This window comes from Marinobacter sp. F4206, from assembly GCF_019392195.1.
Lineage (GTDB): Bacteria > Pseudomonadota > Gammaproteobacteria > Pseudomonadales > Oleiphilaceae > Marinobacter.
Genome location: NZ_JAHXKI010000002.1, coordinates 1,318,021 through 1,375,286 on the forward strand (window position 1 = coordinate 1,318,021; position 57,266 = coordinate 1,375,286).

52 protein-coding genes (2 of these 52 only partly in view) are annotated in these 57,266 nt (G+C 60.5%); 26 read left to right on the forward strand and 26 right to left on the reverse strand.

The features are described from left to right. The 3 genes from KZO34_RS08485 to panP all read left to right on the forward strand — a co-directional run. Positions 1-1,690, forward strand: partial view of an isovaleryl-CoA dehydrogenase gene (locus KZO34_RS08485; protein WP_219475708.1) — the 3' portion only. The gene continues 11 nt to the left of window position 1, outside the view; only the last 1,690 of its 1,701 coding nucleotides appear in the window; the start codon falls outside the window, past its left edge; its stop codon occupies positions 1,688-1,690. Positions 1,691-1,718: 28 nt separating this feature from the next. After that, positions 1,719-2,057, forward strand: a complete 339-nt coding sequence (locus KZO34_RS08490; RefSeq protein ID WP_219475709.1) for a DUF503 domain-containing protein — start codon at positions 1,719-1,721, stop codon at positions 2,055-2,057. Positions 2,058-2,249: 192 nt separating this feature from the next. After that, entirely contained in the window at positions 2,250-3,926 is a 1,677-nt protein-coding gene (gene panP / locus KZO34_RS08495; RefSeq protein WP_219475710.1) for a pyridoxal-dependent aspartate 1-decarboxylase PanP, read from the forward strand. Positions 3,927-3,961: 35 nt separating this feature from the next. Here the strand turns inward: panP and KZO34_RS08500 are convergent, their stop codons facing one another. Both KZO34_RS08500 and KZO34_RS08505 read right to left on the reverse strand, forming a co-directional pair. Then, positions 3,962-4,228 carry a hypothetical protein gene (locus KZO34_RS08500; protein WP_219475713.1) on the reverse strand — a complete coding sequence of 89 codons (267 nt, stop codon included), beginning with the start codon at positions 4,226-4,228 and terminating at the stop codon, positions 3,962-3,964. Between the two features lie 97 nt (positions 4,229-4,325). Next, complete coding sequence (locus KZO34_RS08505; RefSeq protein WP_219475714.1) at positions 4,326-5,885, reverse strand: inorganic phosphate transporter; 1,560 nt, start codon at positions 5,883-5,885, stop codon at positions 4,326-4,328. A gap of 206 nt (positions 5,886-6,091) precedes the next feature. Between KZO34_RS08505 and KZO34_RS08510 the strand changes: the two genes are divergently transcribed. From KZO34_RS08510 to KZO34_RS08520, 3 genes are all read left to right on the forward strand, one after another. Continuing rightward, positions 6,092-7,189 carry a GGDEF domain-containing protein gene (locus KZO34_RS08510; RefSeq protein ID WP_219475716.1) on the forward strand — a complete coding sequence of 366 codons (1,098 nt, stop codon included), beginning with the start codon at positions 6,092-6,094 and terminating at the stop codon, positions 7,187-7,189. Positions 7,190-7,277: 88 nt separating this feature from the next. Further along, positions 7,278-7,724, forward strand: coding sequence for a flavodoxin (locus KZO34_RS08515; RefSeq protein WP_219475718.1), 447 nt, complete (start codon positions 7,278-7,280; stop codon positions 7,722-7,724). 89 nt (positions 7,725-7,813) lie between these two features. Continuing rightward, complete coding sequence (locus KZO34_RS08520) at positions 7,814-10,381, forward strand: EAL domain-containing protein (RefSeq protein ID WP_219475720.1); 2,568 nt, start codon at positions 7,814-7,816, stop codon at positions 10,379-10,381. A gap of 7 nt (positions 10,382-10,388) precedes the next feature. Here KZO34_RS08520 and KZO34_RS08525 read toward each other — a convergent pair whose 3' ends face one another. The 3 genes from KZO34_RS08525 to KZO34_RS08535 form a co-directional block, all read right to left on the reverse strand. After that, complete coding sequence (locus KZO34_RS08525; RefSeq protein WP_219475723.1) at positions 10,389-11,243, reverse strand: acyl-CoA thioesterase; 855 nt, start codon at positions 11,241-11,243, stop codon at positions 10,389-10,391. A 137-nt stretch (positions 11,244-11,380) separates the two neighbouring features. Next, complete coding sequence (locus KZO34_RS08530) at positions 11,381-12,535, reverse strand: NAD(P)/FAD-dependent oxidoreductase (RefSeq protein ID WP_219475724.1); 1,155 nt, start codon at positions 12,533-12,535, stop codon at positions 11,381-11,383. A gap of 18 nt (positions 12,536-12,553) precedes the next feature. Beyond that, positions 12,554-12,721 carry a rubredoxin gene (locus KZO34_RS08535; RefSeq protein ID WP_008173532.1) on the reverse strand — a complete coding sequence of 56 codons (168 nt, stop codon included), beginning with the start codon at positions 12,719-12,721 and terminating at the stop codon, positions 12,554-12,556. Between the two features lie 283 nt (positions 12,722-13,004). On the opposite strand from KZO34_RS08535, the gene KZO34_RS08540 reads away from it, so the two are divergent. From KZO34_RS08540 to phoR, 5 genes are all read left to right on the forward strand, one after another. Continuing rightward, complete coding sequence (locus KZO34_RS08540) at positions 13,005-13,562, forward strand: hypoxanthine-guanine phosphoribosyltransferase (protein WP_219475726.1); 558 nt, start codon at positions 13,005-13,007, stop codon at positions 13,560-13,562. Beyond that, the gene (locus KZO34_RS08545) at positions 13,543-14,124 is read left to right on the forward strand and encodes a chorismate--pyruvate lyase family protein (RefSeq protein ID WP_219475727.1); all 582 of its coding nucleotides are present in this window, start codon (positions 13,543-13,545) and stop codon (positions 14,122-14,124) included. The genes KZO34_RS08540 and KZO34_RS08545 overlap by 20 nt, the downstream gene beginning before the upstream one ends. Positions 14,125-14,204: 80 nt before the next feature. Next, on the forward strand, positions 14,205-15,092 hold the full coding sequence (gene ubiA, locus KZO34_RS08550) for a 4-hydroxybenzoate octaprenyltransferase (RefSeq protein ID WP_219475730.1): 888 nt from the start codon (positions 14,205-14,207) through the stop codon (positions 15,090-15,092). Between the two features lie 75 nt (positions 15,093-15,167). Then, positions 15,168-15,860 carry a phosphate regulon transcriptional regulator PhoB gene (gene phoB / locus KZO34_RS08555; RefSeq protein WP_219475731.1) on the forward strand — a complete coding sequence of 231 codons (693 nt, stop codon included), beginning with the start codon at positions 15,168-15,170 and terminating at the stop codon, positions 15,858-15,860. A gap of 52 nt (positions 15,861-15,912) precedes the next feature. After that, positions 15,913-17,229 carry a phosphate regulon sensor histidine kinase PhoR gene (phoR, locus tag KZO34_RS08560; RefSeq protein WP_219475732.1) on the forward strand — a complete coding sequence of 439 codons (1,317 nt, stop codon included), beginning with the start codon at positions 15,913-15,915 and terminating at the stop codon, positions 17,227-17,229. Between the two features lie 10 nt (positions 17,230-17,239). Here phoR and KZO34_RS08565 read toward each other — a convergent pair whose 3' ends face one another. Further along, the gene (locus KZO34_RS08565; protein ID WP_219475733.1) at positions 17,240-18,124 is read right to left on the reverse strand and encodes a response regulator; all 885 of its coding nucleotides are present in this window, start codon (positions 18,122-18,124) and stop codon (positions 17,240-17,242) included. 299 nt (positions 18,125-18,423) lie between these two features. Here KZO34_RS08565 and KZO34_RS08570 point away from each other — a divergent pair, with 299 nt between their 5' ends. The 3 genes from KZO34_RS08570 to rsuA are packed head-to-tail and all read left to right on the forward strand — an operon-like array spanning position 18,424 to position 21,353. After that, positions 18,424-19,620, forward strand: a complete 1,197-nt coding sequence (locus KZO34_RS08570) for a lytic murein transglycosylase (RefSeq protein ID WP_257900358.1) — start codon at positions 18,424-18,426, stop codon at positions 19,618-19,620. Positions 19,621-19,626: 6 nt separating this feature from the next. Next, positions 19,627-20,655, forward strand: a complete 1,029-nt coding sequence (locus KZO34_RS08575; protein WP_219475734.1) for a metal-dependent hydrolase — start codon at positions 19,627-19,629, stop codon at positions 20,653-20,655. A 2-nt stretch (positions 20,656-20,657) separates the two neighbouring features. Beyond that, a complete protein-coding gene (rsuA, locus tag KZO34_RS08580) occupies positions 20,658-21,353 on the forward strand; it encodes a 16S rRNA pseudouridine(516) synthase RsuA (protein WP_219475735.1) in 696 nt (231 codons plus the stop codon). Between the two features lie 3 nt (positions 21,354-21,356). Here rsuA and KZO34_RS08585 read toward each other — a convergent pair whose 3' ends face one another. Together KZO34_RS08585 and pbpG are read right to left on the reverse strand one after the other, a co-directional pair. Beyond that, positions 21,357-21,836 (reverse strand): asparaginase domain-containing protein, encoded by a 480-nt coding sequence (locus KZO34_RS08585; RefSeq protein ID WP_219475736.1) that lies wholly within the window; start codon positions 21,834-21,836, stop codon positions 21,357-21,359. Between the two features lie 23 nt (positions 21,837-21,859). Further along, positions 21,860-22,804, reverse strand: coding sequence for a D-alanyl-D-alanine endopeptidase (gene pbpG / locus KZO34_RS08590; RefSeq protein ID WP_219475737.1), 945 nt, complete (start codon positions 22,802-22,804; stop codon positions 21,860-21,862). Between the two features lie 270 nt (positions 22,805-23,074). Here pbpG and KZO34_RS08595 point away from each other — a divergent pair, with 270 nt between their 5' ends. Next, complete coding sequence (locus tag KZO34_RS08595) at positions 23,075-25,696, forward strand: EAL domain-containing protein (RefSeq protein ID WP_219475738.1); 2,622 nt, start codon at positions 23,075-23,077, stop codon at positions 25,694-25,696. Here KZO34_RS08595 and ilvD read toward each other — a convergent pair. Both ilvD and KZO34_RS08605 read right to left on the reverse strand, forming a co-directional pair. Then, on the reverse strand, positions 25,680-27,356 hold the full coding sequence (gene ilvD / locus KZO34_RS08600) for a dihydroxy-acid dehydratase (RefSeq protein ID WP_219475739.1): 1,677 nt from the start codon (positions 27,354-27,356) through the stop codon (positions 25,680-25,682). The two genes, KZO34_RS08595 and ilvD, sit on opposite strands and share 17 nt — an antisense overlap. Positions 27,357-27,439: 83 nt before the next feature. Further along, positions 27,440-27,730, reverse strand: a complete 291-nt coding sequence (locus KZO34_RS08605; RefSeq protein WP_219475741.1) for a type VI secretion system PAAR protein — start codon at positions 27,728-27,730, stop codon at positions 27,440-27,442. Between the two features lie 222 nt (positions 27,731-27,952). Here KZO34_RS08605 and KZO34_RS08610 point away from each other — a divergent pair, with 222 nt between their 5' ends. Continuing rightward, entirely contained in the window at positions 27,953-30,373 is a 2,421-nt protein-coding gene (locus tag KZO34_RS08610; protein ID WP_219475743.1) for a phosphoketolase family protein, read from the forward strand. Positions 30,374-30,453: 80 nt separating this feature from the next. Here KZO34_RS08610 and KZO34_RS08615 read toward each other — a convergent pair whose 3' ends face one another. The 3 genes from KZO34_RS08615 to ald form a co-directional block, all read right to left on the reverse strand. Continuing rightward, a complete protein-coding gene (locus KZO34_RS08615; protein ID WP_219475745.1) occupies positions 30,454-31,065 on the reverse strand; it encodes a Yip1 family protein in 612 nt (203 codons plus the stop codon). Between the two features lie 193 nt (positions 31,066-31,258). Further along, positions 31,259-31,831 carry a glutathione S-transferase family protein gene (locus tag KZO34_RS08620; protein ID WP_219475747.1) on the reverse strand — a complete coding sequence of 191 codons (573 nt, stop codon included), beginning with the start codon at positions 31,829-31,831 and terminating at the stop codon, positions 31,259-31,261. 23 nt (positions 31,832-31,854) lie between these two features. Beyond that, positions 31,855-32,973 carry an alanine dehydrogenase gene (ald, locus tag KZO34_RS08625; RefSeq protein ID WP_219475749.1) on the reverse strand — a complete coding sequence of 373 codons (1,119 nt, stop codon included), beginning with the start codon at positions 32,971-32,973 and terminating at the stop codon, positions 31,855-31,857. Positions 32,974-33,079: 106 nt separating this feature from the next. Between ald and KZO34_RS08630 the strand changes: the two genes are divergently transcribed. Next, the gene (locus KZO34_RS08630; RefSeq protein ID WP_219475750.1) at positions 33,080-33,883 is read left to right on the forward strand and encodes a dienelactone hydrolase family protein; all 804 of its coding nucleotides are present in this window, start codon (positions 33,080-33,082) and stop codon (positions 33,881-33,883) included. Between the two features lie 46 nt (positions 33,884-33,929). On the opposite strand, the gene KZO34_RS08635 is transcribed toward KZO34_RS08630, so the two are convergent. The 6 genes from KZO34_RS08635 to cysZ form a co-directional block, all read right to left on the reverse strand. Beyond that, a complete protein-coding gene (locus tag KZO34_RS08635) occupies positions 33,930-34,628 on the reverse strand; it encodes a lysophospholipid acyltransferase family protein (RefSeq protein ID WP_219475752.1) in 699 nt (232 codons plus the stop codon). 167 nt (positions 34,629-34,795) lie between these two features. After that, positions 34,796-35,002: a cold-shock protein gene (locus tag KZO34_RS08640; protein WP_008172950.1), complete on the reverse strand. Its 207-nt coding sequence runs from the start codon at positions 35,000-35,002 to the stop codon at positions 34,796-34,798. A gap of 259 nt (positions 35,003-35,261) precedes the next feature. Then, the gene (crcB, locus tag KZO34_RS08645) at positions 35,262-35,642 is read right to left on the reverse strand and encodes a fluoride efflux transporter CrcB (RefSeq protein WP_219475754.1); all 381 of its coding nucleotides are present in this window, start codon (positions 35,640-35,642) and stop codon (positions 35,262-35,264) included. A gap of 160 nt (positions 35,643-35,802) precedes the next feature. Beyond that, the gene (locus KZO34_RS08650) at positions 35,803-38,253 is read right to left on the reverse strand and encodes an acyl-CoA dehydrogenase (protein ID WP_219475756.1); all 2,451 of its coding nucleotides are present in this window, start codon (positions 38,251-38,253) and stop codon (positions 35,803-35,805) included. Positions 38,254-38,379: 126 nt separating this feature from the next. Further along, positions 38,380-41,241 carry an RNA polymerase-associated protein RapA gene (gene rapA, locus KZO34_RS08655; protein ID WP_219475758.1) on the reverse strand — a complete coding sequence of 954 codons (2,862 nt, stop codon included), beginning with the start codon at positions 41,239-41,241 and terminating at the stop codon, positions 38,380-38,382. A gap of 17 nt (positions 41,242-41,258) precedes the next feature. After that, positions 41,259-42,008: a sulfate transporter CysZ gene (gene cysZ / locus KZO34_RS08660; RefSeq protein WP_219475760.1), complete on the reverse strand. Its 750-nt coding sequence runs from the start codon at positions 42,006-42,008 to the stop codon at positions 41,259-41,261. Between the two features lie 97 nt (positions 42,009-42,105). On the opposite strand from cysZ, the gene KZO34_RS08665 reads away from it, so the two are divergent. Further along, the gene (locus KZO34_RS08665; protein WP_219475762.1) at positions 42,106-42,510 is read left to right on the forward strand and encodes a VanZ family protein; all 405 of its coding nucleotides are present in this window, start codon (positions 42,106-42,108) and stop codon (positions 42,508-42,510) included. Positions 42,511-42,937: 427 nt separating this feature from the next. Here KZO34_RS08665 and KZO34_RS08670 read toward each other — a convergent pair whose 3' ends face one another. Then, a complete protein-coding gene (locus tag KZO34_RS08670; RefSeq protein WP_219475764.1) occupies positions 42,938-43,594 on the reverse strand; it encodes a 50S ribosomal protein L11 methyltransferase in 657 nt (218 codons plus the stop codon). Between the two features lie 140 nt (positions 43,595-43,734). On the opposite strand from KZO34_RS08670, the gene mnmH reads away from it, so the two are divergent. The 5 genes from mnmH (at position 43,735) to KZO34_RS08695 (ending at position 48,328) form a co-directional block, all read left to right on the forward strand. Next, on the forward strand, positions 43,735-44,838 hold the full coding sequence (gene mnmH, locus KZO34_RS08675; protein WP_219475765.1) for a tRNA 2-selenouridine(34) synthase MnmH: 1,104 nt from the start codon (positions 43,735-43,737) through the stop codon (positions 44,836-44,838). A gap of 141 nt (positions 44,839-44,979) precedes the next feature. After that, complete coding sequence (locus KZO34_RS08680) at positions 44,980-45,813, forward strand: mechanosensitive ion channel family protein (RefSeq protein WP_219475766.1); 834 nt, start codon at positions 44,980-44,982, stop codon at positions 45,811-45,813. A 169-nt stretch (positions 45,814-45,982) separates the two neighbouring features. Next, positions 45,983-46,537, forward strand: a complete 555-nt coding sequence (locus tag KZO34_RS08685) for an aminoacyl-tRNA deacylase (RefSeq protein ID WP_219475767.1) — start codon at positions 45,983-45,985, stop codon at positions 46,535-46,537. 82 nt (positions 46,538-46,619) lie between these two features. Further along, complete coding sequence (locus KZO34_RS08690) at positions 46,620-47,915, forward strand: FAD-dependent monooxygenase (protein WP_219475768.1); 1,296 nt, start codon at positions 46,620-46,622, stop codon at positions 47,913-47,915. Positions 47,916-47,962: 47 nt separating this feature from the next. Beyond that, positions 47,963-48,328, forward strand: a complete 366-nt coding sequence (locus KZO34_RS08695; RefSeq protein ID WP_219475769.1) for a histidine triad nucleotide-binding protein — start codon at positions 47,963-47,965, stop codon at positions 48,326-48,328. A gap of 22 nt (positions 48,329-48,350) precedes the next feature. On the opposite strand, the gene phoU is transcribed toward KZO34_RS08695, so the two are convergent. The 5 genes from phoU to KZO34_RS08720 form a co-directional block, all read right to left on the reverse strand. Then, positions 48,351-49,073 (reverse strand): phosphate signaling complex protein PhoU, encoded by a 723-nt coding sequence (gene phoU / locus KZO34_RS08700; RefSeq protein WP_219475770.1) that lies wholly within the window; start codon positions 49,071-49,073, stop codon positions 48,351-48,353. A 33-nt stretch (positions 49,074-49,106) separates the two neighbouring features. Further along, complete coding sequence (gene pstB, locus KZO34_RS08705) at positions 49,107-49,994, reverse strand: phosphate ABC transporter ATP-binding protein PstB (RefSeq protein ID WP_219475772.1); 888 nt, start codon at positions 49,992-49,994, stop codon at positions 49,107-49,109. 11 nt (positions 49,995-50,005) lie between these two features. Next, entirely contained in the window at positions 50,006-51,280 is a 1,275-nt protein-coding gene (gene pstA / locus KZO34_RS08710; RefSeq protein ID WP_219475774.1) for a phosphate ABC transporter permease PstA, read from the reverse strand. Beyond that, the gene (pstC, locus tag KZO34_RS08715; RefSeq protein ID WP_219475775.1) at positions 51,273-52,661 is read right to left on the reverse strand and encodes a phosphate ABC transporter permease subunit PstC; all 1,389 of its coding nucleotides are present in this window, start codon (positions 52,659-52,661) and stop codon (positions 51,273-51,275) included. The genes pstA and pstC overlap by 8 nt, the downstream gene beginning before the upstream one ends. A 143-nt stretch (positions 52,662-52,804) precedes the next feature. After that, entirely contained in the window at positions 52,805-53,848 is a 1,044-nt protein-coding gene (locus KZO34_RS08720) for a substrate-binding domain-containing protein (RefSeq protein WP_219475776.1), read from the reverse strand. Positions 53,849-54,044: 196 nt separating this feature from the next. Here KZO34_RS08720 and KZO34_RS08725 point away from each other — a divergent pair, with 196 nt between their 5' ends. Further along, complete coding sequence (locus tag KZO34_RS08725; RefSeq protein ID WP_219475777.1) at positions 54,045-54,449, forward strand: acyl-CoA thioesterase; 405 nt, start codon at positions 54,045-54,047, stop codon at positions 54,447-54,449. Between the two features lie 34 nt (positions 54,450-54,483). Here the strand turns inward: KZO34_RS08725 and KZO34_RS08730 are convergent, their stop codons facing one another. Further along, complete coding sequence (locus tag KZO34_RS08730) at positions 54,484-55,668, reverse strand: MFS transporter (protein WP_219475778.1); 1,185 nt, start codon at positions 55,666-55,668, stop codon at positions 54,484-54,486. A 170-nt stretch (positions 55,669-55,838) separates the two neighbouring features. On the opposite strand from KZO34_RS08730, the gene KZO34_RS08735 reads away from it, so the two are divergent. Next, positions 55,839-56,465 (forward strand): porin family protein, encoded by a 627-nt coding sequence (locus KZO34_RS08735; RefSeq protein ID WP_219475779.1) that lies wholly within the window; start codon positions 55,839-55,841, stop codon positions 56,463-56,465. 112 nt (positions 56,466-56,577) lie between these two features. Continuing rightward, on the forward strand, positions 56,578-57,266 hold the 5' portion of the coding sequence (locus KZO34_RS08740) for an undecaprenyl-diphosphate phosphatase (protein ID WP_219475780.1). The gene runs 109 nt beyond the window's last position; 689 of the gene's 798 nt are visible here — the first part of the coding sequence; it begins with the start codon at positions 56,578-56,580; its stop codon lies off the right edge, out of view.

Genomic DNA, 57,266 nt, shown 5'->3' on the forward strand with positions numbered 1-57,266 from the left:
GCAGCCCCACCCCGAGCCCGCCTCCAGCAACACTGAAGACTGCTATCTGGCCACCACTCACGAGGTGGTCAACCAACCCCCGGCACTCGAAGACTACAACCTTTTCGACCAGGACACTGCCCTGCAAGAGGCGGCCAAGCGCGAAGGCGCAGACTGGGCAGGGGCTGAACTGAAGCGTTTTGGCGCACTGGCGGGCGCGGCCGACACCATCGATCTGGGCTTCCGGGCCAATACCAACAAGCCGGTATTCAACAGCCATGACCGGTTCGGACATCGCATCGACGACGTGGATTTCCATCCCGCCTATCACCAACTGATGGGGATCGCCATGGAGAACGGGCTGCACAGCAGTCCCTGGACCCATCCGGGCACGGGTGCCCACGTCGCCCGGGCTGCCAAGTACTACATGCACTCCCAGGTCGAGGCGGCCCATTGCTGCCCGATCACCATGACCTTTGCCGCCATCCCTTCGATCCGGAAACAGCCGGACCTGGCCCGGGACTGGGAACAGCGGATCCTGGCCAACGCCTACGACCGTCGCAACCTGCCCGATGGCCAGAAAACCTCGGTGACGATTGGCATGGCCATGACCGAGAAACAGGGCGGCAGCGACGTTCGCGCCAACAGCACCAGAGCCTACCCGGTCGGCGTCGAGGGTCCCGGGCAGGCCTACGAACTGGTCGGTCACAAGTGGTTTGTCTCGGCCCCCATGTGCGATGCCTTCCTGGTGCTGGCCCAGTCCCAAGGCGGCCTGTCCTGTTTCCTGATGCCACGCTGGCGACCAGACGGCAGCAAGAATCCGTGGCAGGTACAGCGCCTCAAGAACAAGATGGGCAACGTGGCCAACGCCTCCAGCGAAGCCGAACTGCGCGGCGCGCTGGCCTGGATGGTCGGCGAGGAGGGCCGGGGCGTCCCCACCATCATCGAAATGGTGGCCATGACCCGATTTGACTGCATGATCGGCAGTTCGGCGGGCATGCGCCAGGCCGTTGCCCAGGCCACCCATCACTGCCGGCATCGCAGTGCATTTGGCAATCGCCTGATCGAACAACCTCTGATGCAGAATGTGCTGGCCGATCTTGCCCTGGAAAGCGAGGGGGCACTGGCCTACACCATGCGCATTGGCCGCGCACTGGACAGTCAGGATCAGGAGCATGAGCGCCTGCTGGCCCGCCTGGCAACCCCGGTGGGCAAATACTGGATCTGTAAGCGGACACCGAATCACGCCTACGAAGCCATGGAGTGCATTGGCGGCAGCGGCGTCATGGAAGACTGCATCATGCCCAGGCTGTTCCGGGAATCACCGGTTAACGCAATCTGGGAAGGCAGCGGCAATGTCCAGTGCCTGGACACCCTGCGTGCCCTGCAGAAAGAACCCGAAACCCTGGACGCCTTCTTCCGGGAAACAGCGCTGGCCCGGGGTGCCGACGCTCGTTTTGACCGTTTCCTGGCGCAGTTGCAGAACGACTTTGCCGACATCAGTGACTTCCAGTACCGGGCGCGAAATCTGGTGGATCGCATGGCCCTGGCCTTACAGGCCGCCCTGCTGTTGCAGCATTCAGACCCGGCCGTCGCGGACGCGTTTTGCGCCACCCGACTGGAATCCGGCGGCGGCCTGAACTATGGCAACCTGCCCTCGGGCACCGATGCCACCGCCATTATCAAACGGGCAACACCTGTAGTAGGCTAGTGCGATCCTTTCCTGAACACGGATCGCTATGTCTGAAGCCCTGCGAAAACTGCTGAGCCAACCGGGCTCGCAACCGGTGATCACGCCCCACGTGGGCGTTCTCACCCTGCACTTCCAGCTTTACGGCTGCGAGGACCTCAAGGCCAAACGCAAGGCCTTTACCGCCCTGCGCGCGGTCTGGGGCCGAGAGCCCGACCTGGCCGTTGCCGAAACCGCGGATCAGGACGCCCTTGATTGTGCGACCTGGACCATCGCCGCGCTCGGAACCTCCTCCCAGCAGATCACCCAGCGCCTCGACCAGGTTGAAAAAGCCATCGAGGAACGGGTGGATGCTGCCATACTGGATATACACCGGGAGATTCTCTGACCCGTGACATGCACTGGAATGGGACCTTATGGCGTAACGTCTTTTCACGCCGTATACTACGCCCCCTCAGGGATGCCAGTGCGCCTGCCAGCTGCAGGCGACCAGTTATAAACGCCGGATTGACACTCTGGCCATATCCGTCGGGCATCCGGAACCGGCCCTGCGGATGACCACTGATCACGTGTGGTACCTATGACCGGAAAGAAAAAATCCGCCCAGGCCTCGGTTGAGGCCATGTATCGCGTGTTTACGGTGCCTGAGGCCCCGGAATCCACGCTGAGCCGGATCGACCAGAACATCTCTTCCAATCTTGCAGGTTTCCTGCAGGAGCATATCGTCGCGGTTGAACGGGACCTATCGGACGTCGAGAAAGATTTCTCCGACTACGCCATCCCGGAAAAGCCCGTGTTCGTATCCGAGCAGGCCCAGTTTCTCCTTGATAAGCTGGTGGCGAATTCCGTTCATACCGCTTCCCCGGCCTTCATCGGACACATGACCTCGGCACTGCCGTATTTCATGCTGCCCCTGTCCAAGATCATGATCGCGCTGAACCAGAATCTGGTGAAGACCGAGACGTCCAAGGCGTTCACCCCCATGGAACGGCAGGTCCTGGGCATGATTCACCGGCTGGTGTACGAGGAGGATGGCGCCTTCTACCGCAAATGGATGCACAACCCCCGCTATGCCCTGGGGGCCATGTGCTCTGGCGGCACCATTGCCAACCTGACGGCGCTCTGGGTCGCCCGCAATCGCGCCTTCCCGGCCGAGGGCAGCTTCCGCGGCCTGCACCAGGAAGGCCTGTTCCGGGCCCTGAAGTACTACGGCTATGAAGGGGCGGCGATCGTGGTCTCCCGTCGGGGTCACTATTCCCTGCGCAAGGCCGCGGATGTGCTGGGCCTTGGCCGGGAATCTCTGGTGCCCGTGGATACCGACGATGAAAACCGTATCCAGACCGACGCCCTGCGCGACAAATGCCTCGAGCTGCAGCGCCAGAAGGTCAAGGTCATGGCGATCTGCGGGGTCGCCGGCACCACTGAAACCGGTAACGTCGACCCGCTCGACGGCATGGCGGACATCGCCCGGGAATTCGGCGCCCACTTCCACGTGGACGCGGCCTGGGGCGGCCCCACCCTGTTCTCACGAACCCACAAGCATCTGCTCCGTGGCATCGAAAAAGCCGATTCGGTCACCTTCGATGCTCACAAGCAGCTCTATGTGCCCATGGGTGTCGGCCTGGTGGTCTTCAAGGACCCCAGCCTGGCCAGTGCCGTCGAGCATCATGCCCAGTACATCATCCGGAAAGGTTCCCGGGACCTGGGCAGCACCACGCTGGAAGGCTCCCGCCCGGGCATGTCCATGCTGATCCATTCCGGACTGAAGATCTTGGCCCGGGAAGGCTACGAGATCCTGATTGATCAGGGCATCGAAAAGGCCAAGACGTTTGCAGGGATGATTGACGCCGAACCGGACTTTGAACTGGTCACGCGGCCGGAGCTGAACATCCTCACCTATCGCTATTGCCCGGAGAACGTCCAGCAGGCCCTGGCGCTGGCGGATCCTCTGCAGGCGGAAAAGCTCAACACCTGCCTGAACCGCATCACCAAGTTTATCCAGAAAACCCAGCGGGAACGGGGCAAGGCCTTTGTCTCACGGACCCGACTGGAACCGTCTCGCTACTATCACTTCCCGTGCATCGTTTTCCGGGTGGTATTGGCCAATCCGCTGACCACGCAGGAGATTCTGACGGACATTCTGGCTGAACAGCGGGAACTGTCAGCGGATGAAGGGATTCAGGACGAGATGCGCATTCTGCACCAGATGGCCGATGCCGTACTGAAGCAGCACCAGCCAGATGCCAGGCAGGCCTGAGGCTGGCCTGCCTGTTAAACCGCAAGGAAGCGACCTCAGTAAAGCGCCTCTTCGTCATCCAGCACTTCGTGGATGATTTCCAGGAACATGTGATCCGCCTCGCTCCAGCTTTCCGGAATCCGGATAGTGGTATTGGCGCTGATCTCACGGGCAATGATCTCGTTGGCATTCGGCTCATTGCGATGCTTGCGGGCAATTTCCATGGACTTGACGGCAATGGTCGGCTCGCTCAGGACCTTCTTGATGAACACTCGCAGCTCATCAATCGTCTTGGCCTGACGGCTCTCATTAGATGAACTCATACTTCACTCCACGGACGAATGGGTGCCAAAGGGGCGATGACGCCCCTTACCTCTGAATAGTATGACCAAACTGGCGGGCTGCAACCAGCCCGTTCGATCAGAGCAATAACCCGCGCAGGGTAAAGAACAGCATTGCGGCCATGATGGCCGAGGCCGGTACGGTGATGATCCAGGCCGCCGCGATCTTCATCAGGTGCGAGCGCTTGACCATTTCTTCCCGATAGATCTTTTTCAGGCGCTTGCGTTCGGACTTCGCCAGCGGCACCTGCTTATTCTTCTTCGCCTCTTTCAGCAGCTTTTCCATTTCCTCAACCGAGGCATTGCGGAAATCGTCCAGGAAGGGTTTCAAGCGCTCCTGCTCTTCCGGCGCATGATGTTCCATAATCTTGTGCAGCTGGGTCGCGTAGTTGGACTTCAGGTACTCCCGCAGGAAACCAACCCCGAATACCCCGCCAAGGGCGATGTGGGTGGAACTGACCGGCAGACCCAGTTGAGAGGCCAGAATAACCGTCAACGCCGCCGACAGCGCGACACAGAACGCACGGGTCTTGTCCAGTTCGGTGATTTCACTGCCCACGGTCTTGATCAGGCGCGGGCCGAACAGCATCAGGCCAACAGCGATCCCCAATGCCCCGACCATCATCACCCAAAGCGGGATACTGGCTGCCGTTACCACCCCACCGGAGGACAGGGCATCGTTAATCGCCGCCAGCGGGCCAATGGCGTTGGCAACGTCATTGGCGCCGTGGGCGAAGCTCAGCAGGGCGGCGGCAAAGATCAGCGGCCAGGTAAACAGAGTGCTTACGCCCCCGGCGCTGTTTTCCATGGTGGCCGCGCGGCGATTCACCATGGTGCGGACCAGTGCATAAACGACCGCCGCCGCGACCAGACCAATCAATGACGCCTCCAGGAAGTCGACCTTTACGACCTTTTTGACCCCCTTGATCATCAGGTAGGTTCCAAAGGCCCAGGCCATGATGGCCACCAGAAGAGGCACAAAGGTGCGCGCCGCAGGGACGACGTCCTTGCGATACAGGACCGTTTTCTTGATTGCGAACAGGAATAGCGCGGCCAGCGCACCACCAAGAACCGGTGAGATAACCCAGCTGGCGGCGATCTTGCCCATCACCGCCCAATCTGCGATGCCCCAGCCACCGGCAGCAATGCCCGCACCCAGAACACCGCCAACAATGGAGTGCGTGGTGGAGACCGGCGCACCCATCCAGGTCGCCAGGTTCAGCCACAGCGCCCCAGCCAGGAGCGCAGCGGTCATCAGCCAGACAAAGGCCTGACTGCTCTCAAGGGAGCTGGGATCAATGATGCCGCCCTTGATGGTCGACACCACGTCGCCGCCGGCAATCAGTGCGCCGCCGGCCTCGAAGATGGCGGCGATGATGATCGCGCCCCCAAGGGAGAGCGCGCCGGAGCCCACCGCTGGGCCCACGTTGTTGGCAACGTCATTGGCGCCGATGTTGATCGCCATGTAGCCGCCGATGACGGCCGCCGCCATCAGCAGCATGCTGTTGGGCATTCCCTGGCTGAAAGAACCAACGGTCAGCCATACGCCGAGAAGAAACAGCAGGCTGAATCCGACCCTGTATCGTTCCGTGGAAGGGCTGGTGAGAAGAGTATCCAGAAATCCGGTTGAACGGGCCATAACAGATTGGGTCTCGTTTGGTCTGAATGGGAAAACTGTGACAGTAACGCGCCGCAACTATAAATTTTTTGACATCAAATTGAAATAAACCGGGCATAGCTCACCCAGATCACACAATGAGTAGCCAATGGATGCATTCTTCCCGCGAGTTGCCCCATAATCCTTGGAAAAAGCGTCAAAATTATAAAAATTCCAATAAGGCTCACATGACCGACCCAACTTCATCCGGCCAACGAGCCGTCGGCGAGCGCGAGGATGCCCAGGTATCGCGGCTGATCACCTGGCTGTCGGTGATGGCCATCGCGTTCCTGATCGGCATCGGCACCAAGGCCTGGTTCGCGGGCCACGACACCCATGCCTGGGTGCTCTGGTCATTCGTTCTGGTGGTCGCCGCCAACATGGCCTGGTTTGCCCGCACCGGTGACCGGAGAGCCCAGAAGGGCGGGCTGCTCCTGGTGGTCGGCCTGCTGTTTGCCTACCTGATTGCCTCGGGCGGCGAGAGCAACACCGGACCGCTCTGGTTCTATGTCTTTCCCCCCCTCTTGTTCTATCTGACCAACCTCAAGACGGGAACCGCCGTCCTGCTGTTCTGTTACCTGATTGCTGTCATCGTCTTCCAGTTCCCCGGCATGCCGCTGGTCAGCGCGGAATACAGCACCGACTTCAAGATCCGGTTCTTTGCCACCCTGACCTTCGAATCGATTCTCTGCTTCGTGCTCGAGGCGGGCCGCCTGAAAGCCCGCAATGAACTGGTGGAAATGGCCGAGACCCATGAGCGCGCGGCCAAGACCGACGAACTCACCGGCCTCTCCAATCGTCGGGACATGCAGAACAGGTTGATTGCGGAATATTCCCGTTACCGGCGCTCGGGGCATCATTTCTCGGTTGCGCTGATCGACCTGGACCTGTTCAAGACCATCAATGACCGCTTCGGCCACGACGCCGGCGACGAGGTGCTGAGGGAGTTTTCCTCCATGGTCAAAGCCATCATTCGCCAGACGGATGTCGCGGCCCGCTGGGGTGGCGAGGAATTCCTGCTGTTGCTGCCCGACACATCGTTGCTCCAGGCACTGACCCTCGCGGAGCGATTGCGTTCGGAAGTCGCCCGGACCCCGTTCCAGTTCCGGGGAACCGATCTGCCCGTAACCATCAGCGCTGGTGTCTGCTCAATCGCCAAGGCCGGATCGATCGACGACCTGCTCAAACAAGTCGATGTCCACCTGTATAACGCCAAGGAAGCCGGTCGGAACCGTATCGCGCCCCGGGTTCGAAGCCGGGACGCGAGCACCGCCGGGACCACCTGATCTTGAGGGCTGAAATAACTGCCATTATGATCGGACGCCAACCAACTCCCGTAACCCTTAACGTGTTACCAAGCTGACAGGAAGCATAATGACAGCCATAAGCATTCTGGTGGGCAGCGTCTACGGCGGTGCCTTGCTCACTGCCCGGGAAATCAAGAAAAGTCTGGAGACCGAGGGTCATCAGGTGACCGTCCTGGAGAATCCGGTCCTTGAGGACATCACCGGAAACGAGGACGCCCTGCTGGTGTGCACATCGACCACCGGTCAGGGCGAGGTTCCCGCCAACCTGTTGACCTTCTATGTCGATCTGCGCGACCGGCTGCCCCAGCAGCCAGGCCGTCCCTTCGGCGTGATTGTCCTGGGCGACAGCTCCTACGGCGAGACTTTCTGCGGCGCGGGCGACCTGATGGAGGAAGCGCTCCTTGAAACCGCTGCCCGGAAAGTCGGCGACACCCTCCGCATCGACGCCCTGGAAACCATGGAGCCTGAAGCGGAAGCGCTGCCGTGGGTGAGGCAGTGGCTTACCCAGATATGAGCCCGGTCTGGCGAAACATCACATTCGCAACCTCTGACGCTTGAGCCGTCGCCGGTGACCGGCCATACTCGCGATTATAACGAGACTAAATGCGACATTTCGTGACATCCATTGACCGGCCCACACTGCTTGCGACGCTGCTCCTGCTGCTTGCAATCGCCCAACCATCCCATGGGGCGGAAGGCTTTTTCGTACCCCAGGCCAGCTACCTGACGGTTACCGCCGGCACCGACGCTCGGCCAGCTCAACTGATGGATTCCGCAGACTGGCAGCCTCTTGAAGGCCGAAGCCCGAACTTTGGCTACATTGAGGACACCCTTTGGCTGCGGTTTCCGGTACCGGAGCGACGCTCCCTGAACCTTCTGGAAATCAGCTACGCACACCTGGACCAGGTCCGCTTCTTTCTGGTTCAAGACGGCACCGTCGTTAGCAGCGTAACCACCGGCGATGCCTTCCCGTTCCAGCAACGCCCCATTCTTCACCGCCACTTCCTGTTTCCGTTCGAGCGGACCGGAAAGGGGGGTGGCTACGAAATCCTGCTCGAAATTCAGACCAGCGGAGCCATGCAGGTTCCTCTGACGCTGTGGAATGACAAGTCGTTCTTCGAAAGTTCGTTTATCGAGGATCAGGTGCACGCGGTCTATTACGGCATCCTGATCACTGCAATATTCTTCAATCTCTTCGTCTTCGTGGCGCTTCGGGAGCGAGTCTATCTGCTATATGTGCTATCCACTCTCGGTTACCTGTTGCTGATCGGCACCCTGAACGGCATAACCTTCCAGGCGCTCTGGCCCGCCAGCCCGGAGGTCCAGAACCGGGCGATGTTGCTCAGCATTCCGACGGCCCTGGTCTTCACACTCTGGTTCTCGCGCTCGTTTCTTAATCTGGAGAAAACCAGCCCGGCGCTGGAGCGAACGGTTACCCTCGCCATTGTCATCAACTCGGCGGCCGCTCTCGCCACCTTCATGACCGACTACAGCACGGCGATTCGTCTGGTGGTGGCAATCTCCATTCCAAGCAGCCTGCTGCTGACCGTACTCGGGCCTCAGCAGTGGCTTCGGGGCAACCGCCAGGCGGTTTACTACACCGCGGCATGGGGCGCACTGACCCTGGGCAGCGCCATCACCGCCGCCAACAAGTACGGGTTCCTGCCAAACAACTTCCTGACGGTCTACGGCATGCAGATCGGCTCCGCCCTGCAGGCCGTGTTACTGGCCATGGCCATGGCGGTCAGAATGTTTCAGGAGCGACAGGACAAGGTCGAGGCCCGGGAAGCCGAATTGCGCGCGATGGCAGCCCGCCGGTCCGCCGAACTCAAGCTGATGGATCACGCGCTTCACAACCCGCTGACCGGCCTGCCCAATCGCAGCAGCTTCGAAATGACCCTGAACGATCTGATGATGCGCAGCCCGGAAAAACGATTCGGCGTCACCGTCATTCACCTGAACAATCTGGATTCGGTGACCAAGACCCTCGGCCATCGCAACAGCGATCAGATCCTGGAACTGGCCTCCAAACACTACAACGCCGTTGTTCGCGATCTGCCCGGGGCCATTTCCGCCGAACAGACCGACGAGCGCAGCTATTACCTGACCTCTCTTGACCCGCAGACCTTCGCGTTCGTGGTGAACGCGGACATCGCCGAAGCCGCGGCAAGATCCGTCGTCAAAGCCCTGGAAGACATCCGCTACCCCGTGGATTACCTGGGTATGCAGGTGCCGCTGGATGCGCGCCTGGGCGTGGCCATCTTCCCGGACCATGGTCTGGATGCCAACACCCTGATTCGCCGGGCGGTTATTGCCGAGGGAACCGAGCGGGCCCTGGAACGGGGCATGGCCTATTACAAGCCCTCCCGGGACTCCTTCAGCGCCGATCGGCTGACCATCGTCTCCGAACTGCGCCAGGCCCTGATCGACAACCGGCTGGCGCTGTATCTGCAACCCAAGGTGTCACTGGCCACCGGTGCGGTCGTTGGGCTGGAAGCCCTGATTCGCTGGCCAGAGAAACAGAGTCAGATTCGTCCAGATGAGCTTGTGGTGCTGGCGGAGCAGACCGGGCTGATCAAGCCCCTGACCCGTTGGGTCCTGGAACAGGCCCTCACCATGCGCAGCCGACTGTTGGAGCACGGCTGGTCCCTCGGCCTGTCCGTGAACATCTCCCCCAACAATCTGCGGGAGCCGGATTTCCCCCTGCACGTGCAGCGACTGATGAGCAGTTTTCACCAGCACCGGGACAGCATCACGTTCGAGGTCACCGAAACCTCCATGATGCAGGATCCAGCCAACTCCCTGACTGCCCTGAAACAGCTCAATGATTCCGGCATCCCGGTGTCCATCGACGACTTCGGCTCCGGCTACTCCTCGCTGTCGTACATCAAGCAGCTGCCCGCCAGCGAGATCAAGATTGACCGTTCCCTGGTCTCGGACCTGGTCACCCGGGCTGAGGACCGGGTCATCGTCCAGACCACCATCGATATGTGCCATAGCCTGGGGTACAAGGTTGTCGCCGAGGGTGTGGAGGATGAGACCACCGCAGGACTCCTGCGGGGAATGGGCTGCGACATGATCCAGGGCTTCCTGCTCACACCGCCCCTGCCGTTCGAGGCCATGCTGGACTGGCTGAGCCACTCGGACAGCCAGCAGCAGAGACTGGGCTAGCGCCGGATCAGCGCTGGCGAATCAGCGCTTCCTGGGTGGTGGATGCCACCAGCACCCCGTCCTGGTTGAAGAAGTTACCCCGATTGAAGCCGCGGCCGGCGGAGGCACTCGGGCTGTCCTTGTCGTAAAGCAGCCACTCATCCATGCGGAAATCCCGGTGAAACCAGATGGCATGATCCAGACTCGCCACCTGCAGGTTCTTACTCATAAAGGTCACCCCATGGGGATTGAGCGATGTCCCGAGAAACTGGAAGTCCGAGGCGTAAGTCAGCAGGCATCGGTGCAGCACGGGGTCATCCGGCAGGTGTCCCTGCGCCCGGAACCAGCTCTGTTTGTGGGGCGGGCGTTTTTCCGGCTTGAACGGGTTGACCGGGTCCACCGGTCGAATCTCGATCGGCCGGTCCCGGGTGAGCGAATCGCGCATTTTCTCCGGAACGTGAGGTGCTATCAGCTTACCCCACTCATGCTCCGACTTCAGGGTGTCCGGGTCCGGTGCAGCGGGCATATCAAGCTGGTGCTCAAAGCCCTGCTCGGTGACCTGGAACGACATGGAGCCGGTCAGAATCTCCTTGCCACCCTGACGGGCAATCACCCGCCGAACAGAGAAACTGCCGCCGTCCCGGACCCGCTGGACTTCGTAATCGATCGGCATGCTCTGGTTGCCGGGGCGCAGGAAATAGGCATGCAGGGAGTGGCACAGACGATCCTCAACGGTGCGACTGGCCGCCATCAGGGCCTGCCCAAGTACCTGCCCGCCAAAGACATTGGGGAAGCCGAGATCCTCACTGTCGCCCTGGAAATGGTCATCGCCGATGGGGGAGAGATCCAGCAGATCCACCAGCTTTTTCGTTACTTCAAGCATGCCTGCTCCTGTTAATTCGTTAGCACACGAAGAAGTTTTCTACCCCAAGCCGAGGCATTTCGCAATGACAAGCACGGGGGAGGACGACAAATTCGCCGACCCCGGGAACGGTGGGGGCCGGCTGAAAACGCTGGGCCCTACCGGTGGATAGGCGGGGTTTCCTTGGCCAGCACCTGTTTCTCCACCGCAAACCGGCCGGTCACGGCAAAGCCGAGTATCTCGCCTTCCGGGCTTCGGAACAGGGCCTTCACGTCGGTACCGTCCTGCTCCACGCGCCAGTCGCCCGCGGCATCCATCGGCGGCGGGCACACCGCAGTCGGGCAACACGGTGTCTTGATCATGACCGGCATGGTGCCGTACCGCACCTCCGTGCGCTCCCCAACCAGCGTCTTTGCCAGCGCCCGGGCACAGGCCATCAGCGGCAGGACATAGAGCAGGACGTGGCCATCCACCTCGGCACAGTCACCGAGCGCGTAGACATCGGGGGCCGAGGTTTCGAGTGCCCGGTTGACGATGATGCCGCGACCGGTATCGATTCCGGCCGCGTCGGCCAGCTCGGTGCGGGGCCGCAGACCGACGGCGGAGATCACCAGGTCGGCCGTCATTGTCTCACCATTGGCCAGGGTCAGTTTTACCCCCTGCCCTTCGCGGTCGATGCGCTCAACCACCGTTTCCAGGTGAAACCGGACCCCCAGATTCTCCAGCTCCTGCTGGACCGCATCGGCCGCCGGTTCGGGCAACAACCCCGGCATCACCACATCGGACGGTGCAATCACGTCCACGTCGTAATCACCATTGCGCAAATCGTTGGCAAACTCACAGCCAATCAGCCCGGCGCCCATGATCGCCACGCGCTTACCGCCCGCCAGAGCCGTTCGAAACGCCCGGTAATCCATCAGGTCGTTGATGGAGTACACGCGCTCCAGGCCATCACCATCAATCGACAGGCGAATGACATCCGCTCCCCAGGCCAGCACCAGTTTGCGGTACGCCAACCGTTCGTCGCCCAGAACCAGCTCCCGGGCCTGGGTATCAATCCCGGTCACGGTCGTGAATGTGCGCAGCTGCAGGTTCAGTTGCTCGGCCATGGTTTCAGACGTTGCCTGGGCCAGACCGTCGGCACCCTTGTCCTTGGTAAACCCGGTGGACAGCATGGGCTTGGAGTAGCTCACCCCATCATCCGCCGTCACCATAACGATGGGCGTTTCTTTATCCAGCTTGCGCATTTCCCGCGCCAGCGAGTAACCCGACAGCCCGGTGCCGACAATCACGATGGGGGCCTGTTCAGTCATAACCTTACTCCGAGGGGATCAGCCGATCTCGATCATTTCAAAGTCTTCCTTACCGACGCCACAATCCGGACAGACCCAGTCTTCCGGCACGTCTTCCCATTTGGTGCCCGGCTCGATACCGTCCTCCGGCCAGCCCTCGGCCTCGTCGTAGATCAGACCGCACACCACACACTGCCATTTTTTCATGCTTACTCTCCCGATTCCGCTGGGCGCAATGATAATTGTCCTACAATCATGCACGCAACTGTTTTGTTTGGGTGTCAGGGCCGAAGCAGGCCGATCGAGCCACTGAACACGTCAGGCAGCCATCATACCCATCCCCCCGTCGTTGACCAATGCCAGCGCCGACGGACATCCCCGGAGTTTTCTGCCAATAGCCATAAATACAGACCCTGGAGCCCGGCACTGCCCCTCCCTTCCGCCTGCCCTCTTCGGTATACTTGCTCGTTTTACGACAGGACCGACCGTTATGACCGATACCGTCGCCGAAATGAATCAGGTAATGGAAGAAGCCGACTGCCTGGTCACCGAACAACAGGTGCAGACCGCCATCCGCAATCTGGCTGACGACATCACCGGCCGCCTCAAGGACAGCAACCCGCTGCTGTTCTGCGTCATGAACGGCGGCCTTATCCTGACCGGCCAACTGCTGACCCAGCTGAAATTCCCGGTACAGGCCGAATACCTGCACGCCACCCGCTATCGGCAGGAAACCACCGGCGGCATCCTCGAATGGAAGCTGCGGCCGGAAGCCGATATGAACGAGCGCACCATCCTGATCGTCGACGATATCCTTGATGAAGGTACGACCCTGTGCGCCATAGCGGACTACTGTCGGGCCCATGGTGCGAAGGAAGTCCTGACCGCGGTTCTGGTCGACAAACAACACGACCGCAAGGCCCAGCCTGACCTGAAGGCCGATTTCACCGGCCTGGAAGTGGAAGATCGCTTCCTGTTCGGATTCGGGATGGACTACAAGGGCTACTGGCGCAACGCGCCCGGAATTTATGCCGTCAAGGGACTCTGACATCGGCGCAAACCGGGCTTCCGTGCGCCCTGACGAACGCTGTCTGACCATTCCGCCAACCGACTGGTACCGCTCGCTCGCCGCCGCCGGACTGCGCAATCCGGACGTGCACGGTCCCGCCCGGTACTGGCTGCAGGTGGAAGGCTCCTTTACCCGGGCGCTGCAACACCAGTGCCTGCATTCCTTCCACGTTGAGGTCCAGCGCGAAGGCTTTGCCGTGCCAACGCAGGAAGAGGCCCGTCACCTGCAGATTCCAGCCCGACAACGGGCCTGGATCCGCGAGGTCCGTCTGTGCGGCGACGGGGTTCCCTGGGTCCTGGCCCGCACCATTATCCCGCTCGCCTGCCTGGAAGGTCGCGGTCGGCGCCTGCGCCATCTGGGTAACCGCCCCCTGGGCGCCTACCTGTTCAGCAGCCCGGACTGGCAACGGGGCCCGCTGGAAACCGGCCTCTGCAACCGGTCCCTGAACGGGCAGCCGGAAGTCGCCCGGCGCTCACTGTTCCACCACAACGACAGAGCCCTGCTGGTGGGCGAATACTTTCTCCCTGGCCTGTATCGCTGACGCCAGCCTTTAACCCCCCGCCCACGGCTGGCTATAATCCCTCCATCCCGTTCACCCGCACCACCAAACGGATCTGCCCTATGCTGCTCAACGCCATGCCCGACCACGTCCAGACCCGGCTTGCCGATTACGCCAGACTGCTGCGTATCGATCGCCCCATCGGCAGCCTGCTGTTGCTCTGGCCGACCTACTGGGCGCTCTGGCTGGCGGGTGAGGGTAGCCCGGATATCGGCAACATCATTGTGTTCACCCTCGGCGTGTTTTTCATGCGTGCGGCCGGCTGCGCCATCAATGACTTTGCCGACCGCGACTGGGACCGCCACGTCAAACGCACTCAAGACCGCCCGCTCACGGCCGGCCGGATCAAATCCTGGGAAGCCGTCGCACTCTTCACCGGCCTGTGCCTGGTTTCCTTTCTGATGGTGGTGCTGTTCACCAATACGCTGACCCTCTACCTGTCGTTTGGCGGGCTGCTGCTGGCCTTCATCTACCCCTTCATGAAGCGCTACACGCATCTGCCCCAGTTGTTCCTGGGTGCGGCGTTTTCCTGGGCGATCCCCATGGCCTGGGCGGCACAAGCCAACGAACTCAGCCAGATCACCTGGCTGCTGTTCACCGCCAACGTGCTCTGGACCGTCGCGTACGACACCTTCTACGCCATGGTGGACCGTGACGACGATCTCAAAGTGGGGATCAAGTCCACCGCCATCCTGTTCGGCGATGCCGACCGCGGCATCATTGCCGCCCTTCAGACCATGGTGGTTGTCATCCTGCTGATGGTGGGCCACCGCGCCGGATTGGGCGCTTTCTACTATCTGGGCCTGGCCGGTATGGCCTGCCTGTTTGTCTACCAGCAGTTCCTGGCTCGGGAACGGTCCCGGGAGGGCTGTTTCAAAGCGTTCCTGAATAACAACTGGGCCGGTTTCTCGGTATTTGCAGGCCTGGTCGTTGATCTGATGATTGCCTGAACCTGTCATATACTTGTAATACTGGGGCGTTGTAATGAGTCAGCAACAAATCAAGGTCTGACACAGGTTTAGCTTATGTCTGGAAAAACCGTCCTGATCGTCGATGACGAGGCGCCCATCCGGGAAATGATTGCCGTGGCCCTCGAAATGGCGGATTACGACTACTTGGAGGCAGCGGACGCCCGGGAAGCCCATGCCCTGATTGTCGACAAACAACCGGATCTGGTCCTGCTGGACTGGATGCTCCCCGGAACCAGCGGTGTCGAACTGGCGCGACGCCTCAAAAAAGAGGAAGCGACCGCCGACATCCCCATCATCATGCTCACCGCCAAGGTGGAAGAAGACAACAAGATCCAGGGACTTGAGGTCGGCGCGGATGACTACATCACCAAGCCTTTCAGCCCGCGGGAACTGGTGGCACGACTGAAAGCCGTCCTGCGCCGGGCCACCCCTCCGGGCGTCGATACCCCAATCGAAGTCGATGGGCTCACACTGGATCCCATCGGCCACCGCGTCACCACACACGACGGTGCGCTGAACATGGGGCCGACCGAATACCGGCTGCTCCAGTTTTTCATGACACACCAGGAACGGGTCTATACTCGTTCCCAACTCCTGGATCAGGTCTGGGGTGGTAACGTTTACGTAGAAGAGCGTACCGTTGATGTCCACATTCGCCGGCTGCGTAAGGCCCTGGGTGACAGGTATGACCACCTGATACAGACGGTTCGGGGAACGGGCTACCGGTTCTCGACCAGGGCCGCCTGATCGGTCCCGGCGGCTGGGCATCAGCTCCGCACACGACACAAGGCAGCGTTTGATGCAGCACAACTGGTCGCGGTACCTCCGCTTAATCATTGGCGGTCTCATTGGCTCGACGATCGTCGGCCTGTATTTCGGTGAGCCGGTTTACGGACTCACCATTGGTCTGATCGTTTACCTGTGGTGGACCCTGGTTCAGGCCCGGCGCCTGTACCAGTGGCTCGCCAACCCGAGCGCATCGGATGAAGCGCCCCAGAGCGTTGGCCTGTGGGGCGACATCTTCGACAACCTGCACAGGCTGCACCAGACCCACCTGCGTACCCAGGATCGACTCAGAGCCCAGATCAACCGGGTTCAGGAATCCACCAATGCCATGCGCGACGGCGTCATCATGACCGATCACCAGGGTTCGATGGAGTGGTGGAACGGTTCTGCCGAATACCTGCTGGGATTCCGTCGCAATACCGACCAGGGCCAGTACATCCACAACCTGATTCGAACCCCGGCCTTCAAAAGCTACTTTGACTCCCGGGACTATCGGGAACCGCTGGAAATCCATTCGCCGGCCAAACCCCACATTCATCTGCAAATCCAGATCAGCCTGTTCGGTGACGACGACCGACTGATCGTTGCCAAGGACGTAACCAGGCTCTTTCAGCTGGAGCAGATGCGCCGGGATTTTGTTGGAAACGTGTCCCACGAAATGCGGACACCGCTGACGGTGATCAGCGGGTACCTGGAGACCCTGGTGGACAACGCCGACGACCTGCCCCCGAAATGGCGACGGGCGATCAACACCATGTCGGCCCAGTCATCCCGGATGGAAGCCCTGATCACCGACCTGATCCTGCTGTCAAAGATAGAAACCGGGGAACAGACGGTAAACGACAGTCTCACCGACGTGGAGGGATTGCTGGGTCAGATCTGCCACGATGCCCGCGCTCTGAGTGGCGAGAAACAGCACGAGATCAGCATCCGGGTGGCCGATCATCGGCTGCTGCGCGGCGATGAAAGCCAATTGCGCAGCGCCTTTTCCAATCTGATTTTCAATGCGGTGAAATACACCCCGGCTCAGGGTCAGATTACCGTTACCTGGAGCACCAACCGGGAGGGCGCCCACCTGTCCGTCAGGGATACCGGCATCGGCATCGATCCGGTTCATATTCCCCGATTAACAGAACGTTTCTACCGGGCCGACCCCAGTCGCCACAAGGATACCGGCGGCACCGGTCTGGGCCTGGCCATCGTCAAACACGTGCTGCTCAATCATGACGGCAACCTGGAAATTCGCAGTCATATCGGCGAAGGAAGCGAATTCATCTGCCACTTCCCCCGGGAAAGACTGGTAGAGAGGGTGCCGGAAAGCACCGAATAGGAGTCGCCGGTTAGCGGTTGCCGGCCCGAAACCGGGCGACGAAGCGCGACAGGTCCTCAAGCTTCTTCGGATCCTCATCCACAAAACGGATGGTGACGCTGACGAAGTCCGTGTCCTGACGCTTGTCCACCGCCTGCAACTGGTGGACATAGCCGTTCAGGCGAGCCATCTGCCCCTCACCGATCTCGATATCAATCACCGCCTGATCGAGAATGCCGGGAAACGCCTGATCCCGCTTGGCCAGAACCCGAACCTCGGTCAGATTGATGTCCTTGATGACCGACTTCAGGGTGCTCTCTGCAAACCGCACCGAGGCCACACTCGGCGTGGGCCGGGCGGGAGCGGCACCGGTCTGCTCGGCGGTACCGCCGAGCAGCGGAGACGACGTCACCTCTGCCGGCCTGGCAAGCGGCTCCGGAGACGGTTCGCGCTTCTGGGTCAGCAAGGCGGCGGACTCCTTGAAGGCGTCGGCGGGGCCACCCATGGACTTGCCGCTCCGGTCCATGGCCTGCTTCAGCCTCGCCCCCATCACCTTGATGATTTTCTTGCTCAAGCCCTCGGGACTGAACGGCTTGCCCAGGTATTCCGATACGCCTTCCTTGACCGCTTCAATCACGTGATCCTTGTCGCCGCGGCTGGTAATCATAATGAACGGCACGTTCTTGTACTGGGGCTGCTGCCGCATCCACTGGAGCAGCTCCATACCTGACATTTCCGGCATCTCCCAATCACACAACACCAGATCGAATGCCGTTCGGGACATCAGCGACTGGGCGCGACGACCGTTCTGGGCATCGGTGGTCTCAATCACCGGGAACCGCTGACGCACTGTTCGCTTGACCAGATCTCTTACGAAGCTGGCATCGTCCACCACCAGCGCTTTCAGCATTGCCATGTCACAGCCCTTCAGTTCGCCACTGACCTCAATAATATCGCCCCACTATAGAACATGGGCTCGCGCCGGAAACCCCGCCGCTACAAAAAGACGACAAACGGGACAACTAACGCGACAGATTGGAACCTCGAGGTTAAACAATTGTCACTCGGTAGGGCGCCATCCGGTATTTCTGTTGCTTCAAAACGCGCTACCATGGGATGCCCGATTTCCACACCATCAATACCGTGCCGAGGTTTTGTGTGCTGAACGCATTTGCAAGGATTCTGCCCCGTCGGAGTACCGTTTACCGCTTTTCCATGACAGGCCTCCTGGCCAGCCTGGCTCTGCCGGCAATGGCTCAGGACTCCACCTCACCTGCCCCCGTGGACGCCTTCGGCGACTGCAAGGCCCGCCTGCAGGAACAGGCCATGGCAGCCGGAGTCAGTCGTGAGACCGCCAGCACTGTCATGGCTGGCGTCGAACACCTGGACCGGGTCATTGAACTGGACCGGCGCCAGCCCGAATTTACCACCACCTTTGCGGACTACCTGAATCGTCGCGTTAACGAAGACCGCATCAGCACCGGCCGGGAATTGCTGGAAGAGCATAGCGGCTTGCTGGACCGGGTAACCGCAGAGACCGGCGTACCCGCGCCATACCTGGTGGCCTTCTGGGGCCTGGAAACCAACTTCGGCAGCTACTTCGGCAAGATGTCGGTACCCAGCGCGCTCACCACGCTGGCCTGCGATGCCAGGCGCAGCAGTTTCTTCACCCAGCAACTGATCGCTGCCCTGCGCATCATCGATGAAGGCGCGATTGCCGCCGATCAGATGGAAGGCTCCTGGGCCGGTGCCATGGGACACGTCCAGTTCATGCCCACCGTGTTCCTGAAACACGCTGTGGATGCCGATGGCGATGGCCGCCGCGATCTCTGGAACAGCCTGCCTGACGCCATGATGTCCGCCGGCAAGTTCCTGGAATCCATGGGCTGGGACCCGGATTATCGCTGGGGCCGGGAAGTTATTCTGCCCGGCGACTTTGATTATGGCCTGGCGGATGGCCGTAAGTTGCCACTGACCAAATGGCGCGAACTCGGCATCACCGATGCCTTTGGCAACGCCCTGGCCGACGAGCCGATCAAAGCCTCGCTGGTGGTGCCGGCAGGCCACGAGGGACCCGCCTTCCTCGCCTACCATAACTTCAAGGTGATCATGGGCTGGAACCGCTCCGAATTCTACGCCATTGCCGTCGGCCACCTGGCCGACCGGGTCGCCGGCGCCGGCGGGCTTCAGAACCCGCCGCCGGAAGATGTTCCAGCGCTGTCCCGGGACTCCATTCTCGAGCTACAGGAAACCCTGAACCAGCGTGGCTACGACAGCGGCAAGCCCGATGGCATCATGGGCCCCGGAACCCGTTCCGCCATTCGGCAGTTCCAGGCATCCGCCGGGCTGGTTGCCGATGGCTATCCCGGTGAATCGGTACTGGAGAAACTGGGGGTCAGCGTAGAGCGGTAACCCAACATGGATTCCATCACCCAAGTGGCACTGGGCGCATCCATCGCCGGTGCTGTTGCAGGAAAAACCCTGGGCCGGAGCGCCCTGGTCGTGGGTGCCGTGCTCGGCACCCTGCCGGACCTGGACGTGGTGATTGACTACGGCTCCGCCATCAGCAACTTCACCCAGCACCGCGGGTTCAGTCATTCGTTGTTCGTGCTGGCGCCCCTTGCAGTGCTACTGGCGTGGCTACTCTGGCGCTGGCGCCCCCAACTTGGCTTTTACCGTTGGCTGGCACTCACCGGGCTGGTGCTGATCACCCACCCGCTACTGGACAGCTTCACCACCTACGGCACCCAGCTGTTCTGGCCCTTTGGCCCGCCTGTGGCCATCAGCAGTATCTTCATCATCGATCCGCTCTACACCCTGCCCCTGCTGGTGGGCTGCATCGTGTTCCTGGCTCGGCCACCGGCCCGGTCAACGGTGGTCGCGGGCCTGGTGCTTTCCAGCCTATACCTGGGCTGGACACTGGCGGCACAGCAAGTCATCACCGAACGGGTACGACCTGCGCTGGCCGGTGCCGGGCTGCAAAACCCGACCCTGCTGATCCAGCCCATGCCCTTCAACACCGTGCTATGGCGCGCCACGGCTCTCACGGAGCGCCAACACGTGGAAATCGTGACCGGCTTTTTCGACGGCGATGCACCGCTTAACCTGGAGTACTTTCCGCGGGATCCGGAGCTTGCCCGGGCGGTCTCGGGTTTCCCGGAGGCACAGCGTCTTGAGTGGTTCACCCGGGGGCTGCTCGACTACAATCTGGACGGAGACCGGATCACCGCGACCGATATCCGGCTCGGCATACCCGGTGCCCACCCGTTCACCTTCGTGTTGGCCCGCCAGGCCGCCGATCTCGTCCAGCCCGTCCGCAGTGTTCGCACCCCGAGGCCGCAAGTGGATCCGGAGGCACTGGGGGTTCTCTGGGCACGACTCACCGGCGAAACGCCCGTGCTCTGCCTGGCCGACCTGGCCACGCCGACGCCCGGACAAAGCTGTTAACCATGGTCCGACTGGATCAGTTTATAGCCACCAGTACAGCGCTTTCGCGCAAGGACGCCAAGCGCGCCATCAGCTCCGGCCGGGTGCAGGTTGACGGCAACGTCTGCAAGACACCCAACACCAAGCTGCCGCCAGAGGCAGAAGTCACACTGGACGGCCAGGCGTGTACCCTCCCCGGGGAGCGTTACCTGATGCTGAACAAGCCAGCTGGTGTCGTGAGCGCCACCCGGGACAGCGATCACCCGACCGCGCTGGACCTGCTGCCGCGGGAGCTTTCCGGCAACCTTCACATCGCCGGCCGGCTGGATGCCGACACCACCGGACTGTTGCTTCTGACCACCGATGGCCAGTGGTCCCACCGCATCACATCACCCCGGGTGGACTGCCCGAAGACCTACCTGGTAACCCTGAGCGATGACCTCTCAGAACCCGCCGTGAGGGAACTTCAGCAGGGTGTATCCCTGCGCAATGACCCTCAACCCACGCGTCCGGCCGGGGTGCGGGTACTGGAACCACGGTTGATTGAGCTGACCCTTTCCGAAGGCCGGTACCATCAGGTCAAACGCATGCTGGCGGCGGTCGGCAACCACGTGGAAGCACTGCATCGCCTTCGTATCGGCGCCATTACCCTGGATTCCGAGCTGGAACCCGGGCAGTTTCGGGCGCTGACCCCGGAGGAAATCGGCAGCGTGGATTAGGATTCAGGTCCGCTCAAAGCGCTGGGCCTTCAGGTTCTTTCGAACCGCGCCCGCCTCAAACACCTCACCATTCATGGCGAGATAAACGCCGGGGGGCAACAGGCGCACCGCGGCCCAGGCAAACCCGATGTTGAACAGCGCATCCGTGCGGCGCATCCGGGCAGGTTGCATGGCGCCGGTCAGGACAATGGTTTTGTCCTTCAGGGCCGCCAATACCGCGGCGGTATCCGCCATGGTATCGGTACCGTGGGTCAGCAGGATCCGATCACAGTCGCACTCGGTCGCTGCCTGGAGAACGGCCTGTCGATCGGAGTCGGTCATCTCCAGGCTGTCTTTGCGCATCAACTCGCGCAACCGGTACCCCTCATGAATGTTCGATTCCGACAGCAGGTCCGGGAGCAATGACGGCCCGACTTCAAATTCGCTGTTAGCGTCGAAATACACCTTGTCGATGGTGCCACCGGTGGTAAAAATCTGGATCATGACAGATCGGCTTCCCTTCGGCGTCAGTTCGTACTGACCGTATTGGTTTTGGCGTCAGCGTACGCCGCGTTTTTTTGCTGTTCGTACCGCCGGGCCGCCCTGGCGACCTGTCCCGGCGCCCCGGTGTCCAGCCAGCGCTTGATACGACCGGCATCGCCCATGGGAGAACGGGTACCCAGAGAATCCAGCAGCACGGTTACCACCTGCCGACCGTTCATCTCGGAAATCATCACCAGACAGCGCCCGGCTTCGCTCAGGTAACCGGTTTTGCTCAGTTCCACGCCCCAGCTGTCCCGATGCACCAAGGCGTTGGTATTGCCGAAGGACAGACTGTAGCGCGGATTTCGGAAATGCGCGCGGTAGTAACCCGTGGTGGAGTACTCTCGGATTTCCGGGTGTTGTGCCGCTGCCTTCACCAGCTTGACCAGATCAGCCGCGGTCGACACGTTCTCGGCCGAGAGCCCGGTCGGGTCCACATACCGGGTACCGGTCATACCCAGTTCACGCGCCTTGGCGTTCATGGCCGCAATAAAGGCGTCGAACCCGCCGGGGTGACTCCGGGCCAGGGTATAAGCGGCAAAGTTTTCAGAAGACATCAGGGCAATCCGCAAGACATCGGACCGGCGCATTTCGGAGTCGATGCGGATCCGGCTGTAGGCATTGGCCGCCGCCGGGGTATGCCGCTCGCTGAAGGTGAGCCACTCATCGAGCGATTCACCGGAATCCAGCACCACCAAAGCCGTCATCACCTTGGTGAGCGAGGCTATCGGCACCGGACGATGGGCATGCTTGCCATAGAGCAACGTATCTTCGTCCACCAGGGCCACGGCAGCGTTGACCGACGCCAGATTAGGACTCGAGGCTTCCGGTTCCGCACTGGTCGTTTCGGAAGCCTGATGGGCTGCGATTGATACGGGCAGACACATCAGGACAAAAACCACCATCGGGACAAAGCCACGCACTCTCATTCGAACCAATCCTGTCTTTGATAAAAGTTTGTTCCTGCGGCCCGGGGCTTCACAGCACGGCCCTGGCTGTCAGTGGCAACACTATAGCAGTCAACGAGGAACTCGATCAGGTCACAATTTTAAGTCACCTGTTTTAAACAGAAAATGCAAAAAACCTTAAAATGCTTTAAAATTGCCCAAATTTCATAATGTTACGGTTTTTTTCGGATTGTAATTGCACTGTAACAGCGCGGGCGGGGTGGCCGCCATGGCGAAAGGGACTTCGATTTCATGCACTCAAGCGCAGGACCCACAGAGAACACGGACGTAACGGTGCGCCACCCCGGCTTCGCCCGCTTCTCGCTTCGGCGCTGGTCGCCTTTCCTGCTGTTGGTCGTGGCACTCGGGTACGGACTTTTGACCACCATTGTCCTGGACACGCCCCCCCTGCCCCTTGAAACCGGGCTTTCCAGGCTTCCAACGACAGTCGCCGAGCCGCTTCATACCCACTATCTGACCAAACCCCTGACCGACATCCTGGACCAGGAACGCTGGCTGGATAACAACTGGCAACCGGTGCCGGAATCGCACTCCGGTCTAGGCTACTTCTCTGTGCCGGTGACCTTCCGGGTGACCTTCGAGAATCCCGGCAATCAGCCGGTGCGCAAATGGGCTGTGGTCTCGGCACCGTCCCTGGATTACATTCAGCCAGCGGTTATCGGTGAAGACGGCTCGGCATCGCTGCTGCCGGTAATGGGCGATCTCTATCCGTTCAACCACCGACTGATCGCGCTCCCGCAGTGGGTCTGGCCGATAACCCTGCCCCCGGGTACGTCCATCCTGCTGTTTGAAGTCCGAAATGCCGGCCCCACCATGCTGCCGCTGTCGATACTGGAACCGGATGCGGTCATCAGCGAGAGCGCGGGCACCCTGGCCTGGAAAGCGGCTATCACCGGCCTGCTTGTGTTCGCCCTGCTGTTCAACCTCAGTATCGTGGCGAAAATGAAACGGCCCGGATTGGCCTGGCTCAGTGTCCTGATGTTCAGCCTGATTTACAGCCAGCTGGTGATGGAAGGCTTCGGGCTCTGGTACCTCTGGCCCGATCTGCCGGAAATGAACCGACTCCTGAACATCACCCTGCCCTTGTGCCTCATCGCGTTGTGCCAGTTTACCCCGCACTTCATGCCGGTGCCCCGAAACGCTGCCCGGATTCTGCTTGGTATCAGTGTCCTGGCCTTCGTCCACCTGTTGGTCATACCATTGGCCCTGCCCCTGTTTGGCCAGGGCTCCTTCCTGGTACTCGCCATGGGCGGCGGCGCCATGATTCTGGGACTGGTGCTGAGCCAGTTTCGCAGCCACCTCTACGCCCGCTACTACGCCCTGTCCATTCTCGCCATCCTGACCGGTTCTCTGATTTCTTCGCTTCGCACCATTGGTTGGGTGCCCATTAACGGCCTCACGGATTCGGCCTTCTTCCTCGGTGCGGCCATCGGCTCACTGATCCTGACCAGTGCTGTTGGCCGGCAGATGCTCGAAGAACGGAAAAGACGGCTAAGCTCAGACATCCGCGCCCAACAGGAACAGCGGCTGCGGACCCTGGCAGAACAGGATTATGACCGCCTGCTGAAAACCCACCGGGTTACCGGCAAGCCCAACCGGGCCATGCTGGAGGAATCCCTCGATGGGCTGGATAGCCAGGAGCGGCCTTATACCCTCGGCCTGATCCGACTGGAACGCTTCAATGAGATTGAACAGGCGCTCGGTTACCGCACCACCGAGGAACTCTTGAAAGGCTACCTGAGACAGCTCAACAGTTTCCTGAAACGCCTCTTCGGTGACCGTCTGGTCATGTTCAATGGCTACGCCATTGCCAGCATAGATACCGCAACCCACGCCTTTGCCCTTCACCGCGACGATGAATCCGGGGCCACCGGGCAGCTGCTCTCCGAGCTTACGGGCTGGCTTGAGGAGAATTTCCGCGAGGGACGGTTTGCGTTTTCCTGGAACGCCTCGGTGGGCATTGCCCACGCCCCCGACCATGGCGACGATGTCGCGAGCGCCCTGTCGTCTGCCGGCTTTGCCGCCCTCGACCGGCGCCAGACCCTGACCGTTTATGACCCGGCCATCGCCGAATGGCAGTACCGGCAACAGATGCTGATGCTGGATATGGAAGGGGCGCTGCGCGACGGCGAGATGTGGCTGGAATACCAGCCCAAGGTGTGCATCCGAGACCGGCGCACCGAGTCTCTGGAAGCGCTGATCCGATGGCAGCATCCGGAATTCGGTCGGGTACCTCCCGACCACTGGGTACCGCTGGCGGAACAGGTTGGCATGATCCACCCGGTAACGCTCTGGGTGATAGACCAGGCCTGCCGCGACCATGACCGTTTAAAAACCCGCCACGGGGAACACATTGCCCTGGCCATCAACGTGTCAGCAAAGGACTTGGCGCACCCGGAATTTCACAACGAAGTGAGCGCCATTGCCCGGCGCCATGGCATCAAACCGGAAGAGCTGATTCTGGAAATCACCGAGACCGCCATGATGGCCGACGCCACGGCGGCCCGAACAATGATTGGGGCCCTGAGCAAAGCGGGTTTCCGGATTGCTCTGGACGACTTCGGCACCGGCCATTCCTCGCTCGGAACCCTGGCCACTTTTGATCTGGACGAACTGAAAATCGACCGGAGTTTCCTGAAGGACATCCTCCAGCACCCCACCCGCCAGCGCATTTTCCGGGCCGCCCTGGAGCTTGGCGATGCGTTGGATCTGGATGTGGTGGTGGAAGGCGTGGAAGACGAGGCGGTTGCCGGCTGGCTCCAGCAGTTCCCCGGCCTATACGGCCAGGGCTACTACTGGGCGAGGCCCGAACGGCTGGACAACGAGTCGCAGGCGCTCAGGGCAGATCGGTGACGGCCCCCTTAGATGCCGAACTGACGGTACGGGCATATTTTGCCAGCACGCCACGCTCGAAGCGGGGCTCCGGCTCCTGCCAGTCCTTGCGCCGGCGTTCCAGTTCCTGATCGGTCACATCCAGCTCAATCCGGTTGCTGACTGCGTCGATGGTGATAGTGTCGCCGTCTTCAACCAGCGCAATCGGACCGCCCTCGGCCGCTTCGGGGGTGATATGCCCCACCACAAAACCGTGACTACCCCCGGAAAACCGGCCATCAGTAATCAGTGCAACATCGCTGCCCAGCCCCTTGCCCATGATCGCAGAGGTCGGGCTGAGCATTTCCCGCATACCCGGACCACCCCGCGGCCCCTCGTAACGGATGACGAGTACGTCCCCAGCCACCACAGTGCCGTCGAGAATCCGGGCCTGGGCTTCCTCTTCCGAATGAAACACCCGGGCACGGCCAGTAAAGTGCGTGCCTTCCTTGCCGGTAATCTTGGCCACCGAGCCGGTCGGGGCAAGGTTGCCATAGAGAATGCGCAGGTGACTGTCGGCCTTGATGGGATTGTCGAAGGCGTGAATGATGTCCTGGCCTTCGGGATAGGGCGCCACATCGGCAAGGTTTTCCGCCAGCGTCTGCCCGGTCACGGTCATGCACTCACCATGCAGCAAACCCCGCTCGAGCAGCATCTTCATTAACGGCTGGATACCGCCAATCGTCACCAACTCAGACATCATGTAATGGCCGCTGGGGCGCAAATCCGCCAGCACCGGTACCCGCTTTCCGATCTCGACAAAGTCTTCCAGATCCAGCGTCACACCGACGGTACTGGCCATCGCCAGCAGGTGAAGGACCGCATTGGTGGACCCGCCCAGGGCGATGACCACGGTAATCGCGTTCTCGAACGCCTCCCGGCTCATGATGTCGGAAGGTTTGATATCCCGTTCCAACAGATTCAGAACGGCTGCGCCGGCGGCACGGCAGTCCTGCGCCTTGGTCTCGGACACGGCATTCTGAGCCGAGCTTCCCGGCAGGCTCATCCCCATGGCTTCGATCGCTGAGGCCATGGTATTGGCCGTGTACATGCCGCCGCAGGAGCCCGGACCCGGGATCGCGGTTTCCTCAATCTGCTTGACCTCAATCAGGTCCAGATCGCCGCGGGCGTGAGCGCCCACCGCTTCGAACACAGAGATGATATCGGTGTGGTTCTTGCCGGGCATGATGGTGCCGCCATAGACAAACACGGAGGGGCGATTGAGCCGGGCCAGGCCCATCAGGCAGCCGGGCATGTTCTTGTCGCAGCCGCCAATGGCCACCAGCCCATCGAAGCCTTCGCAGCCGGCCACCGTTTCGATGGAATCGGCAATCACCTCCCGGGACACCAGCGAATACTTCATACCCTCGGTGCCATTGGCAATGCCGTCGGACACTGTAATGGTATTGAAAATCAGTGACTTGCCGCCTGCCTCATCGGCCCCGGCGGCGGACTCTTCGGCGAGCCCGTTGATATGCATGTTGCAGGGGGTGAGATTGCTCCAGGTGGATGCGATTCCCACCTGGGGTTTCCTGAAGTCGTCATCACCGAACCCGACCGCCCGTAACATCGCCCGGCTGGCGGACTTGCCAATACCGTCGACCACCGGCGATGAATAGCGGCGCCGTTTGTCCTGAGCCATCGCTGCCTCTCCTGTTGCACTGTGTGATGCCTTCAGGCTGGCAGAATCGGCGCCGGTGGGCAACGGTATTCGACATCAGCACCCTACTGGCCGATCACCACCGTGCTGTTCCCCAGGGTGACACCGCCACAGCAAATCGTGCCGCCGGTCACCGCAGCCGGTTTACCGTTGATCAACACCGTCGAGGACCCGGCAGCAATGGTCCGGGGATGCGGGGGGTGCTTGGGTTTGGAATGGGGCGCCAGGGGATCACCGACGCGCGCCACGGGTTTACCGTCGATCAGCACATCCGGAGAGCCGGCAATGACCGGAGTGGGAGGGAAACCCTGGTGATCGGAGCCCGGATCACCCAGCAAAACAAGAGCCTTGCCCATTGTCTGAATCCTTTTGCAGTTGGTTCGTCCATGACAGCCTGCGAATCCTTACCAGGCCGAAGCCGCCCATGCTAGCCCGAAACAGCCCCAAACCCAAGCGGTCCGAGGCCCGGGTGCCCCTCCACGCACAAACCAGATGCCATTCCGACTGACCTGTATCAAGGGATGAGGGGCCACTGCCTTTTACAATCACCGTAATCATAGTAGACATGGAGGCGTGCCATGCCCTCGCCAACCACAACCGAACCGGCCGGAACCACAGCCCCCGCCTGCCAGACCTATGAGGCCTGGCGCCGGGGGTACGGTGTCATCCAGCATTCAGACGTCACCTGCTCCCACGTCTGCAGCCTGGCCAATCGCCTGGTCGAAGCCGGGCTACAACCAGACACCGAAACGGTCTTCCAAAAGCTCGCGGCGCTGGACAGGCTGGCGAGCGCCGGGCTATGGCTGGTGGTTCACATGACCTACGCCAACCGGGTCGATGCCAGTGGCCAGCCCCTCACACCGCAGGATTTCAAGGTCAGCCCGGAAGGCCATACCGGGGGTGCGCTGAACATGGTACCGGCCTACGCGGCTTATCTGGCGCTCAACAACCTGACCGGTCGTACCCGCAGCTGGCTGATGGGCCAGGGGCACTGTGCGGCTGCCGTGGACGCCCTCAACGTGCTGACTGGCAACCTGCACCCGGAACAGGCAGAGCGCTACCTGAAGCCGGATGGACTCTCACGGCTGGCAGCCGACTTCTACAGCTACCGGCAAAAGCCCGACGGCAGCATGAGCGCCCCGCTGGGAAGCCACATCAATCCCCACACCGCCGGGGGCATTCTTGAGGGCGGGTATCTGGGCTTTGCCGAACTCCAGTATGGCCACATGCCCCTGCCCGGGGAAACCCTGGTGACTTTCCTGTCGGACGGGGCAGCCGAGGAGCAACGGGGCAGCGACTGGATACCCCGCTGGTGGCGAGCCGATGACTGCGGACTGGTACTGCCGGTGATGATCGCCAACGGCCGGCGCATTGAACAGCGAACCGAACTGGGGACCCGGGCAGGCCTGGAACGGTTCGAGTCGCACCTGGCGGAACGGGGCTTTGACCCCTACCGGTTTGATGGCCGCGATCCGGCCGCCTTTGTCTGTGCCCTGTTCGAGATGGAGCAATCCCTCAGGTATCAGGCTGACAGCGCTTTCCGGGGCGAAAGCGGCTACCCGGTGCGGATCCCCTACGGCATTGCCGAAACGACCAAGGGCTTTGGTTTTTACGGCGCCGGCAGCATCGCCGCCCACAACCTGCCGCTGCCTGGCAACCCGCGGATGGACGCCCGCGCCCGTGAGCTGTTTCAGGAACATACCGCAAAGTTGTGGGTGGAGCCGGCTGAACTGAACCAGAGTGCTGGGCTGTTGAACGAGCATGCTCTTCAGGGCCGCGCCCTTGAGCGCGACCACCCACTGGCCAGGCGCAATCCGCCAGAGCCGCTTATTCCAAAGCTGCCCTGGAGCAACGGCCAGACCTCCCCGATGGCCGCCGTGGACACTTTCTTTCGGGCGCTGGTGACCGAAAACCGCCACCTCCGCGCTCGGGTCGGCAACCCTGACGAACTGGCGAGCAACCGACTGGGTGGCGTACTGACGGAGCTCAAACACCGGGTAACCCAGCCGGAAAACGATCAGGAGTCGGTACACGGCCAGATCATTACCGCCCTCAATGAAGAGGCGGTGGTGTCCGCCTGTCTCGCCAATAAGGCAGGCCTGAACCTGGTTGCCAGCTACGAGGCATTTTGCGTCAAGATGCTCGGCGCCATCCGCCAGGATCTGATCTTTGCCCGGCATCAGCAGGAAGTTGGGCGTCCGGCCCGCTGGCTGGGCTTTCCGGTTGTTGCCACCTCCCACACCTGGGAAAACGGTAAGAATGAACAATCACACCAGGACACGACCTTTTGCGAAAGCCTGCTCGGTGAAATGAATGACGTTTCCCGGGTGCTCTTCCCCGCGGACTACAACAGTACTCTGGCCGCCTTGCCGGAGGTTTACACGGACCGCGGACGAATCACCTGCATGGTGATTCCCAAGCGGGAACGGCCCTGCGTGTTCGATGCGGGGGAAGCACAGACACTGGCAAAACACGGCGCACTGGTGGTCGACGAAGACACCTCCGAGGGCGAACCGATACTCCTGATTGCCAATGGCGCCTACCAGTTATCCGAGGCGATCCGGGCCAGTGAACGACTGCGGGAGACGGGCACCCCGTTCCGTCTGGTTTATCTCCAGGAACCGGGTCGTTTCCGGCAGCCACGGGATACCCTGGAAGCCGAAACCTGCCTGTCCGAATTTGAATGCGAACGGCTGTTCCCCCGTCGCATTCACCGCCGAGTTGCGCTCACCCATATGCGCCCGGAAGTGTTTCGCGGACACCTGCACAGCCTGTTTCCTGATCCCGCGCGATCCCGCGTTCTCGGCTATATCAATCGCGGCGGCACCCTGAACGAAGCCGGCATGCAGTTCGCGAACCGCTGCTCCTGGGCGCACGCGCTGGCCGCCTGCGCAGTGGTGATGGACCAGCCACCCGGGGAGTGGCTCTCCGCCGCGGAACTGGCGGCCGTGGAAGGGCGAGGCGATCCCTCAGTCATTACCAGAGGACTGTCTTCCTGATTACCGTCCGGGCCCGGATCAGCGGACAACAAAAAAGGGAGGCTGTCGCCTCCCTTGTTGGTCCGTCATGTCGCCGATGATCAGCCGCTGACAAACACCGGACCGACACCGAAGTTCCAGAGTATGACGGAACCGACCCGAGTAGCCACCAGAATGACCAGGGCGACTGTGAGCAGGGCGCCGCCGTAAAATACGGCTCGGTCTTTCTCAATGCCCATGACAATGGGCAAACCGTCATACATCAACCAGGCTCCGTAGCAGGCAGCAATCAGGAAGACGATGGCGTTGAACCAGGGCACGGGATACAGCAGGGCAAACCCGGCGAGAAACAGGGGCGTACAGGAATAGGCCGCCAGGGCAATGCCGTTGGACGGCACATGCTCCTCCCGGGCGCCATAGGTTTTGGCCATCCAGTTAACGGCATAACCGAGCGCAAAAACGCCCACCAGCATCGCCAGATAGGTCAGCACGCTCAGTTGCAGGGCGCTGATTTCTGTCAGCTTGATCAGTCGATCATTACCGACCGTCCAGCCAAAATACGCCGTGGATATATACGCGCAGATCGGTGCAATCGCTGCCAGGATCACGACGTAGGCGACGTAGACCCGACGGGGTGTTTCATGTTCTTTTCGAATGGAAGCCCACTCATCATCCGGGTGGGTGAAGAGACCAAAGGCATGGGACAGGAGCATGGATGACCCCCTTTTTTGACTGTTGTAGGTATAGTTAAGTACGGGCATCTGATCGGGTCAGATCAGCGACCGTTCCTCTTCCTAACTATAGTCAAGAACGGCAAATGGGGAAGGTAATCTGGTGAAAATTTGTTCCGGTTCGCACCCTGACAGTTGCGGCCGCCACCCAGGTCTCCGGGGCGGCCGCAAACGTTCAGGCCTGACGCGGGTCGGTCTCGGGAACCCAGGGCTTGCTCTGATGGTTGTCCCGGAATGACAACAGGCTTTCAACGCCGGACCAGTCCACGAGATCACGGAAGTCCAGCCAATCTACCAAGCAATACAGGCAGATAGCGGGGTAGTCCCAGGCTTCGAACTGACCATCATCAACCATGGCCGCCAGGGTGCGCAGCGTGGTCATGATTCGCTCGCGCTGAAGGTTGTAGAACATCAGGTCCTGACTGGTGTCGATGCCGGACTTCTCAGAGAGCAGCATGGTAACCGCCGAGTCGTTGGCACCATCAATCATGGTCAGCTGGTTCTGCTGGTCCCAGGTCAGCGGATCGCGGCCCTGTTTGGCACTGATGTAACGAGCAATAATCCGCGAGTCATAGATTTCCTGACCATCATCTTCCAGAACGGGAATCTTCAGGGTCGGATTGTTTTTCCGCAGCTCATCCCGGCCTTCGCCATAAATATTGAGGTTGACGAACTCATAGGGCTCTTCATCCAGCAGAATTCGGATGCGCCGAACATAGGGTGAAGTGGTAGATCCGATCAGTTTCATGATTTCTCCGAGTGTGTCACGGCTCAGGATCCCAACAGGGATTCAGGGTCTGTGTATGGATGCCCGGTGGCCTCCGCCACCTCCCTGTAGGTTACCTTCCCTCCGGACACATTCAGCCCGGCCATCAGGTGGGGATCGTCCTTCATCGCCCGAACCGGCCCTTTGTTGGCCAGCGCCGCCACGAAGGGCAGCGTCACGTTATTGAGGGCCAGCGTCGAGGTGCGTGCCACCGCACCGGGCATATTGGCCACGCAGTAATGTACCACACCATCAATGATATACGTGGGCTCGTCGTGGGTGGTCGGTTTCGAAGTTTCCGCGCACCCGCCCTGGTCAATCGCCACATCCACCAGCACACTGCCCTCGGGCATGCGTCGGATCATGTCCCGGGTGATCAGTTTGGGTGCCGACGCCCCCGGTATGAGGACGCTGCCGACCACCAGATCTGACGCCACGATTGCCTGGTCCAGGGTATGGACGGTGGAAAACAGCGTGGTGATCCGGTTGCCGTATAGATGATCGAGGTTGCGCAGAACATCCATGTTGCGATCAAGGACCGTCACTTGGGCTCCCATTCCAATCGCCATGGCAACGGCGTTCTGCCCGACCACGCCACCGCCCACCACTGTCACCTGCGCCGGACTGACACCGGGCACGCCGCCCAGCAGCACCCCGCGACCACCAACCGACTTCTCCAGGCAGTGAGCCCCGGCCTGGATCGACATTCGCCCCGCCACTTCGGACATGGGCGCCAGCAAGGGCAAGCGGCCGTGGCTGTCGGTCACCGTCTCATAGGCGATGCAGGTGGCGCCGGAGGCCACCAAATCATTGGTCTGAGCCTGGTCGGGCGCCAGGTGAAGGTAGGTAAACAGGGTATGTTCCCGGCTCAAAAGCGCCCGTTCCTCCCGCTGCGGCTCCTTGACCTTGACGATCAGCTTCGCCTCCCGGAACACGCTGCGGGCGTCTGGCAGAATCTGCGCACCCGCGTGCCGGTAATCCTCATCGGCAAAGCCGATGGCAGCGCCGGCCTGAGACTGAACAAACACGTCGTGGCCATGACCGCAAAGTTCGTGGACCGCAGCGGGCGTCATTCCCACCCGGTATTCGTGGTTCTTGATTTCCCTGGGCACGCCAATCTTCATGGATCATCTCCCGGACTTCGCCAATTCGGGGGTATCTGGCTACAGTGTAGTAAACGGATAAGCTACGGGCGGAAACGATTGATTGCCTGACAAGAGGGACGAGGTCATGGTCGCACTGAAATCCATCGCTGCGTTGGCAGCACTCTCATTCTCACTGACAACCACGCAGGTACTGGCAGAAATGCAGACCGAAACCATCGACTACGAGATTGACGGTCAGAGCTTCACCGGCTACATGGCCTGGGACGATGAACTGGAAGGTAAGCGCCCCGGCGTGCTTGTGGTTCATGAATGGTGGGGCCACAACGACTTCGTCCGTGAGCAGGCGGAGAAGCTTGCTGCCTCGGGCTACACCGCGTTTGCCCTGGACATGTACGGCAGCGGCAAGCTCGCCGAGCACCCGGATACCGCCCAGAAGTTCATGCAGGAAGCGACCCAGAACATCGACCAAGTCAAGGCCCGGTTCCTGAAGGCCAAGTCCCTTCTTGAAGACCACGAGACCGTGGATAACGACCGCATTGCCGCTCAGGGCTATTGCTTCGGCGGGGCGGTGGTCTTGAACATGGCCCGACTGGGCGTTGACCTGGACGGCGTTGTCAGCCTCCACGGAGCCCTGGGCAGCCCGATCAAAGCCGAACCTGACATGGTCAAGGCCCGGGTCCAAGTGTACACCGGCGGAGCGGACAAAATGGTTCCCTCCGAGCAGGTCGCAGCCCTTGTGCAGGAGATGCAGGACACCGGAGTCGATCTCACCCTGGTCAGTTTCCCGGGTGTCCTGCACGGGTTCACCAATCCCGGAGCTGACACGTTTGCCGAAAACTTCGGCATGCCGATCGGATACAACGAGGACGCCGCCACCCGTTCCTGGCAGGGCACCATGCGGTTCTACGAAGAAATCTTTGCCCAGTAGCACACCAGAGGGTCCGGCGGGCGACCGCCCGGGCCCGGGGGAGCGGTCAGTCCAGGGCTGATTCGATGGTGCCCCGGACGCCATCCATCAGGGATTCAACCGACCGGTCGCCCGTGGCAACCGGTGGGTGGATCACGATCTCAATCCGGCCCGGCGAAAAAGCCGCCTGGCCCTTGGGCAACCGGTCATGGGAACCACGGATGGTGATCGGCAGGATGGGCAGCCGGCCGTCTTTGGCAATGACGAAGCCGCCTTTCTTGAACGGCAGCAGGTTACCATCCCACGAACGGGTTCCTTCCGGGAAAATCAGAATCCCGGTGCCGTCCGGCAACCGGGCCACTCCCCGCTTGATACTCTCCAGGGCATCGCTGCCCCGGGAGCGATCGATGAACAGGTTGCGGGACGTCTCCAGGGCCAACCCGAACAACGGCACCTTGCGCAATTCCTTCTTGATGACCCAGCGGTACTGCAACCCGAGGGCCAGCACCAGTGCGGGCGGGTCAAAATAGGACGCGTGATTGCTTAGAATGACATAACGCTGACCGGCCTGAATGTTCTCTCTGCCTCTAACTGCCAAGTGGATGCCGCAGAGCTTGAGAATGGCCCAGGCATAGATCTGGGTGCCATGAAAGGCGGCATCCCCACGTTTGCCCAGCAGGGCAGCCACCACAATAGGCAGAAACAGAATCAGTGTCAGCAGGATGGCCCAGAAAAGAATCCAGATGGCCTTGAGGGTATTGAGCATGAACGGTTCCTGAACGTCTCGACTTCCATTTTCACGAGCAACAGGGCCATAACGATTACATACCGGGGAAGAAATCACAAAATCTGCGGCCTGCCCAGCGGGATCAGGCACAAAAAAAAGGCAGCCGAAGCTGCCTTTTTGGCGGTTATTGCTTAATCCATCAGGGATTAAAGAGCAACAACGTTCTCCGCCTGAGGACCTTTCTGGCCCTGGGTAACGGTAAACTCAACCTGCTGGCCTTCTGCCAGGGTCTTGAAACCGCTGCCCTGAATAGCGCTGTAGTGAACGAATACGTCCGGGCCGCCTTCACGAGTGATAAAGCCAAAGCCTTTTGCTTCGTTGAAGAACTTAACAGTACCGGTAGTAGTAGACATACTTAAACTTCCTGAAATCAATCATTTAATCTGCCGCCTCACACCTCCATGGTGCAGGCTAGCGTTTACGGAAATACAGAACTCGCGGAATCAAAAACAGGACGGTCACTACTAACTGCGGAGGTACGTCTTATTCATGAAATGCTTTACTGAATCTTTCCTACGGAAATAACTCTACTCTTGAATTTCAGGATTGCCAAGTGGATTTTCAATAATTTAAGTAGGTAGTGTTACCCACCCTCCGACGGCGCAAGGCGACCTAGCCCCGCACCAATCCAAAGGTGTAAATTCCCAGTGCAGTCATCAGCAGGGAGCCGACAACGTGAGCCAGAATACCGGTGATGGCCATGGTCCATTTGCCCTCCTGAATGGCAGCAAACATTTCCAGCGAGAACGTGGAGAAGGTGGTCAGGGCGCCACACAGGCCGGTGATGGCAAACAGGCGCCATTCCGGCGCCAGGGTGTTGCCATGGCTGAAGTAGCCGATGAGCAGACCGATGAGCCAGCCGCCACTCAGATTGGCCACTAGCGTGCCATAAGGAATCGCGTGGTAGGTGCTGTTGAGCCAGAGGCCCAGCACCCACCGCAGGTTGGCGCCGATGACGGCGCCTGCGCTTACTGCCAAAACTGAAAGCCACATCGGGTCGGACTCCCCTGTCGCTGCTGAACTTGACCCGATGCCTGACCGGCAAGGGTACATCGAGTATGCCGCTAAAGAGCTACCAAGTTAAGGTTTTATAACCAAATATGAAAAAGGGGTGCCCATGGGCACCCCTTTTATTGGGAGACGGTCACCCCGATCAGGCCGGGTTGTGATCGATCACCGTGTCCTTTTGGCGAGCGAACTCGTCAAACGGGAAGTCGTCCACGGTGAGCATTTCCAGCACCACCGTTTCGTACTGCCGCATGAAGTCCGCTTCTTCCTTGGTGTAGACCCCGGCTTCCAGCGCCGCCTCAAACCGCTCTTCCGGATGCAGGGCCGTCATCGGCAACTCACCCTTGGCGTAGGCCTTGTTGACCTTGCGGTACAGCTGCTCAGCCTTGTCGTAATCCTTCAGCAGGCCGTTATACCGCGCCAACGGGTTTTCAACCGTGCCCTCTCCGTCGGTTGTCCATACCCCCGAAATCAGCTTGTTGCGGATCGGGGTATCGGTGGAAATGGCACGCGCCAGTTTCCGGGACAAGTCGTCATGGGGGGCATCCCACCGGCGACCCAACGGCATGGTGATGGCGCGCAACGACATGGCCACAACGCGGTTCGGCAGATTCTGCAGGAACTCGTCGAGGGCATTTTCGGTGCGATACAGCAACAGCCCCAGGCTGTACTCCATCACCTCTCTTTCGCCTTCCACCGGCTGGCCCTCGTGCCAGTTCTTCAAGACCATCGAGGCCAAATAGAGGTTGGAGAGCATGTCACCCAGGCGGGCAGAAATCAGCTCGCGCATCTTCAGCTCGCTGCCCAGCGTGGTCATGGCGGCATCCGAACACAGTCCGAAGGCGGCACTGAAGCGTGCCACCGCCTGCGCATAACGACGGCTGGCGCTATCGAACGGGACATCGGCGCGGCCCAGTCCCAGGGCCTGGGTGAAGGCGCGGGCGGCGTTTCCGAAAATCAGGCCGGCGTGCCCGAAGAAGGCTTCGTCGAAGGCCTTGATGTCATCGTTGTCCTTCGCCGCCAGCTCCTTCAGCACGTAGGGATGGCAACGAATTGCCCCCTGGCCGAAGATCATCAGGCTGCGGGTCATGATGTTGGCACCCTCCACCGTGATGGACACAGCAGCGCCGCTGAACCCGATGCCGAGATAGTTACGCGGGCCGAGGGTGACCGTCTTGCCGCCGTGCACATCCATCGCGTCGGTGAGCACTCCCCGCTGGAATTCGGTCAGATGGTATTTGAGGATGGCCGAGGGCACGGCCGGTTTCTCACCCCGGTCAATCATGTTGGCCGTGTGGTTGACCGCCGACTGGGCGATGTAGGTCTTGCCGACAATACGAGCCAGTGGCTCCTGAACACCCTCCATGTCCGCCACCGGCGTATTGAACTGGCGACGAACACGAGTAAAGCCACCCGCGGTACCGGCGGCATAGGCCGCAGCTCCGGCAGCGCCGGATGGCAGGGTAATGCAGCGGCCGACCGAGAGACACTCAACCAGCATACGCCAGCCCTGCCCGGCCATTTCCTGACCACCGATGATGTAGTCCAGCGGAATGAACACGTCCTTGCCCTTGATGGGTCCGTTCAGGAACGGAGTACCAATGGGGCAATGACGACGGCCAATTTCCATTCCCTTGGTGTCCCGGGGGATCAGGGCACAGGTGATGCCGTAGTCCTTCTCTTCACCCAACAGGCCGTCGGGATCAAACATGCGGAAGGCCAGACCAACCACGGTGGCAATCGGGGCCAGTGTGATCCAGCGTTTCTCGAAGTTGAGCTCAATGCCCACCACTTCCTTACCGTCGATCTTGCGCTTGCAGACGATACCCGTGTCCGGCAGTGAGGTGGCATCTGAGCCCGCGCGCGGTCCGGTTAGCCCGAAACAGGGAATTTCCCGGCCGTCGGCGAGGCGAGGCAGGTAGTGGTTTTTCTGCTCGTCGGTACCATATTTCACCAGCAACTCGCCCGGGCCGAGGGAGTTGGGCACCCCGACCGAGACCATCAACATCTCGTTCGCGGCCAGCTTCTGCAGCACGGCAGTCTGGGCTTTGGCGGAAAACTCGAGGCCACCGTACTCTTTCGGGATGATCATGCCGAAGAACTTCTCTTTCTTCAGGAAATCCCAGAGCTCCTTGGGCAGATCGGCGCGCTCGACGGCCAAATCCCAGGCGTTGCACATGGATATGGCCTGGGTGCACTGATTATCCACGAACGCCTGTTCTTCTTCACTCAGCCCGGTGTGGCGGTTAATCAGCAGGTTATGCCAATCCGGCTGACCGGTGAACAGCTCACCGTCCCAGCCGACGGTTCCCGCCTCAAGGGCAACCCTCTCGGTTTCGGAAACCTTGGGCGCCACTTTCTTGAAGGTGGCGAAGATTTTCGGTGTCAGCCAGCTCTGGCGGAAACCAGGCAGGCCGGCGGCCGCGGTCACACCGGCGCCAACAAACAGAATCAACGCCAGCCATCCGGAGGCAAAAATCAGGGACAGCAGACCGACCACTGCCATCACGCCAATCGCCGGCATGGCACCGGACTCACGACGCATCACGATCAGGAGACCGGCCAGCGCCACAACAAACAAAATGAAAGTCATCATAAGTTCTCTCAGTCATCCATGGTTCGGGAAAATTCTTAGACTAAAGTAGGTACGCCCACAGTACCGCATCAGATGAAAGCATAACAGCGGTCACCCTCGACTCAGTAATCCCGTTCACACCCTGACTTACGAGGTTACGATGACCCGGATTCCCTCAAGTGCCAGGGAGGCCCGACCGATGGCGTCCCGGGCCGCAGTCAACTGGTCACGGAAGAAATCAATCTCTTCATCGCGGATGGCCGGATTCACCAACTGAAGCGCCTCCAACCGGCGTATTTCCGGTCCGAAACTGGCTTCCAGCCGCTCCAGGGCCTGCTGCTTCATGGGCTCGATATGAGGTTCGGACAGGCGCTCGGCATGATCCACCATGGTCTCTACCTGGGGCCGTATCTGAGGCACGATGGCCTGGGCGGTCTTGCGGCGAATGTTGGAGCACAGGTCGTTTAGCCGGTCGTGAGGCAACGCCGCAGACAACTCCTTGCCATTGACATCCACCAGCAGACGCAGGGGCGATACCGGCAGGTAACGGGTCAGCTGCAGCGATTCCGGCGCCGGACAATGAACCGTGAACAGGGCTTCCATGAGCAGCGTTCCCGGCGGCAACGCCTTGACCGACAGGCTGGCCAGAGCAGCCTTGCCCAGGCCGGAACTGGTCACCGAGTCCATGACCCCCGTCACCATCGGGTGCTCCCAGCTCATGAACGCCAGATCCTCACGTTCCACGGCCTGTTGCCGGCTCCAGGTAACGGTCACGCCGTCTTCCGGCAGTTCCGCAACGTGGCCGGCATGGTAATGCTCGCCCGGGCGCAGTACGTCGGAGTGATCGCCATGATCTTCAACGTCAACGCCAAGTATGTCGAAGGCCTCGATCATGTAGTCACGAACCTGGGCCAGATCCTCTTCCGCCTCAATGTCAGTGATCAGCTGATCGGCCACGTCCCGGCGACAGGAGTTCCGTTCGATCAGGGCGTCGCGACCGTTGTGAAGCAGGGTCCGCAGACGCGCCGCTTCTTCTGCGGAGGCGGCAATCAGGGTTTCCAGCGCCTCGGCTTTGCCCCCAATGGCCTGCTGCCATTGATCCTGAACCTTGTCCTGCACGGCGATACCCACCGCACAGCTCTCGGCAAAGGCATTGAGGCCGTCCTGGAACCAGCGGTACTGGACTTCCTGGGCGGTGCCCTGCAGGTAGGGAATATGAATATCGATGGCCTCGGTCTGGCCAATGCGATCCAGCCGCCCGATCCGCTGTTCCAGCAGATCGGGGTTGCCCGGCAGGTCAAACAGCACCAGGTGATGGGCGAACTGGAAATTGCGGCCCTCACTGCCGATTTCCGAACAGATCAGCGCCTGGGCGCCCTGCTCGCTGTCGGCAAAATAGGCCGCCGCGCGATCACGCTCCACCAGACTCAGGTGCTCGTGAAAGGCGGCACTTCGGATACCGGCCCGCAGCTGCAGATAGTGTTCAAGCGCCATCGCGGTGTCGGCCCGGGCACAGATCACTACTACCTTGGCCGGACGCAGGCTGACCAGCTTCTTCTCCAGCCAGGCGACGCGCGGATCGTCGGCCAGCCACTGCTCCTCCGGTACCGATTGCTCCGGCGACAGGCCGGCCAACTTCCAGGCATCGTCCTCGTACATGGCGGGACAGGGCATGGCTTCGGGCAACGGTCGGCGCTCCGGGAAACCGGCGATGGCGGCCCGGGTGTTTCGGAACAACACCCGACCCGTGCCGTGGCGGTCAAGCAGGGCATCAATAATCGCCTGGTGTGGCTCTTCACCGGCCAGCAACGCTTTCAGTTCATCACCGAGCCAGGCCTGTAGCGCCTCTCTGTCCTCACCGGTGATCTCCGACGACTCGCTCTCCAAGCGTCGCACCACCTTGTTGATGGCTTCGTATTGGCGTTCTTCTTCACGGAAGGTTTCAAGGTCGTGGAAACGGGCCGGGTCGAGAAGCCTGAGGCGGGCAAAGTGACTGGCCACACCCACCTGCTCCGGCGTCGCCGTCAGCAACAACAGACCACGGCTGGCTGCCGACAGTTCTTCAACAATCCGGTATTCGGTGCTGACCGCGTCCGGACTCCAGGCCAGGTGATGCGCCTCGTCCACGATCATCAGGTCCCAGCCTGCTGCCAGGGCGTCCTTCTGGGCCTGCTCGCTGCTGGCGAGATAATCGAGGCTGCACAGCACCAGCTGTTCCGTCTCGAACGGGTTGACGGCGTCATCGTCACCGAAGATGTGGTTGACCAGCGAATCCACATCATCCTCTTCCTCTTTCAGGGCGTCATAGCGGTCCTGGTCGATGATGGAGAAACGCAGGTTGAAGCGCCGGAGCATCTCCACCAGCCACTGGTGCATCAAGGAATCCGGTACCACGATCAGGGCCCGCTTGGCCCGCCCCGTATGCAACTGGTAGTGCAGGATCAGACCCGCTTCAATGGTTTTGCCCAGGCCCACTTCGTCGGCCAGCAGGACACGAGGGGCGTGTCGCTTGGCAACCTCGTGAGCGATGTAGATCTGATGCGGCAAATGCTGGGTGCGGGCGCCAATCAGGCCCTGAGCCGGTGATGCCCGCAACCGGTCCATATGCTGCAGGGTGGCCACCCGCAGGCGGAAGGCGCCGTTGCGGTCAAACTGGCCGGCAAAAAGGCGCTGGTGCGGGGCGGAAAAGTTCACCGAACTGCTCAGCTTCACTTCGGAAATCTGGTGGATGTCCTCGCCGTCATCTGCGTGGTACATCAATACGCCGCCGATGTCCTCAACCGCCCTGACCACGTAGTGCTCACCGTCGAAGGTTTCGATCTCCTCACCAAGCTGGTAAATGATCCGGGACAGTGGCGCATTATCAATGGCGTAGGTGCGCTCCTCATCGGCCGCAGGGAAACCCAGTGTTACCCGGCGGCCGGAGATATCCGTGACAATCCCCAGGCCCAGGGCGGTATCACTGTGACTGACCCAACGTTGACCGATGACAAAATCCGACGTATCCAAGAAACCTCCAGACAGAATTAATTTCGGGTAGCGCCGTTTTCACGCACCCAATAGGCCGTAGCCCCGCATACCGCCGCGGGCACAACCACAAGATTGAGAACCGGCACCATGGCCGCCAGTGCCACTGGCAGGCCAAAGCCGAACGCCGACAGCCGGGTATCACCCAGAAGACCGCGGAGTGCTCCAAAGCTGACCTTGTGGTTGTCCGCGGGGTAATCGACGTACTGCAGAGCCATCATCCAGCTGTTGAACATGAACCAGAGTACGGCCGCGACCAGATTGACCACCGGAATCAGGCCAATCACGAACAGGCCGATCGCCCTGGGCAGGTAATAGAGAATCTTCTGCACCTCACGCCAGAGTGCCCGGGGGATGTCCTTGATAATCGCACTCCAGCTGTCGTCGGTGTTCACTTCCTGACCGGTCAGATGCTTCTCGGTGAGTTCGGCCAGGTAGCCGTAAAAGGGCGAACCGATCAGGTTGGCAACGATCACAAAACCGTAGGCCAGCATCAGCAGGATGACGGCGCCGTAAAGGAGCCAGAACAGCCAGTCCAGGGCCTGCAACCAGGCCCAGTCGGGCAACCAGCCCATGGCAGCAGCAATCAAGCCGGCGAAAAGGTCTGCCAGAAAATAGAACAGGAGCCCAAACAACAGGACGTTGATAACGAGCGGGATAATCACGAACAACCGAAGGCCAGGTTGCCGAATCAGACGGAAGCCCTCCCCTAGATAGCCCAGTCCACGAAAAAAGTTACCCTTGAGCATTCCGGCAGGTCCTCCGCTTCAATGACATTGACGGGGCGCAAAGCATATCATGTTGGGAACATTCCCACAGCCCGAGGCCACCTACGGAAATCCCCCCATGGCATTACTGAAACACTGCGTTCTGACCTTGTTACACTGCCGCCCACTTTGGCGAATTGCCCTGTTCATTTCCGTGCTGGCCATCCTGTTCCTGGCGACCACAGATAATCCGTACCCGGTTCCGTCCTCCGCCAGCGACAAAGTCAATCACCTGATTGCCTTCGCGGAACTGACGGTACTGACCAGGCTGGCCTGGCCGGAAGCCAAAGCGCTGTGGTTCGCGCCGCCGCTGCTGGCCTTTGGTTTCGCCATTGAGGCCGTACAGGCCACCCTGCCATACCGGGAGTTCTCGCTCGCCGATCTGGCCGCCGACGGCGCCGGCATTGTGGTCGGAATGCTACCCTGGCCGGGACTGCGCAGGGCGCGCCAGAACGGCCTGAGAAGTTCGCCCGAATCTTTGTGAGATATCTCTTACATGTGCGTGAGATCTTGCTGCTATGTCATGTACGTAACAATGAGTAACTTCCTGCCCGAAATCTATAACTGGTTGTTACCAAAAATATATTCCATCAGACGGCAAATCAGAACCGTTGCATAGACGGCAAAATTCACAAGTTTGTAAAACCCCAGTTGCTATAGTGTTTACATCAAGGATGAAAGGGAAAGGGACGACGCATTGGATGCACCCCGGCATGGAATGCAGGGAGAGGCAAGGACACAGGGACGCCTCGCTTAAAGGATAATTATTCGGAACGCTGGCTCGGATGCCGGCACCAGGGAGCGGCTCAGGGACCTCGCAACAAGGCTGTTGCCACAAGCGCAAGGACGCGCCGACCTATTCCGACAAAGGGCAGCCGATTGGTTGCCCTTTTTTTCTGCCGCCCGCTCACCTACCCCCGCCCGGCAACGTAGATTCTGACCCGATTGAATTCCTCAAACTCATTCAGATCCGGCCAGGTTCGCGCCTCGATCGTCGTTTGCAGCTGATAGTGCCTGTCCCCCAGATCCCTGACCCTGGAATCCGCGAGCAATACCGTCGACGCCGCCTCCCGGAACACCGACAGCAGCGGCCGATTGTCAGGGTCGTACAGGACGTCCGCGGCGGTGATGACCTCAATGCCCGCAGGCCGATCTCGCCAATCCTGACAGGGCGTAACGGAGACACCGTTCAGGGCGGCGTTCGCGGCCGCCGCATCCAATGCAGCCGGATCCAGGTCGCAGGCGATGACCTCCCGGGCACCGGCCCGGGCAGCAGCAACCGCCACAACGCCGGACCCCGAACCGAAATCCAGAACCCGTTTGTCCGCCACCCAGTCAGGGTTGGCCAGGATCCAGTTGGCCAGGACCTGCCCGCTGGCCCAGCAAAACGACCAGTAAGCCGGCTCTGCAACGACCGCCTGGGCCTCATCATGACTCAGGGGGCCCTCCAGGACCGACGGATCAAACAAATGCAGGGGAATCTCGGGACAGCCAGCCGGCCGCGAAACTGCCACCCGGCCGCGACTCAGGGTTTTTCGCAAATGCTGATCAAGGCGGCTGGTCGACATCAACTCTCCTCACGTGGGCCGTAATCCGTAACGCCCGCCATTGTAGCCATCTCTCCCCCGCAAAACAGCGTCCGGTGAGCAGAAAAAAGCCAATTCGGCTATACTGCCGCCTCACTTCTGCTAACCGGTTAGACGCTGAAATGGCAACCAGACCCGACACCGACGACTACCTGTCCCTGTTTCTCAACGACGTCCCGCTGATGGATGTCCGGGCGCCGGTGGAGTTCGCTCGCGGCAGCTTCCCCTGTGCCGAAAACGCTCCGCTGATGAACGACGAGGAGCGGCACCGGGTCGGCATCTGTTACAAGGAAAAAGGCCAGGACCGCGCCATCGAACTGGGGCACCAGCTGGTCGCCGGGGACATCAAGGCCCAACGGATTGAAACCTGGAAGCGTTTCGCTGCGCAGCATCCGAACGGTTATCTGTTCTGCTTTCGGGGCGGCCTGCGCTCCCGCCTGACCCAGCAATGGATCAAGGAGTCCGGCATCGATTACCCCCTGGTCAAGGGCGGTTACAAGGCGCTCCGGCGCTTTCTCATCGACAGCCTCGAGGAGCGGATCGAGCACAGCGATTTTCGGATCCTCAGTGGCCGGACCGGCACCGGGAAAACCCGCGTGCTACAGCAACTGCCCAACCCCGTCGATCTGGAAGGTCTTGCCAACCACCGAGGCTCAAGCTTTGGCCGCCAGGTCAGCCCCCAGCCTTCCCAGATTGATTTCGAGAACCGGCTGGCGGTAGCCATGATCAAAGCCCACCACCGCAATGATGGCCCCGTGTACCTGGAAGACGAAAGTCGTCTGGTTGGTCGCTGCGCGCTGCCCCAGACCCTGCGGGATCGCATGGCCGCGGCCCCGCTGATGGTTCTGGAACGACCGCTGGACGAACGCATCGCCATTATCCGGGAAGACTACGTTGAAGGCATGTGCGCCGACTATGTGCAACGGGATGGCGAGGACGCCGGCTGGCTGAATTTCCGGGATTACCTGCTCAGCGCCCTCGACCGTATCCGAAAACGCCTGGGCGGGGAGCGCCACAGTCAGCTGAGGGCGTTGATGGAAGCTGCCCTGGAACGTCAGGAACAGCAACAGGATCTGAGTGGCCACGACGCCTGGATACAGGCACTGTTACAGGATTATTACGATCCGATGTACGACTACCAGCTTGGCCGAAAACAGGGTCGGATTCTTGTCCGTGGAGGCCCCGAGGTCATCCTCGACTGGGCCAGACAGACCCAGCCTGCGTAAATCACCTCGTCCGAGGTGAACCGGTGTAACGCACAGGATTCATTTGTCTGCTATAAAAATGCCGGACCGCCCGTTTTTTTTCGCTACAGCGTTTCAAATCATCACGTTGATATAAAAAACTAATGAGCAAGGAGTCTCTCTATGGAAGACCTGTTTGGTGCTGAAGGAAGCGCCTCCGAACTGATGGACCAGGCAATAACCCTGACCATGACCTATGCCCCCAAGGTTGTGCTGGCGATCGTCACACTCATTATAGGTATGTGGCTGATCAACCGGTTTATTGCCGTCCTGGACGCAAAACTGGGCGCCAAGGACCCGACACTCAACAAGTTTCTCTGTGGCCTGATCAGCGCAATTCTAAAAATCCTGCTGCTGATCTCCGTCGCCTCGATGGTCGGCATTGCGACCACCTCGTTCATCGCTATTGTTGGTGCGGCCGGCCTGGCCGTCGGCCTTGCTCTGCAGGGCAGCCTCGCCAACTTCGCCGGCGGGGTACTGGTCCTCATCTTCAAACCGTTCAAGGTTGGCGATGTCATTGATGCTCAGGGCTACCTGGGTACGGTCCGCGAAATCAGTATTCTTTACACCATTGTCGACACGTTTGATAACCGTCGAGTTGTCATCCCGAACGGGCAGCTCGCGAATTCCAGCCTGACAAACATGAGCGTGTATGAAACCCGTCGCTGCGATATGAGCTTCGGTATCGGCTACGGCGATGACATCGACAAGGCAAAAAGCGTGGTCAAATTCCTGATTGAAGAGGATGACCGGGCATTGACGGAACCGGCGCCCCTGATCGTGGTTGGCGGTCTGGGTGAGAGCTCCGTGGACCTGACAGTTCGGGCATGGACCAAATCCGCAGACCTCTGGCCGTTCTATTGGGACATGCAGGAGAAAGTGAAAAAAGCCTTTGATGCAGAGGGCATCAGCATTCCATTCCCGCAACGGGATGTGCACATGTACAAAACCGAATAACCGGAGAGAACGGTTTCGCATTGATACAACCGGTTACTCGCAAACCGCGTATCCTCGACTAAGCTGACGGTTAATGGCGGGGCTCAGGGAACCCGCCAGGCCGTCGGAGCCCGACCCACCAACAACCAGGGCTCCGGAACGCTGTCATTGCTGGTAGGAGGTTGTCACTATGCCGGTACAGCAGTTGAAGGAATTTCTCGACGAGGCAGATGTAGAATACATGTGCCTCTCTCACCCGCCTGCCTTCACCGCCCAGGAACTCGCCCACCACGTCAAGATTGCCGGCGACCGCGTCGTCAAGACCGTCATTATCGAACTGGACGGAAAAATGGCAATGCTGGTGATGCCCGCCACCTGGCGCATCCGCTGGGACCGGTTGTCCCGTATTCTCGACACCGACTTTGTTGACCTTGCCGATGAACAGGAATTCCAGGACCGGTTTCCCGACTGCGAGGTCGGCGCCATGCCTCCGTTCGGAAACCTGTTTGGCATGTCCGTTTACTGCTGCGAAGTGTTAACGGAGCAGCCTGAACTGGCGTTCGCCGCCGGCAGCCACACCGAATCCGTGCATATGAAAACGGCCGATTTCCTGACCCTGGTGCAGCCCATGGTGCTGAATCAGGGGTTCACCAAGCCGGGCGCTCAAAAACCGGCCTGGCTGCTCAAGGGTCGGCGCCGGCCGGATGACGTAAAGCCGGGCGTCACCGGCGCGGCCGGCTACTGAGTTTGTAGCGGCCGGCTTGATCCGGGTCGCTTGTCTGATCCGCGCCATCGCGTAAACTGTGGGCATCAGACAGGAACCCGATATGACGCAAGCTTTTGATATTGTCGTAATCGGCGCCGGCATGGTCGGTGCCGCCCTCGCCACGGGCCTGGGCCAGGACGGCTTCCGGGTGGCCGTGATTGATCGTTCGCCGGCACCCGCTTTCGCCCCGGATAGGGCTCCGGACATTCGCGTATCCGCACTCAGCGCCGGCAGTGAACGTTACCTGCAGCAACTTGGCGCCTGGCAGCCGATTCTCGATATGCGCGCCACGCCGTACCAGCGACTGGCGGTCTGGGATGAGACTCGTCATCCCTTGTCCAGCCTGATGCCCCGGACACTGACCGAAGTGGAGTTTGATGCCGCCAGCCTGAAAACAACGCACCTGGGCCACATTGTTGAAAACTCGGTGACGCAACAGGCGCTTTGGCAAACTGCCGACGACGAGCCGAAGGTTACGGTGATCGCCGGGCACGGGGTCTCCGCCCTGACGCAGGGTTCGCAATCGGCGACAGTTACCCTGGACGACGGCCGCAGTCTCGACGCCCAACTGGTGATCGGCGCAGACGGCGCCCAGTCCGGGATTCGCGACATGGCCGGCATCGGTGTCTCCCGCAATCAGTACGACCAGCAGGCGATGGTGATCTCGGTGCGTTACCAGGGCCCAGCGGAAGACATCACCTGGCAGGGTTTTTATCCCAGTGGTCCGCGGGCCTTCCTGCCCCTGCACAGTGCCGGGGCGAGCCATCCGGGAGAGAGCTGGGCATCGCTGGTCTGGTATGACGCGCCCGAGCAACTGGCCCGACTGAAGGCGCTGCCCAAGGAAGCACTGATGCTGGAAATCCAGCAAGCCTTCCCGGCGGAACTGCCCCTGCTCACACACATCGAGGCCCGGGCCAGCTTTCCCATTGCCCGCCAGCACGCCAAGCACTATTTTTCCCGGCGCGTGGTCCTGGCTGGCGATTCGGCCCATACCATCAACCCCCTGGCCGGCCAGGGGGTCAATCTGGGGTTCCAGGATGCCCAATGCCTGCAGGCGATGCTCAAGGAAGCCAGGCGCGCCAACGACGACCTGGCCGACCCAAAGTGGCTTGGACAATACGAACAGCAGCGACGGCCGGCTAACCGGCGCATGATGATGACGATGGACCTGTTCTATCACCTGTTCAGCAATCGTATTCCGCCAGTACACCTGCTGCGCAACCTCGGGCTGGGTGCCGCTCGCGCCCTGCCCTTTGCCCGCAACCAAGTGGCCCGCTACGCCATGGGCATTGATGACCGGCTGCCAGCCGTTCTGACCCAGCTAACCGATCGGATTCCCGGGCTCAGGCAGTTCTGAGCCGCCCGGACGCAACAAGTCATCGCCACCACGAACCAGGAGCAACCATGTCAGAAACCATATTTACCAAGATCATCAACCGGGAGATTCCGGCCGATATCGTCTATGAGGACGAGGTCAGCCTGGCGTTCCGCGACATCAATCCCCAGGCGCCGGTGCACCTGCTGGTCATCCCTAAGAAGGAGATTGTCAGCATTAACGAGATTGAGGAAAGCGACCGGGAGCTGGTCGGACACCTGTACTGGGTGGCAAGCAAGCTGGCGAAGGAGATGGGCTTTGCCGAGGACGGCTATCGCACGGTGATGAATTGCGGAGAGAATGCGGGGCAGACGGTGTTTCACATCCATCTGCACCTGCTGGCCGGCAAGCCTTTCGGCTGGCCACCCTATACCGATCGGATGAAACAGGCCTGAGCAGTGAGACCCTGGGTGGGGCTCAGCGCCCCACCACCCGTTCGGCCTCTTCCACTGGCGTGTGGCGAACGTCCTCACCCTTCACCATGAAAATCACGTTCTCGGCGATGTTGCAGGCATGATCGCCAACCCGCTCCAGAGCCCGCAGAACCCACATCACCGACATGCACCGCGAGATATTGCGGGTATCTTCCATCATGAAGGTCAGCAGGGTTCGGGCGGCTGCCTGATACTCCTCGTCCACCCGTTTGTCTTCCTTCATGATCCGCAGGGCCTGCTCGGAATCCAGCCGGGCAAAGGCATCCAGTGCATCGTGCAGCATGCTCAGCACGTGGGTGCCGATGTGGCGAACTTCCACGTAACCCCGGGGTGCCTGGCCCTCTTCGGACAATTTGATGGCCAGCTTGGCAATTTTCTTGGCTTCGTCACCCACACGTTCCAGGTCGGCGACCATTTTGATCACGGAGATCACCAGGCGCAGGTCCCGGGCCGTCGGCTGGCGACGGGCGATGATGAGTGTCGCCTCCTCGTCAATGTCGATTTCCATCTGATCGACGCGCTTGTCTTTGGCGCGGGTCTCCTCCGCCAGATGACCATCGCCATCCATGAGGGCCTGAATGGCGTTCTCCACCTGGGACTCGACCATCCCGCCCATTTTCAGGAACTCGGTCTTGAGATCCATCAGTTCGTCATTGAACTTGCGGGAAATATGATCCCCGTAAACATCGTCCTTCTTCGTAGGCATACTGTGCTTCTCCAATGTTCCCCGGCGACGGAATCAGCCGAAACGACCCGTGATGTAGGATTCGGTCAGTTCGTGTTCCGGCGAGGTGAATACTTTGTTGGTTTCGTTTACTTCCACCAGGTGACCAAGGTGGAAGTAGGCCGTTCGATGGGATACCCGTGCGGCCTGCTGCATGGAGTGGGTGACGATCACAATGGTGTAGCTCTCGGACAGCTCTGCAATCAGTTCTTCCACCTTGGCGGTGGCAATCGGATCCAGCGCTGAACAGGGCTCGTCCATCAACACCACTTCCGGGCTCACGGCAATGGCGCGGGCGATGCACAGGCGCTGCTGCTGACCGCCGGACATGCCGGTTGCGGTCGCATCCAGCCGGTCCTTCACTTCTTCCCACAAGCCGGCCTTACGCAGGCTGTTCTCGACAATTTCGTCCAGGTCGGACTTGCGGTTGGCAAGACCATGGATGCGGGGGCCATAGGCCACGTTGTCGTAGATCGATTTCGGGAACGGGTTGGGCTTCTGGAACACCATGCCGACCCGGGCACGCAGTTCCACGACATCCCGCTTGGAGTCGTAGATGTCCTGATCGTCCAGCTGCAGGGAACCCTTTACCCGGCAGATATCGATACTGTCGTTCATCCGGTTCAGGCAGCGCAGGAACGTGGACTTGCCGCAGCCGGACGGGCCGATGAAAGCGATCACCTCGTTCCGGGCGATGTCCAGGCTGATTTTTTTGATCGCCCGGCTCTCGCCGTAGTAAACCTCGACGTCCCGGAGCTTGAACTTGGCGTCGTCGGCAAACGGTTTGCCCACGGTCTTGCCTTCCTCGATGACGGTATCGGTCGGCTTACTCTCCGAAACCGGCACGGCAGGCTCTTCCTGCTGTGACGCTTCACGGGTAATGCTTGAGTTCATGGTATTCATCTTGATTCTCCTTACCACCGGCGCTCGAGGCGTTTACGCATCCAGATGGCCAATGCATTCATACTGATCAGGAAGGTCAACAGCACCATAATGGCGGCTGACGCACGTTCGATAAAGGCCAGTTCGGGGCTGCCCGCCCACAGGAACACCTGCACCGGCAGTACGGTTGCGGAGTCGAAAAAGCCGCCGGGTACGTCAACGATAAAGGCCACCATGCCGATCAACAGCAGCGGTGCGGTTTCACCCAGGGCCTGGGCCATACCGATGATCGAGCCGGTCAGCATACCCGGCATCGCCAGCGGCAACACATGGTGCAGAACCACCTGCATCTTGGAGGCGCCAATGCCCTCGGCCGCCTCCCGGATCGACGGCGGTACGCTCTTGATGGCGGCCCGGCTCGATATGATGATGGTCGGCAGGGTCATCAGGGTCAGCACGAGACCGCCCACCACCGGCACCGAGCGCGGCATGCCGAACAGGTTGATGAAGACCGCGAGGCCGAGCAGACCGAAGATGATCGACGGCACCGCCGCCAGGTTGTTGATGTTCACCTCGATGAAATCGGTGAACTTGTTCTGGGGCGCGAATTCCTCCAGGTAGATCGCCGCCGCAACACCAATCGGGAACGACAGGATCAGGGTGACAAACATGGTCAGCAGCGAGCCGACAATCGCCCCCAGAATACCGGCCTTGGACGGATCTCGGGAATCACCACCGCTGAAAAACACGTCGTTGAAGCCGGTCTCAATCACACCGCGCTCGAGCAACTCATCCACCCAGGCTTTCTGCTGGTCATTGAGCTTGATGGAATAACCGGCATCGCCGGCGTGCTTCACGTACACGTCCACATCGGTGTGGGAGAGGAACGTCATGGTCCGGGTGGTGTTCAGCCAGTCCGGGTTTTGCTGGAGGGCATCCCGCAGCGTGACCGAGGCATAGGGATTGATCAGGCCACGAACCGCGTCGCGGTCTTCCTCCGTGGCCCCCGGAATTTCCTGGATCAGGGACTGGACCAGCGGCTCGACAAAATCCGCCATCTTGACCTGGCGTTTGTCGGTCGGATCGTCCAGATACATCATCTCACCGTCGAGGTTCACCTCCATGGTGATGGAGGTCTTCATGAACCCGGTGTAGCCCTTACCGATGATATCGGTAAAGAGGATCACCAGGGCCGACAGTGCAATACCGATGGCCACGATCCCGTAGGCCCGGAAGCGGCGTTCCTTACGATACCGGCGTTTGAGCGACTGGCGGACAAGCTCCGCCTGTGAACGTTGATCAGTCATACTGTTCCCGATATTTACGGACAATTTTCAGGGCAATTACGTTGAGCAACAGGGTGGACAGGAACAGCATGGCGCCCAGGGCAAAGGCTGCCAGGGTCTTGGCGCTGTCAAACTCCTGATCACCGGTCAACAGGGTTACGATCTGCACGGTGACGGTGGTGACCGTCTCCAGCGGGTTGGCCGTCAGGTTGGCCGCCAGGCCAGCCGCCATGACCACAATCATGGTCTCGCCAATCGCGCGTGAAACCGCCAGCAAAACGCCGCCCATGATGCCCGGCAACGCTGCCGGGAAGATGACCTTCTTCATGGTCTCCGACTGAGTAGCCCCCAGGGCGAGCGAGCCATCCCGAAGCGACTGGGGGACCGCGTTGATCACGTCGTCCGAGAGCGAGGACACAAACGGAATGATCATGATGCCCATGACGCCGCCGGCAGCCAGCGCGCTTTGCGACGAGGCATTAATGCCCAGCGAGTCGGCCAGGTCACTGATAAACGGCGCGACGGTCAACGCGGCAAAGAAGCCGTAAACCACCGTGGGGATCCCGGCCAGCATCTCCAGCAGCGGTTTCACCACCCCGCGCACTCTCCGATTGGCGTACTCCGACAGGTAGATGGCGGAAAGCAACCCCACCGGCACCGCCACCACCATGGCAATGGCCGAGATCAGCAGGGTGCCGGTGAACAGCGGGATCATGCCGAAGGCACCCTCGGCAGCCACCTGGTCCGCCCGTAACGCGGTTTGCGGACTCCACTGGGAACCAAAGATAAATTCAGTGAACGGCACCTTCCCGAAGAAACGGAAGGTCTCGAAAGCGACCGAGAAAATGATGCCAACGGTGGTCAGAATGGCGAGGGCGGCGCAGGCGAAGAACAACCACTTCAGAATGGCCTCGACCTGGGAGCGGGCATTGAGCCGCGGACGGATGCGCAGCCAGCCAAGGAACCCCGCCAGAACCGCCACGGCAACCACAAGCACGGACATCAGCAGCCGGCTCTGGGCTCGCAATGCCTTCAGGCGCTCCGCCGCCTCGGCTATGGGCGCCTCGACAAACCCGGCAGGCAGGGCTCCACTGGCGACGTTACTGATTTTACTGAGCAGCAGACTGGCCTGTCCTTCTGTCCCCGGGACAAGCTCCTGGGGCAGTCCACCGATCACGATCAGCTGGATAACCTTGCCCTGAAAGGCGGCCCAGAGCCCAAGAACGACGAGCGCCGGGATCCCGCTCCACAGCGCGGCGCGGGCACCATAGTAGAATGGCAGGGATTTGAGGTGACGGATGCCCCCCAGCGGCATGGCCAGTGACCGGGACCGTGCATACCCAAGGCCATAGGCCACGATGGCGAGTACCAGGGTGAGCAGAAACAAATTAGCCGGTTGCATGAATAATCCTGTCTACGACTTCAAATAGGCGCCCAGTCTACAGATTCAAAGGTTCTGCGGCACCGGACGGTATTCCTCAACGTGCGAAAGGGTGCGGGCCCTATGGAGGACCCGCACCCTTGGTTAATCCCGATCCCTTCGGCTTACTTCAGCTCTTCCATTGCCAGGTTAGGCATGTTCTCTGCCTTGTCCATCAGGTTCATTAGCTGCTCGCGCGGCGGGATGATCAGGCCAACGTCTTTCAGGTAGCCGTTCTGGCCCATGGCTGCGTTGCTGACAAACTCACCAACGTATTCCTGGATACCCGGAACCACACCTACGTGCGCCTTCTTCACGTAGAAAAACAGGGAGCGGGCTACCGGGTACTTGTCAGCAGCGATATCTTCGGCAGTCGGAACCATGCCGTTCAGGGTGGCGGCCTGAAGACGATCCGCATTCTCTTCCAGGAAGCTGTAGCCGAACACACCGTACATGTCAGTATCACCGATCAGCTTCTGAACGATGAGGTTATCATTCTCGCCAGCCTCGATGAATGCGCCGTCCTCACGCACGCTTTCACAGATGGCGCCGTGCTGGTCTTCGCTCAGGCTTGCCGTTTCCGGCAGTTGGTCACAACCGGCGGCGAGGGCCAGTTCGTTGAACGAGTCGCGGGTGCCAGAAGTCGGCGGAGGCCCCATTACACGAATCGGTTTGTTCGGCAGGCTGGAATCCACGTCGCTCCAGTTCTTGTTCGGATTAGCAACCCACTCGCCATCCACCGGTACCTTGGAGCCCAGAGCCAGGAAAAGCTGCTCAAGGGTAATGTCCAGGTTCTCGGCATCCTTGGAACTGGCGATCACGATACCGTCAGAACCGATACGGAACTCGGTGATGTCGGTTACGCCGTTCTTCTGGCACAGCTCGTACTCGGAGGTCTTCATACGCCGTGACGCATTGGTGATGTCCGGGTGCTGGGTGCCAATACCCTGACAGAACAGCTTCATACCACCGCCGGAGCCTGTGGATTCGAGCTTCGGAGTGCTGAAATCGGTTTTGGTGCCGAAGCGCTCGGCCACTACAGTTGCAAACGGATAAACCGTGGAGGAACCCACGATGCTGATCGTGTCTCGGGCCATGGCAGGTGCAGACACGGCGGCGACGGAGCCGGCCAGTGCAACAGTTGCGAGTGCTTTGTTCAGTTTAATCACGTTGAGTCTCCATTAATCGGTTGGACTTTGTGTATGGATCTGTTTTACCGATGAATGCAGAGTAATCGGACTCTATGACAACTTTGTTACAGGTTCTGAAATATAGTCGCGATAACGTAAATCTGCTTGCAGCAACAGCAAAGCCCGTTAACATGCGGGGTAAAACAATTCCAGAACTCCGAACAAGGCAGGCTCCATGACGGCACTAGACGATGATAAACCCACTCCCCGCGGCGAGTTGACCCTCCAGATCGTTCCCCTTCCCTCTGACACCAACCCCAATGGCGACGTGTTCGCCGGCTGGCTGGTCAAGCAGATGGACATCGCGGCTGCCACCATGGCCGGGCGAATTTCACTGGGACGCAATGCCACCGTCGCCATGGACCGGATGGAATTTCTTTCACCCCTGCGGGTCGGTTCCCAGGTTGGCTGTTACTGCGAGCTGGTGGACATTGGCCGGAGCTCAATGAAGATCCTTGTGGAGGTTTGGACGCTGGACCGGACCGCGAAGCATCCGCGCAAGGTTACCGAGGGGCTGTTTGTGTACGTGGCCATTGATGAGCATGGGCGAATCCGGGAGGTCCCCGAACAGTCCCGGTGAACGGCAGCAAGGCCGGCAGACCTGGCCGTAGCGTTTAAACATCGGTGGCGGCAGGACGCGCCCGGGCCAGGGACCACAAACCAAGCACCGGCCCGGGAACCAGAAGCAGCACTACCCAGACACCAAGCTGGGCCCACAGGCCACTGGTCAGCCAGATGGCCGGCAGCGTCAGACCAAATCCAACCGCGTTCATCACCGCGAGAGACGAACCCACCGATTCCCGCGGTGCGGTCGCTGCGGCGAGCGCGGAGAACTGCGGCGAATCGGCAATCACCGCAACCCCCCATACAAACAGAAGGGCCATCAGCATTTCCGGCGCCAGCCCACTCAACCACGGGTACAGCAGGCAGACGGTCCCGGACAGCGCAAGAGCACGGGAGGCCACCCACTCACTGCCTTTGGTGCGGCTGAGTCTGCCACCACCGATGCAACCGGCCGCACCGATTCCGATGATCGCAAACGCAAACCAGGGAATCAGGCCGGCTCCCAGCCCCATTCGGTCCAGTTCGCGACCGATCAGCAGGGGTGTAAGCGTCCAGAACGCGTAGAGCTCCCACATATGGCCAAAATAGCCACCGGAGACCGCGCGGAATCTGGGTATGCGCAACGCCGCCAGGCCCTGACTTAAAGGCAACGGGCCATTGCTTTTGGGCAGATGCGGGCCGTCACCCAGCATAAACACCAGGGTGCCCCCAGCCAGAGCCAGCACAGAGGCGGCGAATAGCGGCCACTCCCAGGGCATCCCGAAGGTGGCACCCCGCATCAGGTGCGGCAGCGCCGTGCCCAGGGTGAGCATGCCCACCAGCCACGCCAGGGCCGCGCCGGCGTATTTCGGAGTCCAGGCGATCACCATTTTCATCCCGAGGGGATAGATGCCGGCCAGGCACAGACCGGCGGCGAATCGCAGGAGAAAATCGAGCGGCGGCAAACCTGCGGCGAAAACAAACCCGCCATTGACCAGGGCACCCAGCAGACTCGACACGGCAAAGATTCGGCTGGCGCCGAAGCGGTCCGCCAGACCGGTCACCGCAATGGTTAGAGTCCCCGCGATAAACCCCGCCTGAACCGCCAGCGTCAGCCGACCCAGGTCGGTTTCCGTCAACCCCAACTGCGCGGATAGCGACAGCCAGACGCCATTGATGCTGAACCAGAGCGAGGTGCCGAAGAGCTGGGCCAGCACAATGACAGGGAGCGGAAAACGTTTTAGCAGGTCGGTCATTGTTGGTGTCTTTTATGCAAGCGATGGGCGAAGCCTAGCCCCGGCGGGCCGGCTTCGCCCATGCTACTTTGGTGTCTGGTAAGCCATTGGCAAGACTCGTGGAATCTGCAATGGTTATATCGTTACACGGAATCCTTCCAACAACCAGCCACCCATTCCGGGATGCACCTATGAGCCTCCGAATCCTCACAGCGGTCCTGGTCGCGCTGACCCTGACAGCGACTCCCGTAGCTGCTGAAATTGGCCTGTCGCCGTTTGCCGGTTTTCGCATGAGCAGTTCAGTGGATATCGAGACCGCCGGCGCGAGCACGGCGGACCAGATCGACTTCCGGGATTCCGTAAGCCAGGGCCTCGTCCTCAATTTCGATCTGCCAGAACCCGGCAAGCAGGGGGAACTTTACTTCGGTCGGCAACGCACCTCGGCCAGGCTCGACAACGGCCTGTTTGCTCCGGGCACCGACTCGATCGACCTGACCATTTACCAGCTCCAGTTCGGAGGCCTGTATTTTCCCAGTGGCAAAAACCACGGCGGGTTTGTCTCGGGCGTGCTGGGCGTTACCCGCCTCGAACCGGAGGATTCAGGGTACGAATCCCACCACCGTGCAGCCCTGTCCCTCGGCGGTGGGTATCAGTTTTTCCTGACCGAACAATTGCATCTGAGGCTGGATCTTCGCGGCATTTACACCGCACTGAACTCGGGAGGTTCTGCATTCTGCTCCGGTGGATGCGAACTCAGGTTCGACAGCAGCGGCTACTTGCAGGTGGAAGCTGGCGCCGGGCTGGTCATTCGTTTCTGACGCCGACTCCAGCCCCGGGCCGGCATCCACCGGCTCATCTGTTCAGCCCACCGCCACCCTGCTACTATCGCGGCCACGTTTCTGACGCCTTGAATTTAAGGGAATTTACGCAATGGACTTTTTCCAGGCCCTTTTCCTCGGCCTTCTACAGGGGCTGACCGAGTTCCTGCCCATTTCGAGCTCTGCCCACCTGATCCTGATGCCTGCCTTCTTCGGCTGGACCGATCAGGGTGTGGGTTTTGATCTGTCGGTTCACCTGGGCACCCTGCTGGCCGTGGTGCTCTACTTCCGGCGCGATGTCTTCGGCATTGCCCGGGACGGCCTTTTCTCGATGGCCCAGCGCAGGCTCGTGGGCCAGGGGGCGCTGGCCCTGTACCTGGTGATCGGCACCATACCGGCCGGACTGGCGGGATTGGCGCTACTGGACCTGATCGATAACGAGCTGCGAGCGGTGGAAGTGATCTTCGCCACGACCCTGATTTTCGGGGTGTTGCTCGGCATCGCCGACTGGCTGCCGAAGCGCCAGCGCACCCTCGACCAGCTCAGCTGGAAAGACGCGGTTATCGTCGGTATTGCCCAGGCGATGGCCCTGGTGCCCGGAACCTCGCGCTCCGGAGTCACCATTACCGCCGGTCTGTTCCTGGGCATGACCCGGGAGACCGCCTCCCGATTCTCGTTCCTTCTGGCCATTCCCATTATTGTGCTGGCTTCAGCGGTGAAGCTGCTGGAAGTGGCCACCTCGGACGTCATCGTCGATTGGAGCGGTTTCCTGCTGGGCGGGGTCACCTCGTTCCTCATGGC

Bases quoted from the DNA above. Each gene is read 5' to 3' on its own strand.
- KZO34_RS08490 (WP_219475709.1), top strand. From the start codon at position 1,719: ATGTCTGAAGCCCTGCGAAAACTGCTGAGCCAACCGGGCTCGCAACCG.
- panP (WP_219475710.1), top strand. From the start codon at position 2,250: ATGACCGGAAAGAAAAAATCCGCCCAGGCCTCGGTTGAGGCCATGTAT.
- KZO34_RS08500 (WP_219475713.1), bottom strand. From the start codon at position 4,228: ATGAGTTCATCTAATGAGAGCCGTCAGGCCAAGACGATTGATGAGCTG.
- KZO34_RS08505 (WP_219475714.1), bottom strand. From the start codon at position 5,885: ATGGCCCGTTCAACCGGATTTCTGGATACTCTTCTCACCAGCCCTTCC.
- KZO34_RS08510 (WP_219475716.1), top strand. From the start codon at position 6,092: ATGACCGACCCAACTTCATCCGGCCAACGAGCCGTCGGCGAGCGCGAG.
- KZO34_RS08515 (WP_219475718.1), top strand. From the start codon at position 7,278: ATGACAGCCATAAGCATTCTGGTGGGCAGCGTCTACGGCGGTGCCTTG.
- KZO34_RS08520 (WP_219475720.1), top strand. From the start codon at position 7,814: ATGCGACATTTCGTGACATCCATTGACCGGCCCACACTGCTTGCGACG.
- KZO34_RS08525 (WP_219475723.1), bottom strand. From the start codon at position 11,243: ATGCTTGAAGTAACGAAAAAGCTGGTGGATCTGCTGGATCTCTCCCCC.
- KZO34_RS08530 (WP_219475724.1), bottom strand. From the start codon at position 12,535: ATGACTGAACAGGCCCCCATCGTGATTGTCGGCACCGGGCTGTCGGGT.
- KZO34_RS08535 (WP_008173532.1), bottom strand. From the start codon at position 12,721: ATGAAAAAATGGCAGTGTGTGGTGTGCGGTCTGATCTACGACGAGGCC.
- KZO34_RS08540 (WP_219475726.1), top strand. From the start codon at position 13,005: ATGACCGATACCGTCGCCGAAATGAATCAGGTAATGGAAGAAGCCGAC.
- KZO34_RS08545 (WP_219475727.1), top strand. From the start codon at position 13,543: ATGCCGTCAAGGGACTCTGACATCGGCGCAAACCGGGCTTCCGTGCGC.
- ubiA (WP_219475730.1), top strand. From the start codon at position 14,205: ATGCTGCTCAACGCCATGCCCGACCACGTCCAGACCCGGCTTGCCGAT.
- phoB (WP_219475731.1), top strand. From the start codon at position 15,168: ATGTCTGGAAAAACCGTCCTGATCGTCGATGACGAGGCGCCCATCCGG.
- phoR (WP_219475732.1), top strand. From the start codon at position 15,913: ATGCAGCACAACTGGTCGCGGTACCTCCGCTTAATCATTGGCGGTCTC.
- KZO34_RS08565 (WP_219475733.1), bottom strand. From the start codon at position 18,124: ATGGCAATGCTGAAAGCGCTGGTGGTGGACGATGCCAGCTTCGTAAGA.
- KZO34_RS08570 (WP_257900358.1), top strand. From the start codon at position 18,424: ATGACAGGCCTCCTGGCCAGCCTGGCTCTGCCGGCAATGGCTCAGGAC.
- KZO34_RS08575 (WP_219475734.1), top strand. From the start codon at position 19,627: ATGGATTCCATCACCCAAGTGGCACTGGGCGCATCCATCGCCGGTGCT.
- rsuA (WP_219475735.1), top strand. From the start codon at position 20,658: ATGGTCCGACTGGATCAGTTTATAGCCACCAGTACAGCGCTTTCGCGC.
- KZO34_RS08585 (WP_219475736.1), bottom strand. From the start codon at position 21,836: ATGATCCAGATTTTTACCACCGGTGGCACCATCGACAAGGTGTATTTC.
- pbpG (WP_219475737.1), bottom strand. From the start codon at position 22,804: ATGAGAGTGCGTGGCTTTGTCCCGATGGTGGTTTTTGTCCTGATGTGT.
- KZO34_RS08595 (WP_219475738.1), top strand. From the start codon at position 23,075: ATGCACTCAAGCGCAGGACCCACAGAGAACACGGACGTAACGGTGCGC.
- ilvD (WP_219475739.1), bottom strand. From the start codon at position 27,356: ATGGCTCAGGACAAACGGCGCCGCTATTCATCGCCGGTGGTCGACGGT.
- KZO34_RS08605 (WP_219475741.1), bottom strand. From the start codon at position 27,730: ATGGGCAAGGCTCTTGTTTTGCTGGGTGATCCGGGCTCCGATCACCAG.
- KZO34_RS08610 (WP_219475743.1), top strand. From the start codon at position 27,953: ATGCCCTCGCCAACCACAACCGAACCGGCCGGAACCACAGCCCCCGCC.
- KZO34_RS08615 (WP_219475745.1), bottom strand. From the start codon at position 31,065: ATGCTCCTGTCCCATGCCTTTGGTCTCTTCACCCACCCGGATGATGAG.
- KZO34_RS08620 (WP_219475747.1), bottom strand. From the start codon at position 31,831: ATGAAACTGATCGGATCTACCACTTCACCCTATGTTCGGCGCATCCGA.
- ald (WP_219475749.1), bottom strand. From the start codon at position 32,973: ATGAAGATTGGCGTGCCCAGGGAAATCAAGAACCACGAATACCGGGTG.
- KZO34_RS08630 (WP_219475750.1), top strand. From the start codon at position 33,080: ATGGTCGCACTGAAATCCATCGCTGCGTTGGCAGCACTCTCATTCTCA.
- KZO34_RS08635 (WP_219475752.1), bottom strand. From the start codon at position 34,628: ATGCTCAATACCCTCAAGGCCATCTGGATTCTTTTCTGGGCCATCCTG.
- KZO34_RS08640 (WP_008172950.1), bottom strand. From the start codon at position 35,002: ATGTCTACTACTACCGGTACTGTTAAGTTCTTCAACGAAGCAAAAGGC.
- crcB (WP_219475754.1), bottom strand. From the start codon at position 35,642: ATGTGGCTTTCAGTTTTGGCAGTAAGCGCAGGCGCCGTCATCGGCGCC.
- KZO34_RS08650 (WP_219475756.1), bottom strand. From the start codon at position 38,253: ATGATGACTTTCATTTTGTTTGTTGTGGCGCTGGCCGGTCTCCTGATC.
- cysZ (WP_219475760.1), bottom strand. From the start codon at position 42,008: ATGCTCAAGGGTAACTTTTTTCGTGGACTGGGCTATCTAGGGGAGGGC.
- KZO34_RS08665 (WP_219475762.1), top strand. From the start codon at position 42,106: ATGGCATTACTGAAACACTGCGTTCTGACCTTGTTACACTGCCGCCCA.
- KZO34_RS08670 (WP_219475764.1), bottom strand. From the start codon at position 43,594: ATGTCGACCAGCCGCCTTGATCAGCATTTGCGAAAAACCCTGAGTCGC.
- mnmH (WP_219475765.1), top strand. From the start codon at position 43,735: ATGGCAACCAGACCCGACACCGACGACTACCTGTCCCTGTTTCTCAAC.
- KZO34_RS08680 (WP_219475766.1), top strand. From the start codon at position 44,980: ATGGAAGACCTGTTTGGTGCTGAAGGAAGCGCCTCCGAACTGATGGAC.
- KZO34_RS08685 (WP_219475767.1), top strand. From the start codon at position 45,983: ATGCCGGTACAGCAGTTGAAGGAATTTCTCGACGAGGCAGATGTAGAA.
- KZO34_RS08690 (WP_219475768.1), top strand. From the start codon at position 46,620: ATGACGCAAGCTTTTGATATTGTCGTAATCGGCGCCGGCATGGTCGGT.
- KZO34_RS08695 (WP_219475769.1), top strand. From the start codon at position 47,963: ATGTCAGAAACCATATTTACCAAGATCATCAACCGGGAGATTCCGGCC.
- phoU (WP_219475770.1), bottom strand. From the start codon at position 49,073: ATGCCTACGAAGAAGGACGATGTTTACGGGGATCATATTTCCCGCAAG.
- pstB (WP_219475772.1), bottom strand. From the start codon at position 49,994: ATGAATACCATGAACTCAAGCATTACCCGTGAAGCGTCACAGCAGGAA.
- pstA (WP_219475774.1), bottom strand. From the start codon at position 51,280: ATGACTGATCAACGTTCACAGGCGGAGCTTGTCCGCCAGTCGCTCAAA.
- pstC (WP_219475775.1), bottom strand. From the start codon at position 52,661: ATGCAACCGGCTAATTTGTTTCTGCTCACCCTGGTACTCGCCATCGTG.
- KZO34_RS08725 (WP_219475777.1), top strand. From the start codon at position 54,045: ATGACGGCACTAGACGATGATAAACCCACTCCCCGCGGCGAGTTGACC.
- KZO34_RS08730 (WP_219475778.1), bottom strand. From the start codon at position 55,668: ATGACCGACCTGCTAAAACGTTTTCCGCTCCCTGTCATTGTGCTGGCC.
- KZO34_RS08735 (WP_219475779.1), top strand. From the start codon at position 55,839: ATGAGCCTCCGAATCCTCACAGCGGTCCTGGTCGCGCTGACCCTGACA.